The sequence below is a fragment of the Nitrospira sp. CR1.1 genome, from assembly GCA_014055465.1.
Lineage (GTDB): Bacteria > Nitrospirota > Nitrospiria > Nitrospirales > Nitrospiraceae > Nitrospira_A.
In genome coordinates, this window is the sequence record WIAF01000005.1 from 115,343 (window position 1) to 171,975 (window position 56,633).

58 protein-coding genes and 1 tRNA gene (2 of these 59 running past the window's edge) are annotated in these 56,633 nt (G+C 58.9%); 23 read left to right on the forward strand and 36 right to left on the reverse strand.

Annotation, left to right across the window (positions count from 1 at the left end; all coding sequences use genetic code 11):
• Positions 1-497: the beginning of a YifB family Mg chelatase-like AAA ATPase gene (locus GDA65_10920; GenBank protein ID MBA5863205.1), read on the reverse strand. 1,033 nt of this gene lie to the left of the window's left edge; the window shows 497 of its 1,530 coding nt (coding positions 1-497); its start codon is at positions 495-497; its stop codon lies off the left edge, out of view.
• Between the two features lie 348 nt (positions 498-845).
• On the opposite strand from GDA65_10920, the gene GDA65_10925 reads away from it, so the two are divergent.
• Positions 846-1,364, forward strand: coding sequence for a hypothetical protein (locus GDA65_10925; protein MBA5863206.1), 519 nt, complete (start codon positions 846-848; stop codon positions 1,362-1,364).
• Positions 1,365-1,434: 70 nt separating this feature from the next.
• On the forward strand, positions 1,435-1,671 hold the full coding sequence (locus GDA65_10930; protein MBA5863207.1) for an Lrp/AsnC family transcriptional regulator: 237 nt from the start codon (positions 1,435-1,437) through the stop codon (positions 1,669-1,671).
• A 1-nt stretch (position 1,672) separates the two neighbouring features.
• On the opposite strand, the gene GDA65_10935 is transcribed toward GDA65_10930, so the two are convergent.
• A complete protein-coding gene (locus GDA65_10935; GenBank protein MBA5863208.1) occupies positions 1,673-2,662 on the reverse strand; it encodes a hypothetical protein in 990 nt (329 codons plus the stop codon).
• Positions 2,663-2,813: 151 nt separating this feature from the next.
• Between GDA65_10935 and GDA65_10940 the strand changes: the two genes are divergently transcribed.
• Both GDA65_10940 and GDA65_10945 read left to right on the forward strand, forming a co-directional pair.
• Entirely contained in the window at positions 2,814-3,605 is a 792-nt protein-coding gene (locus GDA65_10940) for a hypothetical protein (GenBank protein MBA5863209.1), read from the forward strand.
• Between the two features lie 106 nt (positions 3,606-3,711).
• Positions 3,712-4,680: a hypothetical protein gene (locus GDA65_10945; GenBank protein MBA5863210.1), complete on the forward strand. Its 969-nt coding sequence runs from the start codon at positions 3,712-3,714 to the stop codon at positions 4,678-4,680.
• On the opposite strand, the gene GDA65_10950 is transcribed toward GDA65_10945, so the two are convergent.
• Positions 4,674-5,069, reverse strand: a complete 396-nt coding sequence (locus GDA65_10950) for a DUF423 domain-containing protein (protein MBA5863211.1) — start codon at positions 5,067-5,069, stop codon at positions 4,674-4,676. The genes GDA65_10945 and GDA65_10950 overlap by 7 nt on opposite strands.
• Positions 5,070-5,140: 71 nt before the next feature.
• Here GDA65_10950 and GDA65_10955 point away from each other — a divergent pair, with 71 nt between their 5' ends.
• The gene (locus GDA65_10955; GenBank protein ID MBA5863212.1) at positions 5,141-5,707 is read left to right on the forward strand and encodes a hypothetical protein; all 567 of its coding nucleotides are present in this window, start codon (positions 5,141-5,143) and stop codon (positions 5,705-5,707) included.
• 101 nt (positions 5,708-5,808) lie between these two features.
• On the opposite strand, the gene GDA65_10960 is transcribed toward GDA65_10955, so the two are convergent.
• Positions 5,809-6,306 carry a hypothetical protein gene (locus GDA65_10960; protein ID MBA5863213.1) on the reverse strand — a complete coding sequence of 166 codons (498 nt, stop codon included), beginning with the start codon at positions 6,304-6,306 and terminating at the stop codon, positions 5,809-5,811.
• A gap of 290 nt (positions 6,307-6,596) precedes the next feature.
• Between GDA65_10960 and GDA65_10965 the strand changes: the two genes are divergently transcribed.
• The gene (locus tag GDA65_10965; protein MBA5863214.1) at positions 6,597-6,941 is read left to right on the forward strand and encodes a hypothetical protein; all 345 of its coding nucleotides are present in this window, start codon (positions 6,597-6,599) and stop codon (positions 6,939-6,941) included.
• Positions 6,942-7,205: 264 nt separating this feature from the next.
• On the opposite strand, the gene GDA65_10970 is transcribed toward GDA65_10965, so the two are convergent.
• Together GDA65_10970 and GDA65_10975 are read right to left on the reverse strand one after the other, a co-directional pair.
• Positions 7,206-7,294, reverse strand: a tRNA-Leu gene (locus GDA65_10970).
• A 152-nt stretch (positions 7,295-7,446) separates the two neighbouring features.
• Entirely contained in the window at positions 7,447-7,698 is a 252-nt protein-coding gene (locus tag GDA65_10975; protein ID MBA5863215.1) for a hypothetical protein, read from the reverse strand.
• 331 nt (positions 7,699-8,029) lie between these two features.
• On the opposite strand from GDA65_10975, the gene GDA65_10980 reads away from it, so the two are divergent.
• Entirely contained in the window at positions 8,030-8,863 is an 834-nt protein-coding gene (locus GDA65_10980; protein ID MBA5863216.1) for a prolipoprotein diacylglyceryl transferase, read from the forward strand.
• A 22-nt stretch (positions 8,864-8,885) separates the two neighbouring features.
• Here GDA65_10980 and GDA65_10985 read toward each other — a convergent pair whose 3' ends face one another.
• From GDA65_10985 to GDA65_11000, 4 genes are all read right to left on the reverse strand, one after another.
• Complete coding sequence (locus tag GDA65_10985; protein ID MBA5863217.1) at positions 8,886-9,290, reverse strand: tetratricopeptide repeat protein; 405 nt, start codon at positions 9,288-9,290, stop codon at positions 8,886-8,888.
• 16 nt (positions 9,291-9,306) lie between these two features.
• Positions 9,307-12,867, reverse strand: a complete 3,561-nt coding sequence (locus GDA65_10990) for an AAA family ATPase (GenBank protein MBA5863218.1) — start codon at positions 12,865-12,867, stop codon at positions 9,307-9,309.
• Positions 12,695-15,919, reverse strand: coding sequence for a hypothetical protein (locus tag GDA65_10995; GenBank protein ID MBA5863219.1), 3,225 nt, complete (start codon positions 15,917-15,919; stop codon positions 12,695-12,697). The genes GDA65_10990 and GDA65_10995 overlap by 173 nt, the downstream gene beginning before the upstream one ends.
• A 277-nt stretch (positions 15,920-16,196) precedes the next feature.
• Positions 16,197-16,463, reverse strand: a complete 267-nt coding sequence (locus GDA65_11000; protein MBA5863220.1) for a thioredoxin family protein — start codon at positions 16,461-16,463, stop codon at positions 16,197-16,199.
• A gap of 155 nt (positions 16,464-16,618) precedes the next feature.
• Here GDA65_11000 and GDA65_11005 point away from each other — a divergent pair, with 155 nt between their 5' ends.
• The 3 genes from GDA65_11005 to yacG all read left to right on the forward strand — a co-directional run bounded on the left by GDA65_11005 (position 16,619) and on the right by yacG (position 19,320).
• Entirely contained in the window at positions 16,619-18,271 is a 1,653-nt protein-coding gene (locus tag GDA65_11005) for an alpha-D-glucose phosphate-specific phosphoglucomutase (protein MBA5863221.1), read from the forward strand.
• 142 nt (positions 18,272-18,413) lie between these two features.
• The gene (locus GDA65_11010) at positions 18,414-19,088 is read left to right on the forward strand and encodes a hypothetical protein (GenBank protein MBA5863222.1); all 675 of its coding nucleotides are present in this window, start codon (positions 18,414-18,416) and stop codon (positions 19,086-19,088) included.
• Positions 19,089-19,110: 22 nt separating this feature from the next.
• Positions 19,111-19,320: a DNA gyrase inhibitor YacG gene (gene yacG, locus GDA65_11015; GenBank protein MBA5863223.1), complete on the forward strand. Its 210-nt coding sequence runs from the start codon at positions 19,111-19,113 to the stop codon at positions 19,318-19,320.
• A gap of 16 nt (positions 19,321-19,336) precedes the next feature.
• Here the strand turns inward: yacG and GDA65_11020 are convergent, their stop codons facing one another.
• The 5 genes from GDA65_11020 to GDA65_11040 form a co-directional block, all read right to left on the reverse strand.
• Positions 19,337-19,690, reverse strand: coding sequence for a hypothetical protein (locus GDA65_11020; protein MBA5863224.1), 354 nt, complete (start codon positions 19,688-19,690; stop codon positions 19,337-19,339).
• A 357-nt stretch (positions 19,691-20,047) separates the two neighbouring features.
• The gene (locus GDA65_11025; GenBank protein MBA5863225.1) at positions 20,048-21,322 is read right to left on the reverse strand and encodes a hypothetical protein; all 1,275 of its coding nucleotides are present in this window, start codon (positions 21,320-21,322) and stop codon (positions 20,048-20,050) included.
• The gene (locus GDA65_11030; GenBank protein MBA5863226.1) at positions 21,181-22,419 is read right to left on the reverse strand and encodes a glycosyltransferase; all 1,239 of its coding nucleotides are present in this window, start codon (positions 22,417-22,419) and stop codon (positions 21,181-21,183) included. The genes GDA65_11025 and GDA65_11030 overlap by 142 nt, the downstream gene beginning before the upstream one ends.
• 236 nt (positions 22,420-22,655) lie before the next feature.
• Entirely contained in the window at positions 22,656-23,867 is a 1,212-nt protein-coding gene (locus tag GDA65_11035) for a DUF1501 domain-containing protein (protein MBA5863227.1), read from the reverse strand.
• Positions 23,868-23,873: 6 nt separating this feature from the next.
• The gene (locus tag GDA65_11040; protein ID MBA5863228.1) at positions 23,874-25,196 is read right to left on the reverse strand and encodes a DUF1800 family protein; all 1,323 of its coding nucleotides are present in this window, start codon (positions 25,194-25,196) and stop codon (positions 23,874-23,876) included.
• A 139-nt stretch (positions 25,197-25,335) separates the two neighbouring features.
• On the opposite strand from GDA65_11040, the gene GDA65_11045 reads away from it, so the two are divergent.
• Positions 25,336-25,767 carry a hypothetical protein gene (locus tag GDA65_11045; GenBank protein MBA5863229.1) on the forward strand — a complete coding sequence of 144 codons (432 nt, stop codon included), beginning with the start codon at positions 25,336-25,338 and terminating at the stop codon, positions 25,765-25,767.
• A gap of 61 nt (positions 25,768-25,828) precedes the next feature.
• On the opposite strand, the gene GDA65_11050 is transcribed toward GDA65_11045, so the two are convergent.
• The 6 genes from GDA65_11050 to GDA65_11075 form a co-directional block, all read right to left on the reverse strand.
• Entirely contained in the window at positions 25,829-26,257 is a 429-nt protein-coding gene (locus GDA65_11050; protein ID MBA5863230.1) for a hypothetical protein, read from the reverse strand.
• Between the two features lie 19 nt (positions 26,258-26,276).
• The gene (locus GDA65_11055; GenBank protein ID MBA5863231.1) at positions 26,277-27,383 is read right to left on the reverse strand and encodes a DNA topoisomerase IV subunit A; all 1,107 of its coding nucleotides are present in this window, start codon (positions 27,381-27,383) and stop codon (positions 26,277-26,279) included.
• 8 nt (positions 27,384-27,391) lie between these two features.
• Positions 27,392-29,362 carry a DNA topoisomerase VI subunit B gene (locus tag GDA65_11060; protein MBA5863232.1) on the reverse strand — a complete coding sequence of 657 codons (1,971 nt, stop codon included), beginning with the start codon at positions 29,360-29,362 and terminating at the stop codon, positions 27,392-27,394.
• A gap of 554 nt (positions 29,363-29,916) precedes the next feature.
• Positions 29,917-30,390: a hypothetical protein gene (locus tag GDA65_11065; GenBank protein MBA5863233.1), complete on the reverse strand. Its 474-nt coding sequence runs from the start codon at positions 30,388-30,390 to the stop codon at positions 29,917-29,919.
• Positions 30,387-32,138: a PAS domain S-box protein gene (locus GDA65_11070; protein ID MBA5863234.1), complete on the reverse strand. Its 1,752-nt coding sequence runs from the start codon at positions 32,136-32,138 to the stop codon at positions 30,387-30,389. Before GDA65_11070 ends, GDA65_11065 begins: the two co-directional genes overlap by 4 nt.
• A 189-nt stretch (positions 32,139-32,327) precedes the next feature.
• On the reverse strand, positions 32,328-32,531 hold the full coding sequence (locus GDA65_11075; protein ID MBA5863235.1) for a dodecin domain-containing protein: 204 nt from the start codon (positions 32,529-32,531) through the stop codon (positions 32,328-32,330).
• Between the two features lie 253 nt (positions 32,532-32,784).
• On the opposite strand from GDA65_11075, the gene GDA65_11080 reads away from it, so the two are divergent.
• Positions 32,785-33,495, forward strand: coding sequence for a hypothetical protein (locus GDA65_11080; GenBank protein MBA5863236.1), 711 nt, complete (start codon positions 32,785-32,787; stop codon positions 33,493-33,495).
• A gap of 27 nt (positions 33,496-33,522) precedes the next feature.
• Here GDA65_11080 and GDA65_11085 read toward each other — a convergent pair whose 3' ends face one another.
• The 4 genes from GDA65_11085 to bamE all read right to left on the reverse strand — a co-directional run bounded on the left by GDA65_11085 (position 33,523) and on the right by bamE (position 35,572).
• On the reverse strand, positions 33,523-34,125 hold the full coding sequence (locus GDA65_11085; protein ID MBA5863237.1) for a hypothetical protein: 603 nt from the start codon (positions 34,123-34,125) through the stop codon (positions 33,523-33,525).
• 3 nt (positions 34,126-34,128) lie between these two features.
• Complete coding sequence (locus GDA65_11090; GenBank protein ID MBA5863238.1) at positions 34,129-34,566, reverse strand: hypothetical protein; 438 nt, start codon at positions 34,564-34,566, stop codon at positions 34,129-34,131.
• 12 nt (positions 34,567-34,578) lie between these two features.
• Positions 34,579-35,109, reverse strand: a complete 531-nt coding sequence (locus GDA65_11095; protein ID MBA5863239.1) for a hypothetical protein — start codon at positions 35,107-35,109, stop codon at positions 34,579-34,581.
• Between the two features lie 61 nt (positions 35,110-35,170).
• The gene (bamE, locus tag GDA65_11100) at positions 35,171-35,572 is read right to left on the reverse strand and encodes an outer membrane protein assembly factor BamE (protein ID MBA5863240.1); all 402 of its coding nucleotides are present in this window, start codon (positions 35,570-35,572) and stop codon (positions 35,171-35,173) included.
• A gap of 183 nt (positions 35,573-35,755) precedes the next feature.
• On the opposite strand from bamE, the gene GDA65_11105 reads away from it, so the two are divergent.
• The 3 genes from GDA65_11105 to GDA65_11115 all read left to right on the forward strand — a co-directional run bounded on the left by GDA65_11105 (position 35,756) and on the right by GDA65_11115 (position 37,223).
• The gene (locus tag GDA65_11105) at positions 35,756-36,268 is read left to right on the forward strand and encodes a hypothetical protein (GenBank protein ID MBA5863241.1); all 513 of its coding nucleotides are present in this window, start codon (positions 35,756-35,758) and stop codon (positions 36,266-36,268) included.
• A 176-nt stretch (positions 36,269-36,444) separates the two neighbouring features.
• Complete coding sequence (locus GDA65_11110) at positions 36,445-36,885, forward strand: hypothetical protein (GenBank protein MBA5863242.1); 441 nt, start codon at positions 36,445-36,447, stop codon at positions 36,883-36,885.
• On the forward strand, positions 36,882-37,223 hold the full coding sequence (locus GDA65_11115; GenBank protein ID MBA5863243.1) for a hypothetical protein: 342 nt from the start codon (positions 36,882-36,884) through the stop codon (positions 37,221-37,223). The genes GDA65_11110 and GDA65_11115 overlap by 4 nt, the downstream gene beginning before the upstream one ends.
• Before the next feature lie 183 nt (positions 37,224-37,406).
• Here the strand turns inward: GDA65_11115 and GDA65_11120 are convergent, their stop codons facing one another.
• Positions 37,407-38,354, reverse strand: a complete 948-nt coding sequence (locus GDA65_11120) for a hypothetical protein (protein MBA5863244.1) — start codon at positions 38,352-38,354, stop codon at positions 37,407-37,409.
• 504 nt (positions 38,355-38,858) lie between these two features.
• On the opposite strand from GDA65_11120, the gene GDA65_11125 reads away from it, so the two are divergent.
• The 8 genes from GDA65_11125 (at position 38,859) to GDA65_11160 (ending at position 47,594) form a co-directional block, all read left to right on the forward strand.
• Positions 38,859-39,230: a hypothetical protein gene (locus tag GDA65_11125; GenBank protein MBA5863245.1), complete on the forward strand. Its 372-nt coding sequence runs from the start codon at positions 38,859-38,861 to the stop codon at positions 39,228-39,230.
• A 96-nt stretch (positions 39,231-39,326) separates the two neighbouring features.
• The gene (gene lnt / locus GDA65_11130; protein MBA5863246.1) at positions 39,327-40,961 is read left to right on the forward strand and encodes an apolipoprotein N-acyltransferase; all 1,635 of its coding nucleotides are present in this window, start codon (positions 39,327-39,329) and stop codon (positions 40,959-40,961) included.
• A gap of 18 nt (positions 40,962-40,979) precedes the next feature.
• Positions 40,980-42,123 (forward strand): peptide chain release factor 2 gene (locus tag GDA65_11135; GenBank protein MBA5863247.1). Its coding sequence is split into 2 segments (ribosomal slippage): positions 40,980-41,048 and positions 41,050-42,123, totalling 1,143 coding nucleotides; the frame shifts between segments, so codons are not numbered across the junction.
• A gap of 67 nt (positions 42,124-42,190) precedes the next feature.
• A complete protein-coding gene (lysS, locus tag GDA65_11140) occupies positions 42,191-43,672 on the forward strand; it encodes a lysine--tRNA ligase (GenBank protein MBA5863248.1) in 1,482 nt (493 codons plus the stop codon).
• A gap of 2 nt (positions 43,673-43,674) precedes the next feature.
• On the forward strand, positions 43,675-44,952 hold the full coding sequence (locus GDA65_11145) for an FtsX-like permease family protein (GenBank protein MBA5863249.1): 1,278 nt from the start codon (positions 43,675-43,677) through the stop codon (positions 44,950-44,952).
• A 66-nt stretch (positions 44,953-45,018) separates the two neighbouring features.
• Positions 45,019-45,687 carry an ATP-binding cassette domain-containing protein gene (locus GDA65_11150; protein MBA5863250.1) on the forward strand — a complete coding sequence of 223 codons (669 nt, stop codon included), beginning with the start codon at positions 45,019-45,021 and terminating at the stop codon, positions 45,685-45,687.
• Positions 45,688-45,795: 108 nt separating this feature from the next.
• Positions 45,796-46,941, forward strand: coding sequence for a hypothetical protein (locus GDA65_11155; protein ID MBA5863251.1), 1,146 nt, complete (start codon positions 45,796-45,798; stop codon positions 46,939-46,941).
• Positions 46,942-46,988: 47 nt separating this feature from the next.
• Positions 46,989-47,594, forward strand: a complete 606-nt coding sequence (locus GDA65_11160) for a hypothetical protein (protein ID MBA5863252.1) — start codon at positions 46,989-46,991, stop codon at positions 47,592-47,594.
• A 15-nt stretch (positions 47,595-47,609) separates the two neighbouring features.
• Here GDA65_11160 and GDA65_11165 read toward each other — a convergent pair whose 3' ends face one another.
• The 10 genes from GDA65_11165 to GDA65_11210 form a co-directional block, all read right to left on the reverse strand.
• On the reverse strand, positions 47,610-48,725 hold the full coding sequence (locus GDA65_11165) for a GAF domain-containing protein (GenBank protein ID MBA5863253.1): 1,116 nt from the start codon (positions 48,723-48,725) through the stop codon (positions 47,610-47,612).
• A 144-nt stretch (positions 48,726-48,869) separates the two neighbouring features.
• Positions 48,870-49,670 (reverse strand): tryptophan synthase subunit alpha, encoded by an 801-nt coding sequence (locus GDA65_11170; protein MBA5863254.1) that lies wholly within the window; start codon positions 49,668-49,670, stop codon positions 48,870-48,872.
• A 165-nt stretch (positions 49,671-49,835) separates the two neighbouring features.
• Positions 49,836-51,026, reverse strand: a complete 1,191-nt coding sequence (gene trpB, locus GDA65_11175; GenBank protein MBA5863255.1) for a tryptophan synthase subunit beta — start codon at positions 51,024-51,026, stop codon at positions 49,836-49,838.
• 87 nt (positions 51,027-51,113) lie between these two features.
• A complete protein-coding gene (locus GDA65_11180) occupies positions 51,114-51,746 on the reverse strand; it encodes a phosphoribosylanthranilate isomerase (protein MBA5863256.1) in 633 nt (210 codons plus the stop codon).
• Between the two features lie 3 nt (positions 51,747-51,749).
• Positions 51,750-52,064 carry a hypothetical protein gene (locus GDA65_11185; protein MBA5863257.1) on the reverse strand — a complete coding sequence of 105 codons (315 nt, stop codon included), beginning with the start codon at positions 52,062-52,064 and terminating at the stop codon, positions 51,750-51,752.
• A complete protein-coding gene (gene trpC / locus GDA65_11190; GenBank protein MBA5863258.1) occupies positions 52,061-52,885 on the reverse strand; it encodes an indole-3-glycerol phosphate synthase TrpC in 825 nt (274 codons plus the stop codon). The genes GDA65_11185 and trpC overlap by 4 nt, the downstream gene beginning before the upstream one ends.
• Before the next feature lie 4 nt (positions 52,886-52,889).
• Entirely contained in the window at positions 52,890-53,906 is a 1,017-nt protein-coding gene (gene trpD / locus GDA65_11195) for an anthranilate phosphoribosyltransferase (protein ID MBA5863259.1), read from the reverse strand.
• A 43-nt stretch (positions 53,907-53,949) separates the two neighbouring features.
• Entirely contained in the window at positions 53,950-54,513 is a 564-nt protein-coding gene (pabA, locus tag GDA65_11200; GenBank protein ID MBA5863260.1) for an aminodeoxychorismate/anthranilate synthase component II, read from the reverse strand.
• Between the two features lie 61 nt (positions 54,514-54,574).
• Complete coding sequence (trpE, locus tag GDA65_11205; GenBank protein ID MBA5863261.1) at positions 54,575-56,071, reverse strand: anthranilate synthase component I; 1,497 nt, start codon at positions 56,069-56,071, stop codon at positions 54,575-54,577.
• A 20-nt stretch (positions 56,072-56,091) separates the two neighbouring features.
• On the reverse strand, positions 56,092-56,633 hold the 3' portion of the coding sequence (locus tag GDA65_11210) for a LysM peptidoglycan-binding domain-containing protein (GenBank protein MBA5863262.1). Its footprint extends 226 nt past the window's final position; only the last 542 of its 768 coding nucleotides appear in the window; its start codon lies beyond the right edge, outside the window — the gene reads right to left on this strand; it ends in the stop codon at positions 56,092-56,094.

A 56,633-nucleotide genomic window follows, 5' to 3' on the forward strand; every position in this document is an offset into this window, starting at 1 on the left:
CGTAAAAACTCTACGGCTTGCGGAAGCGTGTGGATGGGAAATACTTCCGCGCCGTCGGCTAACGCCGCCTCCTCGGCATTCTCAGCGGGAGCCAGAATGCGATGACGACGGCGGCAGACCACGCCGATCGACAGGGCCCCCGGGATCGGCTTGAGGCGACCATCGAGCGACAGCTCTCCCACGAACACCGAATTCTTGACGGCCTCCGCAGGAATGACGTCTTCCGCCGCGAGAATGCCCAGGGCGATGGCCAGATCAAGCCCGGCGCCTTCCTTCTTAATATTGGCGGGAGCCAGGTTGACCGTGATTTTTTTGATGGGAAATTGGAAGCCGCTATTTTTAAGGGCGGCACGAACCCGGTCGCGACTTTCGCGGACTGTCGCATCGGGAAGCCCCACGATGGAGAACTGAGGCAGCCCGGCGGAGATATCGACTTCCACATCCACCAGATGCGCGTCGATGCCCACGATCGCGGCACTCAAGACATTGGCCAGCACAAATTCCCCCAGAAAACCGTTATGCGGTCGAGAATCAGAGGAAGGTCAAACGGTCGCAAAGCGGCGTTGGTGGCCGGATTATAGGCAGTTGCCCCTGCGGAATTCAATCACGCCGCCAGCGTAGAGCCGCTCCGGCCTTGCGCTGTAGCGTGGGTAGCGGCGCTTCTGTATAATGCCGCCATGTCACCCCTCGCAGATCGCCTCAGTCGACCGAATACCAGCTCTGTCATAGAGGCGAATTCGGCGGTCCGGCCAGGAGGGGCACCCACACCCTTCGTCAGGGCGTATCTCGTCATCATGATGCTAGTCCTGTCGCCGCTTGTTCCCGATAGAGGCTGGAGTCAACTGATGGTCGCCGAACCGGCACCGATGAAGGGAACGGTTGCCCAGCCCGCACGGACGGCCTCTGTCTATATCGGCTCGGTCATGGCCATGCTGGCGACCTTTGAAGACGCCGGGATTCTGCCACCCGAGGGCACGCCGCAGGCTAACAGGATCATCAAGGCCGTGATTCAATTTCAGTCCGCTTTTCTCAAAAGCAATCATCCGGCCGTCCGGCAGTTTTTTACGGAAGCCCATCGCACCACGCTGGGCCCTCGCGCTGATGAGGTGGAAGCGTCATTCCGCCAGAGCGGTTGGTCGGCAGATACCTTCGACGCAGTGATGACGGCCGGACAACTCGAGACGGCCTGGAACGCCGACGGTCTCAGTGACGGCTTCCGGGAATTCAATATCGGGAAACAGGATTTCGATATCCTGGCGGAACTGTACCAACAGAGCAGCCGCGCCTTTGCTACACAGGGCAACAGTTTCCAGGAAGTCTATGCCCGGCGTCGCGGGGAGATGCCCGGAGCCAAACCGGAGTAACCGTCCCTTATCAACCAAAGCGCAGCCAACACTATCACATTGTTTCACGACTGCAGTTTGAGGAGGCATCATGGCAACGAAAGCGTACATTCTCATCAAGGTCAAGGCCGGCAAAGGTAAATCCGTGCTCGCCGCACTCAAGAGCATTGCCGGCGTCGAGCAGATCCACGCCTGTTTTGGCCAACCGGACATTTTCGTCTTTATTAATGTGGCGGATGAGCGAGCGCTGTCCGACGTCGTGATTACACGCATTCACGCCATCGAAGGCGTCGAAGAAACCGATACGCACATTGTCGCGGAAACCTAGGTCACCGGTACTCGACCGTAACCGCCCGGCCGCCCTGGGCGGCTGAGATGTAACAGGCCTCGGCAATTTCAACGGCGCGCTTGCCGTCTTCGAGGGTGATTGGAGGCGGCAAGCCATCGCGCACGCTCCGCACGAAGGCGCGCAATGCGCTGAGCACGGTTGGGACTGCCGTGGTGGGCCAGTCTCCGGCGCCATGCCGGGCTGAGATCCTCGTTATCCGCTGCTCGCACCAGTTCGCCGACACCTGTCCTTCGCTGCCGATCAGTTCGACGCGCCCGATCCGACCCGACGTTACCCGGGACACATCCACCAGACAGGTCAATCCACATCGAGTAACGAGGCGGCCCAGCATCCGCCGCTCTGAACCGGCAGGCGGCACGCGGTCCATCTCGCAGGACACCGTGTGAATCTCGTCTTCCGTCAACACGCGAACCAGGTCCAGGAGATGGATCCCGATCTCGAGGACACAGCCGCGCCCGCCGAACCCACACTCCTCCTCACTCCTCCCGTGCGGCTCCATCCGGCTGGTCAGGTTGAGATACTGAAGCGCGCCGACCTGCGCCCGGCGTTCACGCAGCGCCGTCACCGCCGCATCGAACCGCAGGGTCTGCGCAGTCATCATGACCTGACGGCTCCCATGGGTCGCCTGTATGATGGCGCGCGCCTCGTCGGCCGTCGTTGCCAGCGGCTTTTCCACCAAGAGCGCTTTGTTCGCCTGTGCGACGGACGTACAGATATCCCGATTGAGCGCGGGCGGCGTCACCACGACCACTGCTTCCACCCGGGGATCGGCAATCAGCTCGTGATAATCGGAATAACAGGGGACGGTTGCCGCTTCTACCAGCCCCGCTCCCTTCCCGGCCCGACGCCGGCACACAGCTACCAGACGGGCCTCAGGAAGATCGTGCAAAAGATGGTTGGCGTAGCGGCTGCCGTGATGGCCAAGTCCGATTAACCCGACTCCGAGCGGCATGCGAGATTCGTGAGACATCACTGGCCGCACTCTACCGGCCGGATCGCAACGGGTCAAGACGACTCATGCGGCTGCCGCCATCGATTGACAATGTCCAAATCCGCTCCCTATAGTACCAGGCGATTGCCCGTTTGACGCCGATGCCCATCGAGAAAGGACCCGATCGCCCATGACTACGCAGACAGCACCGTTTTCCCTGGATCAGATTGGAACCGGCACGGCTCGCTTTCCAAGTGGAATGTCGATTCCGACCCCGACTGACGCAATGGTGGATCCGTATATCCGCACGCGGATCAGCAAAGACGTCCATGTGGAATGTATTCAATTCTGGCCGCAGGACAAAGTCACCTATCCCGGGATTGTGCTGTTGCATGACTGGTGGGGCATGAATTCTCAGATCACGGCGCTGGGCGCACGTTTGGCGTGCGAAGGGTACGGCGTCATCATTCCAAAGCTCTATGGCCGGCTCGGCGGCATGGTCACGGCCAATGCCGAAGTGGCGGAAGCACTGGCAGCCAAGTGCAACGAGCAATTCCTTCTCCAGGACATCAACACCTGCTGCGAATATCTCAATACGACCGAACGCACGAAACGGAATATCCATGGGGTCGTCGGGTTTGGCCTGGGCGCCTCACTGGCCATCCGCTTTGCCTGCCAACGCAAACGGTTACGGGCCGCCGTCGCCTATTATGGAAAAGTGACCGCGCCGGACCAACTCACCAATATGATGAGCCCCTTGCTCTACCATCAGGCAGAGCAGGATACCTGGGCGACGCAATCAGACGTCGATCTGCTCCGGGCCGCTGCGGCCCAGGGAAAACGGATTGAGATCAAGACCTATCCCGGCGCCACGCACGCCTTCTGCGACGAAACCAGGCAGGGCGCGCACAATCCCGACGCGACCGCGCAAGCTTGGAACGCCACTGTGGCATTTCTTAAAACCTGTTTCCAGGGAACCTGAACGGTATCGAGGGTCAACCAGGCGATGATGATGGCGGCGGCCGATGACCTTCGGTCACCGCATGTCCTCACTGTCCTTCTTGTCTAGAATGAAAGCAGCCACAGTCATGCCGAATCCTGTCGTTCGCATCGCCCTCCTCGCCTGCTGCCTCACCACCCTATTCACCGCGCCGATCACCGTACGCGCCGACGAGGCGACTTCTCCACCCCAGCCGACCCTGGCCAACCGCCTGCCTGCCTTTCAGGAGGTGGCACGGAGCAATGCGGCGCAGCTGTCGGCTCTTCCGGCGCAGGGTGATGCGCTGTCCCTGTTCAAGACGGTAATCGGCCCGCAGGTGGGGCTCGGCGACGCAGCGATGACGGTGGGAGCCAAAGGGCTGACTCCGGCGATGACTCAGGAATTGCTGATCAGTGATCTCACGAGAGCAGCCAATGAGCTCGTGCGCGGGCTGGCAGCATGGCAATTGGCGCACGCCGCCCGGGATCTCGGCACGTCCGGCACCGCAGAAGCGCGCGAGCGTGTTCACACACACCTCGAAGCCCAAACAGCCTGGTTGAGCGAAGGCACCACGCTGGGTCCTGCCCTGGGGCGTCTCCAGACGTTAACCGCGGGCGCCCCGACGGAGGACACCGCGCCCGTGATTGCAGGCGTCGTTGCCCAGATCGAAGCCTGGGCCATCGACACCGTGCACCGCGAATGGTTCAGAATTTACAATTGGAAAGACCAAGTGCGGCAACAGCGCGGCCTCGTGCGTTTGTGCGGAACGTGGCAATGGTCGATTCACAACCATCAAAACCATCGCGAAGAAAAAACGGCTGTGATCTTCGCTCCCCCGGGCTCCGTGTCGACCACCAGTCCAGCGGAAATCATTGTCCTGGGTGATAGCGTGTATCTGCGATGGGAAACCAGGGCCGGGGTGCAGGAAGATAGTCTGCTGTTTTCGGGAGAGGGACAGCGTTTGGAAGGCACCTTCGTGAATACAGCGGGCGGATGGGGCTCAATAACCGGCAAACGCACCGCTAGCTGCTTCAACGAGGGCGGCAAAGCGACGTCGCCGCGCCGTCATCATCATTGAGAGCGATCGGCGCACCAGGCGGTCCAGGCAATGCAAGCCCACCCGCTGATAAACGACACCCCGCCCAAGGGAGTCAGAGCGCCCATCCATTTGATCCCCGCCAGCGCCACAAGATACAAACTCCCGCTGAACAGCAGAATACCGGCGCACAACAACCAGCCGGCCTTGACCGCCCATGGGCTGTTGGTCTCGCGAAGTAACCAGGCTACGACAAAGAGACCGAGAGCATGGTACATTTGGTAGCGCGCTGCCGTTTCATACACGGTGAGCATGGCCGGATCCAGAATCGATTTCAGGGCGTGCGCACCGAAGGCGCCAGCCGCCACGGCGCTCGCCGCAAACAGCGCGCCGAGAAATGCGAATTGAAACGAGCGTATCGATTGATGCATACCGGCCTCTTGAAGAGCCACGTCCTCGAGCAGGGCGGGGCGCGCGATTCTAACACGAATGTCGATACGAAATGAGCAAACCGATCCCGCTTGAATGTCCCCGCTGTCTCCTGGCAAACCCCGATGCCGCCCAGTACTGCGAATGCGGGTACGACTTTACTCCGCACTTCGAAGGGTTTCCGCTGAAATCTTCCGCCGGAGCCGCGCCGCGGAAACGTCTGTTCTCGGAAGAAATGGGCCGTGGAAGTTTTGTGCTGGGCATTCTGCTGATCTGGCTGGCGCTTTCAGTCGGCGAACTTTACCGCATCCGCATCGAATTGCCTCGCCGTCCCAAAATGGAACTCGGGTTCAGCAGTCTGATGGTCGGCCTGACCGATCTTGCCGCCGCGCTTGTCGTCGGCGCTATCGGCTGGGCTTGTGTGTGGATTGTCTTGGCTGCGCAGAGCAAGCGCGACGGCAGCCTCTGTCCCAAACGGACCACCTTCGTCGTCACCCTGATCGCCGCGGGCCTGCTTTTTGTCACCCGTACCATCGACCCGAGCGTGTTGGTGCAACACGTCATGCAGGTGCTCTTCGTTTTGGCCATTGCGATTGCGTCGTATTACGCAGGATGCCGGAACTGGCTGGGGAAATGGTAATCGATGAGGCCGGCGTGCAGAGCCGGCATGCGACTATCCGGGGACGCTGTGGGAAGAACTGCTCGGTCGGCCGTAGAAGACCCGCCGGTGGAAAACCCGCGTTACTTTCTGCAGAAGTAAAGGTAAAAGTCGGCGAACTCAACGGCCGGAATGCCCAAATGCACCGGCTTTTTTGTATTGCCGCACAGGAGGCTCCATTCCGCCGCAAGCTTTGCCAACTGTTCCTCATTCACCCCATGAGTGCCCCACAAATTCACCGATGCGGAGCTCAACACCACCGTGACCGTATGCGTGGAAGGTCCGTAACTAAACTTGAATTCGTGCCCTCCTCGAAATAGCGGAATGACACCTTCTCGCGATCGCAGCCCCCGATGCTCGCATGTCGTGCAGGTCAGTGATTCCAACCCACTGCGAGTATCGTACTCTCCGGCACAGACCTTCATGCGGCCGGCGCAGTTATGGACCGGACAACGGAGCCCATCCGGGTCTTTTGGGGCCTGTTCGGGTGTCGGACCTGGTTTGGATGGGTGAGTCGGATCGCCTGCCGCCCCTGAAAATTCGTGTTCCTGCACAATGACCTCAGCGGTGCGTCGTACCATCTGTGGAACTCCCGTCAGAGTGCGGCCATAGCACGTTGCCATGATTAACTATGGCAAGTATATCAGACGCAACCACAGATCCCGGATGTCCCGACTTTCGGCTGTGCCGTCATGAGAAGAGCTACCGTGGCCGACATGGACAAGGGAAAGCCCCTGGTTTTCAGGCAGCTTTTCTCCTAATATCCACTCTCTGCCAGACGGCACTGTGCCACAAGAGGCTTGAAACCACAATCGCTGTTCCCCTGCCGCCGGCGAGCCGACGGAGGCGGAATCCGAAAGGACCATCGACCGTGACAGACGACTACGTGCGCAGGAAGGTACAGGTCATCAAGGAGTTTCTCGAATCGCAATTTCCAACCCCTTATGTAGTGGAAACCGTCTTGCCGAGACGGGATCCGCTCGCCGACACGAAATATAAAGTGATCCTCAACAATGTGGTCGAACGCACCCTCCTGGTCTGCCCCGCGGTGGTGATGGACAGCTTTCCCACGCCAGACCTCCTGAAGGAAGTGCTCGTGTCACGCAGGATCATCGACAAGGTCACCGCATCGACCGATTCCCGCATCTGCCATGATGACCTGGGTACCGATGACCAGAACTATCAAAAGCCCATCCGTTCCGTGCGCGGACTCTAGCACCAGGGATTAACTGTAACTCTGTCGTAATTCACATGACCGATCGCACCCGGTTATGAACCATGGCTACACTCGGGCACATTAAAGCGTTGGACACGGTGCATCAGCCTGCCTTCGGCGTTGGGCGCCGATGGGTACGTTTCAACAATCATTCCACGTACGGTGCCTGGATCATGGGGATGAATATTGCTCAAGAAATCTGCGCACTACACACGAGCAGACATCGGCTGGAGTGAAGATAGATGGAGGAACACGTGGCGAGTTTGGTGCGGGAGGCGGGACTTGAACCCGCACGCCATTGGTATGACACAGGATTTTAAGTCCTGGGTGTCTGCCGATTCCACCACTCCCGCGGCGCAAAACCGTCGCGGCGAAATCTAACACCCGGGTATCGGAGGGTCAAGCTGCAGGCGGAAGATCTTCACAGCTATGTCACGGCCTGTCTCCTATGAGACAGGCCGTTGCAAGACATGCTATCAGGCTAACTGCTTTTCCCAACAGCCGGCTAGGCCGCTTCTTTGTGATCGTCTCGCTTCACCAGAGCCTTGCTCCGTTCCACCATGGTGGAAACCCCGCTTTTCACGGAGCGACTGAACCGGGTCGCCTGAAGCTGGGCTTTCTTGGCGTATCGGGCGACGTCACGACGCGTCTCTGCCCCGGACTTCGGCGCCAACAGTAACCCCAACGCCGCACCTACAACCGCCCCGCCTCCGATGATCGCTGCGATCTTGGCTGCTTCACGCCCCTTGGTAGACATCGTGACTCCCTCCCTCTCGTACAACAAGGTTGATGGTTCACTGACTCGGTGAGTCGCTATCTCTACTGCCTCTACAGCATCAACTGTGCCAGCCCATGGTGACGCAGTCTTGGGCCGGAATTGCAGCGTTCGATGTGACTAGGTTAAAAGCGCCTCATAATGGGTGCTGTTTTGTGAACAATGGAAGGAGACAACCGTTTCAGAAAAGCGACAGGTGTGCGTGGCACAAACCTACCCGCCTCCGTCAGGCCTTGTCTGGAGCGGGTTCACGGCTTGCCTTGCAATGTGGATCACGCTCACATAAGATCGCGAAACTCTGTGGAGTCCTTCTATGCTACCTTGGTTACACGCGATTCCCTATCCGGATATTGACCCTGTATTTCTCCGATTGGGTCCATTGCAGTTCCGATGGTACGGACTGATGTATCTCATCGGCCTGACCCTCGCCTACTTCATTATCGAGGCCCGGGCCAGGGCCCAGAAACTCCCGCTGAACAAAGATCAGGTTTACGACATGATCGTCTATGCGGCCGTGGGCGTATTTGCCGGCGGGCGGTTGGGTTATGTGCTGTTCTACAATCTGTCCTATTACCTGGAAAACCCGCTGAAGATCTTCGCGGTATGGGAAGGCGGCATGTCCTTCCATGGCGGGTTGATCGGAACCATCGTGGCGTTGATCCTGTTTGCAAAACGGCAAGGCATGACAGTCCTTACCATTGCCGACCTCGCTGCCGGTGTGACCCCGGTAGGTCTCGGACTGGGGCGAATTGGCAATTTTATCAATGGTGAACTTTACGGACGCCCAACCGATGTGGAGTGGTGCATGGTGTTCCCGGCCGGCGGCATGGCCTGCCGCCACCCGTCGCAACTCTACGAAGCGTTTCTGGAAGGACTGCTGCTCTTTACGGTGCTGTGGTTGATTACCCGCCGTCTGCCGCCGTCCGGAACCGTCTTTGGGTCCTTTTTGGTAGGTTACGGGCTTTGCCGGATTATCGTCGAGTTTTTTCGGGAGCCGGACGCTCAGATCGGCTTTCTTGTCGGGACGATTTCAATGGGCCAGATGCTTAGCATCCCCATGATCGTCGCAGGAGTAGTGATCCTCGCGATGGCCTCTCAGCGAAAGCGCCCCCTCGGATCAGACTCCGGCTCCGCCGCCCCGCTGTGAGGCTCACGCGTGCGTCAACTCATTATTTGGGGTTGGCGTCCATCCAGGACTTCTTCTCCAGAGTGAGTTCACTGTCGTACTTCCTGAGCGGCGGCGCGTCCCAGATGACTTTGTTGCCGGGGGCCAGATTGGCCGCGGCGACATAATGTTTTTTAGCTTCGGCCTTCTCGCCAAGTTTTTCCAAAGCCAACGCCAGATTATAGTGCGCTTCCGCGAGCGCGTGATCGGCCTGGATCGTCATCTGGTATACGTCACGTGCTCCGGCCCAATCTTCTTTCAGGAGCAACTGATTGCCCTGCTCCAACTGTTGACTCACCGCCGCACTGGTTCCGGTCGGCGCATGGAGCGGCCGTATCTCGGCTTTACGAGGCCCCGCACAACTGACGACCGTCAGCATCATCATGACCATCCATCCGAAACGTGTCATGCCTTCTCCCTTTTGTTCAGGTCCGAACCGTCACGCCCAACCGGAGAAAAATAAATTCGAATCCTTCGACCGGTTCTCCCAATGACAACGTGACTGCCTCCCGGTACAACCGCGCTTGCTCACGATACATGTCTACCCTGGCGTCGGCCTGGTCGAGCGGGATCATATCCGTCTTGTAATCGGCAATCCAGAGTCGGCCGTCGAAACGGTACAGCAGATCAATCGCGCCTTCTAAAATCTGCCGGCCGTTGTTCCTGGGTATCAAGAAAGGCATCTCCCGCCCAATCACCGTTACTCGTCGCAGGCGCTCGTACGCAGGTGACTGCGCAAAGGTTCGCAGGAGCGCATGAACGTCCTCAGCCATTGCCTGCCGCGCGGCTTCCTCCGGCTCATCGATCGCCAGAGACGCCCCGGTGATCGCTGCCACTTGCGACTCCACGTCAGCACCGAAGTCCCAATGTTGCAGAACCCGGTGTACGATCGTTCCAATCGCTTTTCCCGAAATTGAGTCTCGCCCCTGTCGGGATGATTGGGCAGTTGAAGAGGCCGACGCAGCTGGCTTTCGAATGAAATTCGAAGGCGAGACGATCAGAGATTCCGCACGATGCTCCTCCCAAACCCGATCACGTTGCGCCCAGCGATCGGAGAACGCCTGATCGAAGGGGCTCTCTTCTAACACCGTCGGCTGCTGCCGTACCCTCGAAGGCGGACGATCTTCTCCCATGAGGATGGTTTGTCGCAGGCCAACCCCGCCCACGGATAGATCGCCCTCCCCATTCCCGTCCAGTTCAGTTCCGGCCGCCTGTTCCAGCAAATCCAGCAGGGCTCCACGCACCCGGCGCTTCGGCAAGGCTCCCGACAACACCAGGGACTCGCGTGCCCGAGTCATTCCGACATAAAACAGCCGGCGGCGTTCTGCCTGTTCCCGTATACGCGCTTTTTCCGCAACCAGGACCGCACCCGCCGTGCACAGCCTGCCGAAGTCGAGCCCCTGCATGCCGGTGGACCAATCATGCCAAATCTGGGGTCGGGCGGGGCCTCGACCGGCCCCGTCCCCGTGGTGCAAGCCGGCCAGAATCACCAGAGGAAACTCCAACCCCTTAGCCTTATGAATGGTCAACACCCGTACCGCATCGAGCGTATCCTCCGACAGCGCGCTCTCCGCTTCGTCCGGTTGCTGGGTCAGTCGCTCCAGCATCAGCTCGACGAACCCGTTCAGCGTAAGAGCCGGCCGACCAGCCAGATCCGCCGCCATCTGCCGCACCTTCAGCAGATTCGCCACGGCCTGTTCCCCGTGGATCGAAGCCGCAGCCAATTCGAGCAGCGGAAGTTGCTGAAACACCAGATCTACAACCTCGGGTAACGGACAGCGGGGAGCCTGCTCTTGCAATCTCGCGAGCGCCGCGTACAACCGCCGGAGCGGCTGAGCGTGGGGACTGTTCCAGTTCGCCAGCCGGACGGCTTCGCGATAGTCCAGCGCCTGCGCTTCCTGCAGGCTCACCAATGCGGAATCCGGCAGGCCGCCTATCGGCGACCGCAAGACGCCGACCAACGCAATACGGTCGTGGGGATTCTCGATGCACCGGAGGATGTTCACGAGATCAATGACTTCCTGCCGGCGATAAAAATGCTTCTCGCCATCGATGATGTACTGGATGTCATGCCGCCGGAGCGCCTCCAGATATTCTTCGGCCTGCGTCAATTTACGAAAGAGCAGTGCGATATGGCCGGGGCGCAACCTGCTGTCAGTGCCCGTCGCCGCGCCCTGCGGTTCCGATGGGCTCAGTAACCGGGAAAGCATGGCTGCGATATGCTCGGCTTCCACCCTGGTGGCCGCGGCTGAATCCAGGTCGTCCTCCTCTTCCGACCTCACCAGCCGGAGTTCGACGCCGGGATTGCGAAACTGACTCGACCGATTGGGTTGCACCGTCAAGGGCACGTTCGGCGGCTGCACCGACGGCTGCGCGATCAGGAGGCGGCTAAACACTCCATTGACCAAGTCGAGCACCTGGGCATGGCTGCGGAAATTCGTCGTGAGTTCACAGCGCAAGGCGCCGCCCCGTTCCAGCCGCTCGACGACATGATCGAAAGCTTCGATATCAGCCCGCCGAAAGGCGTAAATCGACTGCTTCGGATCGCCGACGATGAACAATTTGCCCGATTCTAGCCCCGTATCACGCCAGGAAGAGGACTGCTCACCCAGCCGCTCCGCCAGATACAACACGATCTCGTATTGCACCGGATCGGTATCCTGAAACTCATCCACCAACAGCGCGCGATAGCCTCGCTTCAACTGCTCACGAATCATCGGATGGTCGCGGAGCAAGCTGCGGGCCTTCCCCACCAACCCGTCAAACGTCAGCCAGCCTGTATCCAGAAACGATGTCCGTACCGTCAGGACAAACGGCGTCAGCACCTCGAGCAGCTGCCCCAGCACTCCATGATCGACCTTGAGCAACCGGCTGGCGATCCGCTGGAGTGATTCGGCCTCCTCAAAGTCTTCATCCGCCCAGCCGGTCGGCGCCTTGCCGAGATCTTTGACCAGCCACTCTTGAGATTCAGCCGGAAGCGCATCGATTCCGTTCAGGCCGTGCGTCAGCAGGAGGCCGAACAGATCGGTGACGGCGGCCAGAATCGACTCAACCTTGCGGCGTTTCAGGCTGTCATACCGGGCCAGGAGCCCTTCTGCTTGTGCTTTGCGATCGGCGAACCAGTCGCGCAGCGTCTGGTTAAGACGGCCCTCCGATATCTGTTCCTTTAGTCCATGGAGATCGATCAAATCGCTGTGCAGGCTGTAGGCCAATTGCCGCAAGTCTTCCAGGCCGAATGCCGTCAGGAGCGCCCGCCAACGCGCATGATCAGCTCCGGTCGGCCCCAACTGATCATCCAACCAGAGTTCCCACTCCGCGGTAAAATGTTCTTCAAAGCGCGATCCATCTTCATCCGTTTGAAAGGTCGGGCTGACTCCGGCCTCGATCGGATACAGGCGCAGCAGGTGAGCGGCAAAACTATGCAACGTCCCGATCTGAGCCTTTTCGACATCGCGTAACGCGGCCTCGGCACGGGCCACAATTTCCTCGGTGGTCCACCCGAACCGCATGCGCAGATCGGCAATCGACACCGTGCCGCTTCCGGTGGCCGGATGGTCCCGCGCTTCGAGGCTTACCAATGATCGTAGGCGCTCGCGTAAACGGAGTGTCATTTCCGTCGCCGCCTTGTTGGTGAAGGTCAAGGCCACGATGCGCGACAGGTCCAGCGGGTCGGACCGGCGCATGAGGAGGTACAAGAGCCTGTTGACCAGCAAGGTCGTTTTGCCGGTTCCCGCTCCGGCGATCACCACGACATTGCGGTCAAACGTGGTGGCCGCCGCTTCCCGCGCCGCTTGATCTGGAATCTGCCCCTGGTCAGTCACGCGCCGCCTTCTGTGATCGCACAGTTCGCAGGACGCTGGCCTGTGATGAACGGTATGCGCGCCACCAGCTGGGCTGGTGAGCTTTCCGACAGGCTGCCGAAAATTCGCAATGGGCGCAGTGAGCCGTATCCGGCACGATGAAATGCCGTCCGCTCCGGATGCCATCGACCAGCAGGTGTACGGTTCGGCTCAGCAGCGGACCGGAGGGACCTTGCCAGGAAGAGGCCGCAAACGACGCGCGCTCAATCATCGGCATTCCCTGTGGCAGGAGATAGAAAAAGTCCACCTGCTCAGGGTAAAGGCCGGACACTGGTTCGTTTAAGCTGTCGACAGCCATCAGGGCGTAGAGCGCGGGCTGTAAGTGATACGCGCGCACCGCCGCTTGCAGGAGCTGACGATCCTTCGCCTCTACCCGGTCACTCGTGCGATATTTGTAATCGATCACCTGTATCGCACCGGAAACCGGATGCCGGTCAAGACGGTCCCATCGGCCGCGCAGTGGAATACCGCCTCCTCCCGTCTCATCGGGCAGAGTCCCCTTCGCATCGATTTCGCATTCCACCGGGACGAACCCTGAGACAGCGACCGCCTCGCGATCGAACAGGACCGTGGCTTCGACCAGGCGTTGAACCGTTTCCTGAGCCAATCTCCAGGTGAGGGCATATCCGGTCCCATGGGTCCTTGCATAGGTGGCGAAGGCCTGCGTGACGGCCCGAGTGACTTCTGCCGTGACAGCGGCCGTGGACGAAGTGGCGGTCGCCCACCCCTGCTGAATCAGCGCCTGATAACAGAGCCGCAATGCGTCATGGCACAGCTGTCCCATGGCCGGCGGTGAGAGTTCCATGGATACCGTTTGACGCACCGCTTCAAGGTCGAGCACCTGAGCAGAAAAATATTGGAAAGGGCAACGGGCGTAGGTCTCCAGGGCGGTCGGCGAGACCCCGCGCTCAGAGAGACGGGTCCAATGAGCGGTCGCATCCGCGAGCATGCCGTCGTAGGCGCTCAATGCCGGCACGCCGCTTTCGATCAGGCCTTGCGCCACGAGGCCATGAGCAAACACGTCCCCGTCGCGTCCCCCCGCCCGCAAGAGGGCGGACACATCGCGTCCCTGCAATACGCTGCTGACAGCGAGTTCTTCTCTCGTCAAGAGCGCCGGACTGAACAGGGACAGTGCGGTGCGATCCTTCCACCGGCGCGGTACGGCGAGCAGAGACTGTGTGTTTGCGACATGCGGCACCGCTCCGATGGCATCCAGATACCCCGACGGCGCCAACGGCCGCCCGGCCGCGTCAGCCCGCTGATACGACAGGTACAGACGCTCGTGCGCCGAGGCCCGCAGAAGTTCGAACAGCAACGCTTCTTCACCATAGCCCTGCAGTTTTTGATCGATCTTGTAGCCCAGCGTTTCACTCAAGACGAGACGGTGGCTGTCGCGTAGAAATCCGTCTTCGTGAATGAAACGGGGAAACACTTTTTCATTCATGCCGACGATAAAAACCGCGCGGAAGCCCAGCCCCCTCGCCGCCATCGCATCGAGTATCTGAACGCCCTGATGGGATGGAAGTGTCAGGGCGCAGGTCGTTCGCTCCAGGATTTCCTCGAACGTGTCCGTCCATTGCTGCCAGGTGATCTGGACATCGAGCCGATCCAACCCGCGCAGTTGCGCAAGGACCCCGCCGAGTGCCTCGGTGACAGTGCCAGCCCCCTCCTCCTGCGCCTCGACAACATCGGACGCACCCAGGGGGATGGAAAGATGTTCCTCCGCCAGCGCACAGAAGGCCTCCGTCAACGAGCCATAGCCGCCGGTCACCGGCAAACCCGTGACTCTGGCGATCAGTGGTGAGAGGCAGTCCCAGAGCAAGCGGAGTTGTGGCCCGTCAATCGAGAGCGCCTTGAGCGCATCGGCGGAAGACTCATCATCTGTAGCTATCCAGGACTCGAGATGTCCTAGTTGAGCCAGCCGCCGCCACTCCTCCTCGCCTCTGGTGATGCCCAATGCGTGCACGGCCAATCGCCAGAGGTCAGGTCGTGGCGGCACCCCTCCCTGCGAACTCATGAGCCGCCGATTCCAGGGCGAGGTAATGACTTCGAGCACGGCCTGACGATGCAAACTACTTCCCTTGAGCCGGGCCAGATGGAGCAGTGTTTTGACGGCCGGTTCTTGTAACAACGGGACAGTCGCGGTGGACGTAAATGGAATGCGATGCTGATCGAAAATGCGTCTGATCGCCGATTGATAGGGCACGAGGGTGCGTCCCACGACCCCGATGTCATCAAAGCGATACCCATGCGTTTCGACCAACGTGAGGATCTGTTTGCAGACCAGCGTCAACTCATCGTCGATTCCCGCCGCATTTCGTACTTCAACCGATACATTGACTGTTCCAGGATCAGACTCGACTCTCCGCGTTGAGGAAGGAGGCGGCGCCGCGCTGCTTCCGGCCAGTGGATACAGGTACCGTTCAAGAAACTGCTGCGCGAACCCGTAGGCAGGCTGAGCATCGACCGGAAAATACACCGTAACCGGAAGAGTTGCGGCCAGAGATTCCAGCAGCGTCAGCTGAGTCTGCGTAAGATCATAAGAACCGTAGTACCAGAGTGCGTCAAGGCCTCGCAGGAACGGCGAGGCAGGCACAGACTCAGTGACGAGCGAAGCCAGGTCGTCCGGGGATCCGATGCCCAACGCCGCACTACCTTCTCGAACCGCCGCGTATAAGGTAAATAATCCTTTGAGCTTTCGGCCGTCCTCCGGCGGGAACTGCCCTTCCTCCACTGCGCGTATCGCCAAAGCCGAATCCACAGTCGCATCCTTCAGGTCACGCAGACTCGCCCAAAGAGCCGTCCAGGCCCCGTGGGGGAGTTGGGACAGACGGAGGGGCTCGGTCTGCGGCACCTGACGTCGTCCGATATGCCGCAGCAGATGCTCGAAGAATATATCGGATACCAGATCCATCTGCCGCACCGGGCCCGCTCCTTCAGCCATGCGGCGTTCACGGTCCACATGGAGGGACAGCTGATGAAATGAAAGGATGTGGACATTGAGCAATGAAAGCTTGTGCTGCAGGATCAGGAGGCGCTTGAGCGAACGACGGAGTTGATCGGAGGGTACGATGATCGCGAGCAAAGCTAGCGGGTTCTGTGCTTTCAGAGCGCGGAGATCGTGAACGAGGTGCGTCTCGAGTGCGGGATGGAATGGGCCGGTGACGAGGCGGAGCATCTAACGGAAATGAGCCATAGTCAATGGTACATGTTCAACAGCCTGCATAAGGCCGATCGTGATTCACGACTCAACATTGACCGGTTGAGCGGTACGGCCGTTAGCCGGTTTCCGGGCCGAGCAATTCACCGTTGCAATCGACACAGGCCCAATCGCCATCGATAAATTTCATCGGATCGCCGCAGGTGCCGCATTCCGGCGGCGGCCCCTTGTCGATCACGGGAAGAATCGGCAATTCAAAATCATCGTCATCGGGAACGGTCATAGCTCTCCGATCTCACGCGCCCTGCGGTTTCATCTTCAGCTGCAGCGCCTTTTCAGCGCTTTGGCGAGGCGGCACCCCGACGAACGTCAGCCGACCGTCGATAATGGTCGCGGGCACCGCCCGGACCGAATGCCGATTCGCCAATTCCTGGCCGTCCGGGGTCGTAATATCGACCTCGCGATAGCTAAAGCTATACTTTACCCTAAGTTCCTTCCAGAGGCGCTTCGCCGAAGGACAGGCTCCGCAGGTCGGTGAATGCAATAAGGTGATATTCGGCATGGTCAACCCCTCTCCTTCTCGTGAGCGGATCTTAACACCCGCGCGGAGGAACGCGCAACCGCACGCACCTGACATTCCAGGCCCAAGTGTATATACTGAACGGGTCCTGACCTGGCACTCGTCATCCACCCATCATCAATTGTATTGAGGCGACCATGGCTCACCATCCGCGCGCCGGTCAACCGGCCCAACCAGAACAGCTCGTTGATCTCACCCGACTCGAACAAGCCTATTACCAGGACACGCCAGACCCGGCTGATCTTCAACAGCGCGTGAGTTTCGGCACCAGCGGTCATCGCGGCTCATCCCTGAAGCGGACGTTCAACGAGGCGCACATTCTGGCTATCACCCAGGCAATCTGTGAGTACCGTACCAAGGCCGGCGCCACCGGCCCCCTCTTCATCGGCAAGGATACCCACGCCCTCTCCGCCCCTGCCCAGCGCACCGCGCTGGAGGTGTTGGCCGCGAACGGCATTCACGTCCGCATGGATACACATGATGGCTACACCCCTACCCCGGTGATGTCCCATGCGATCATCGACACGAATCGCGATCGAACCTCCGGCTTGGCTGACGGCATCATTATTACACCGTCGCACAATCCGCCGGAAGACGGCGGCTTCAAGTACAATCCGCCCCACGGAGGCCCCGCCGATACCGATGTGACAAAAGCCATCGAAAATCGCGCCAATGAACTCCTGGCGGCCAACCTTCAGGGCGTGAAACGCATGCCCTACGAACAGGCGCTTCGAGCAGCCAACACGGCGCGATACGATTTCGCCGGAACCTACATCGCAGACCTCGCCAATGTCGTCGATCTCGATCGCATCAAGGCCGCCAAGCTCCGCCTTGGCGTGGATCCGCTGGGCGGCGCTGCCGTGGCCTATTGGCGTCCGCTGGCTGAGCGGTACGGATTGAATCTGCAGATCGTCAACGAATCGGTCGATGCCACCTTTCGCTTCATGACGCTGGATTGGGACGGAAAGATCCGTATGGACTGCTCCTCTCCCTACGCGATGGCGTCGCTCATCACCCTGAAAAACCGATTCGATCTGGCCTTTGGCAACGATACGGATACGGATCGCCACGGCATCGTGACACCCAGCGCCGGGTTGATGAACCCCAACCACTATCTCGCCGCGGCGATCGCCTATCTGTTCACCCATCGCCCCGGTTGGAAAAGCAGCGCGGGAATCGGCAAGACCATCGTCAGCAGCAGCATCATTGACCGCCTCGTCCGCTCGTTGAAACGCCGGTTGGTTGAAGTGCCGGTGGGATTCAAATGGTTCGTTCCCGGCCTCAGCGACGGCTCGTTGGGATTCGGCGGGGAAGAAAGTGCGGGCGCGGCGTTTCTTCGCCGTGACGGCGCCACCTGGGTGACCGATAAAGACGGCATCATCATGAACTTACTCGCAGCGGAGATGCTGGCGGTGACAGGGAAGGACCCGGCGCAATTGTACGGTGAATTAACGGCGCAACTCGGCGAGCCGGTGTACGAGCGAATCGATGCGCCTGCAACGAGGGCCCAAAAAGCCGCACTGCAAAAACTTTCCCCGCAACAAGTGCGGAGCAAGGAACTCGCCGGAGAACCCATTACCGCCATGCTGACAGAAGCGCCGGGAAACAAGGCCTCGATCGGCGGGCTCAAAGTGACCACCGCCAACGGCTGGTTTGCCGCCCGCCCGAGCGGAACGGAGGATGTGTATAAACTCTACGCGGAAAGTTTCAAGGGACAGGCTCATCTCCTTCGGATTCAGGAGGATGCGCAGGCATTGATCAAGCAGGTGTTCTCCAGCGCGGGCGCCTGAGAGGAGGCTGCACAATCAGCACGCTCCAAGATACCGACCTCTTCATCTGCGGCACCTGTGCTGGACAGGCGTTTGAGCGTCCGGCACTTGCGTGCTATGAGCTCGACTTACAGGCTCTGAAGTCCAGCTATACTTAGACAGTATGCCGATACATTCACGAACACTGTTCGGCCTGGCCCTCGCCGCCGCGCTCACCGCCTGCGCCGCCCCGTCGTCACAGGGAGTGCGGCAGCCCGTGACTCCCATCCATGATTGTTGCCGTGCCAGTCAGACCGACAGTCGTCAGCAGGCGATCGTCCGCACGGCGGTGAATCTGGTCGGCGCCACCACGATCGAAAGTCAGGGCCGTCGCATCAGTTATGACTGCGCTGGAGTGACGCGAGCCATTTATCTCGCACACGGCATCGACCTCTACGCCGGAGACACCACCGCCGGAAGAACCAATGGCGTCGGCCTCATTTACAACCATATCCGGAAACACGGCCGGCTCCACCGCGGACCGATCGTGCAGGCCGGCGACCTGGTGTTCTTCGACAATACCTGGGACTTCAACGGGGATGGGCTGGTCAACGATCCCTTGACCCATGTCGGCATCGTGGAGCAGGTGGAACAGGACGGCACGATTGTCTTCATCAGCCGGGTCGCCGGCGCCATCGAACGATACCGGATGAATGTGGCTCACCCGCATATCCATCGGACCGCCGACGGTCGCCTGCTCAATGACTATATGCGACGAAAGCACTGGCGGGACGGAGCACACACAGCCTATCTGACCGGCGAGTTATTTGCCGCCTTCGGCACCAGGATGGTAGAGTGAGTCGACCATCAGCAGCCGAAAGGTGCAGGCCGTGTCTCCTTCTTCCCTCTCCCAAAGCCGCTGTCCTGAATGCCACCAACCGACCGCCTGGCAAGACAACCCCTGGCGTCCGTTTTGCTCAGAGCGCTGTCAACTAATTGATTTGGGAGCCTGGGCGGGAGAACAGTACCGTGTGCCAGGACCGGGCCTGACGGTGAGCGGGTCGGAATCTTCTGCACCGGACAATGAGTGACCGGGTCGGTCCTATCCTATTCGCAGCGGCAGTTGGCCTTGTAATCCATGCACATCGGACCGAAGCTCCGTTCGCAATCGCAGCTGCACTTCGGCGTCTTGTCCGCGGGGCAGGTAATCTGGCACGTTTGCTTGATGCCCATGCCGCAGGACACGATCTCACAGGAATTGGATCCCTCGGCCACCAGCAGCGGCAACGACGGCTCCACCGGAGCGGGAGTCTGCTGCAAGGTTGCGGTACGGCTAGCTGGAGACTGAGTGATCGACAAGCCGCCGTCTTCTGCCTGAAGCGGCGAGGTCCATGCAGCCAACAACGTGACTGACAACAACAGCGCAGCCGCAACGCCGATTCGTAATAGGTCTCTCACCATGACGTCACCTTCCTTTCAGTGGGCTGCAGGATAGGAAGAAATCCGCATGAAATCAAGTCCCGGATCCTCTTGCCAGACAGTCCGGCGGCGGATATCGTTCCTCACCGAAAAACAGGGCTGAACATGGTGATCCCGCCCAGAACATACAGAACCGTCCCAAAACCGTAGAACGAAAACCTGACCAGGCTGCGGCAGCTGATCGCGAATACCTTCCTGGATCTCAAACGGTGGCCCGGCAGGGCCCCGCCTATGCCACACACGCAATGAACTTCCCCACCACCGTCCGAATCCGGCGCATCGTTCTCCAGCTCCGGTATCTCGTGACCATACTTTCAGCCCACCGCACCCGACTCCCGTTTACTCTGCCCGAGAGCGCAACCCTAAAGATCGGCAGACGATGGTCGCGAAAGGGTATAGGAACTGCGCCGCATACCTGCGTATGACCGCTAACCCCGTCGCCCTGCGTTCAAGCGGGAAATCCGGATCTGCAATGCCAGTGGCCGGATAGCCGCCATCCCCGCGATACAGGGTGCCAAACAGACGATCCCAGAAGCTGAAAATGACCCCGAAGTTTCTATCGCGATGTTCCGGCTCGATCGAGTGATGGATGCGATGAAACTGGGGCGACACCAGCACATATTGCAGGAGACCGAGATCGGCTTTGATGTTGGCATGATACAGCTTCGGGTACCACTTCAAGAGCAGGGCGAAGGAGACGGCCATGGGCGCATCCACGGCAAACATGAATATCGGGATACACACTAGACAGTTAGCAATAATCGCGTCCATGAGATGGACGCGATCGTCCGTAAACAGATTCATTTCCGGTTGAGAGTGATGCACGGTATGAAAGCACCAGAAGACCCACACCTTGTGACGAATGACATGGTGAAACCAGTCCAAGAAGTCGTTCACCAAAAGCACCAGGACGATTTTTGCGCCGAGCGACCAAGACTGGATCGCCTTGATGGACATCATACTCAGGTGGTCTTGGTACAGCTCACGAAGCCCTTGCATCACGAGGGAGATGACGACCAAAGTCAGAAATCCATGCATAATAAACCAGAACAGATCCTGAACCAGGCCAACCGAAAAGATCTTCTGTTGCGGCCGTGCGGGAAAAAGACGTTCCAGTGTCAGCAGGAACGCAAGGACAACATAGAGAGAGGGATCGAGTAGAGGCTTGACGATGAGAGCGGGCCAGACGTTGATAGCGGTCCAAATCAGGTGTTGTAAGGACTGCGGAGTCCAGGCCAGGAACTGACGTCGTCCCTCCGTCACCAGCCCGTTGAGATCACATCCACGACACAGGACGAAAACGACGGTGACTGCTGCAAGCGACAGCAGGATGAGGCCGCCTACGCGGGCACGGGCCGACAGCACGGATGCCCTATCTGTCCTGTCGAGTGTTTCCAATCGCCGCAAGTTATCACCACCCATTGTTAGCAGAATCCTCTGATGGCAATTGCCCTGATCCTCTACACTCAGACCTATGTGGCCTGCATCCGCTGAAGGAATCGCCTGCTCGCATACCTCACCGCCCCTGCCACACGACGATGGAGATGTGGAAGATCCTGCGACAGACAATGCCCGCCCACATAGGCCGCCAGTCGTGGAGAGTTCGATTCCCATAGCGCCGCAGCCGCTTCAGCGAAGAGGTCGCCCATCAGCTGCCTGTGGGGACGCCGAATACGTGATGAAGTCTGCGTTTCGTCTGACTCGTTTGTCAGTTCCTCGCCGAAGGCACGGATCGCGTCAATGGGAGTGGAGGACAGAGTTGCCAATTCCCTGGCCACACGATAGAGATGGACTCGAATTGAGGCAGTGTCTAACAGTTCAGGAGCCTCACGTACGACGTCCTTCACATGGTCTCTCACCGCTGACACGCCGCCGAAATGCCAGAGTTGCTCGGCGAGCATAGCAGAACCCGCGGCACGAGCCTCATGTTGAAGCCGGTCATACTGCGCCCTCGGAAGCAGATTCAGCGCACGATCGATCACGCGACGCAACGCGCCAATGGCCACCCCATTCCGTATGTTCGTCACCCACATGCCGCCGGTGAGGAGGCGTCCATAAGACACGGGACCGGGAACGAACTTCCAGGAGACGTGAAACGCCAAACGGAGCGCCATGTCGTTATGCTCGAGCGTCGGCAGGCACTCATCGAATAGCCCTGCCGCCTCGAAGGCTGTCCGCCGCACCAACCACGTATCCACGTTATGGATGTCTTCGGCCAGGGTGAGAAATGTTTCAAATACGCGACCGGACGGACATACGGCGGGCCAGATCGCTGCCTGACCGGTCTCGGTGACCGCGATCCCCTGACCATAGATCACCCCGATCTCCGGCTGTGTTTCGAGAATCGGCACCTGGACCCGCAACCGATGGGGCAACCACATGTCATCGTCGTCGAGAAACGCGAGATACTGCCCGGTACTGGCGGTAATGCCCACATTTCGTGCAACCGACACATTCTGTTTGTGGTCAAGCCGAAGGTATTTCAGGCCAGGGTATTGTCGCGCCACCTCTGGAGTGGAATCCGATGAAGCGTCATCGATCAGAATCGTTTCCAGGTCGAACAGCGTTCCCGCCCCTTCTTGCGCCAGCACCGATGCAATCGCACCACGAAGCAAGCCTGCCCGGTTATGTGTCGGAAGAATCACACTCACCAGCGGTCGGTCCGCGTGATGGGAGAGAGACCGTGGAGGGTTCGCGAAGATGGGCATCATGCGTTCGGCGGTCGGTGCGAATCCAGGGAAGGGGGAAGATTTTTCCGAAGGCCATCGCGAAGCGTCATCCGCAAAATCCTACTATCCGATGTCTCACGTCACAACAAAATATGCCTTTTTCGATGCACTCCCTGCCGGGAAGGATGCCGAAACGATAAGACGGCGGGGACCTGCTTCTTGGTTTTCGGAACCGGAATTCACGGCATGGGTGAAAGAGAAGACTTATACGGGACACATCAGCGAAGGCACTCGATCGGAGGCTGTTGCTGGCCACCGAATAGCAGTGGTGACATCCCCCACCACTGCTCGACCACCGTCGCATACAGGCTCCGAAAATCCACAGTATGCGTTAGGTCGCTGTCCTGTAACTCCGTGAGGGAGGGAGGCGTCCCGTAGAGGCCCCCTTTCACCCTGCCTCCCATGAGGAGATGCGGTGCAGCGGTGCCGTGATCGGTTCCATGGCTGGCATTTTCAGCAACTCGACGCCCAAACTCCGAATAGGTCATGACCAGCACATCCCGCCAAAGGCCCTGTTGCTCCATCGCCGCACGAAAGGCCACCAGCCCCTGAGCTAGTTCCTCCAGTAGCCGATGGTGAATTGCCGACTGGCCGGCATGGGTATCAAAACTCCCATGGGTGATCTTGATCACCGCAACCGGAACTTTCGCGGTGATTAACCTGGCCGCCAGTTCCACCTGTTTTCCGAACCGATGGACAGGAAACTCCTGTTCGACGAGCGGAACCTGTTGAATACGACCCTGCAGGTCATTGGCGGCTTGCGAGATGTCCCGGCGCACCTCCAGAATGTGCGCGAGGGAGCGATTCCTCGCCGGGAGCGAGACCGGTTTGACCGATCCGGCCTGGCGCAGAAACTGAATGGGATCGTGAAGCGCAATAGTTCGACCCTTTCCGCCACTTAACGGACCGGCATCCCCCTTGCCCAGCACAATTCCTTCCGCCATAAACCGCGCGGGCAATGGCGAGCGTTCGAACAGCCCTGACAGCCATCCTTGATCCAAGACCTGTTCACTATCCGAGGCTGTGTCCCAAATCTCGATCGAACGGAAATGCGATCGGTTCGGCCGGGGATACCCCACACCCTGCACCCAGGCCAACTCCTCTCCACCCCACAACGGCATCAGCGGAGCCAAGGCGGGGTGCAAACCAACCTTGGGTGTGAGCTGGCGGACCTGGTCACGACGAATGGCCAGTTGCGGACGCGCGCGATAGTAGGCCGCATCCTCATAAGGAACGAGGGTGTTCAGCCCGTCGTTTCCACCATGCAGCTCTACCAGCAGCAAGATCCGGTCGCGAGCAGAAGCCACACCGGGAGCATCCCTCGATTCACCCGCCCCTGCTCGTGCCACCGAGGCAAGCCGCCAGAGCAACAGCGGGAGTATCAGTCCGGCTTTCAGGAGGGCGCGGCGGTTCAGTCCATTCGTCGCCATGAGGCCTCACTTTAATTGATAGACCGGATCCAACACCAGTTGATGGATGACCTGACCACGATCCACATCCTGCGTGACCGGCTGCACTGGTTCAAACGGAAGCAGAGTGGCCTGCACCAGATCGAGAGATTCGGTGTGAAGCCAGTTCATGCCTTGCGCCTGCTTCATCTCGTCCATGCCCTGGGGGTGGCCCCGTTCATGGCCGCGAATCATCCGGTGCAGGACCTGGTTCCGGTCCAGTAACGTCGACGTGGTAATCCAGCGCGTCCCACCCGGCCAGCCTTTGACGTTGGGCGGATCAAACAGATCCTGGCCGATCCGGCGAGCGACACCGATCAGATGCATCGAGTCCTCTATCGGAAGATTGAAGAGCCTGGTGGTACCCACCAGCAGTTCCACCGGTGACTTGATCAGGACACCGCGATTCTCCGGCGCCCAGAACTGTGGCGTCAGGAACAGGTCGCGCAACAGTGTGCCTATCTCGTAGTTGCTTCGCCTGAACGCCTCGGCGAGGCGCGCCAATTCATCCTGCTCCGGTTCATCAGACACAAACTCTCTCCAGAGTTTCCCCGCGAGGTAGCGGGCGACTTGCGGCTGTTCCAGCGTCAGCGACAACACGTCGTCGCCCTCAAAACGACCGGTCTTGCCGAAGAGAATTTTCTGCCCATCGTCAAAATGTCGCAAATCGATACGAAATGCCCCGGTGCGCAGATCGAGATGCCATCCGGCAAAAGCGCGCGCCGCTTCCTTAATGTCCTGTTCGTGATACTGCCCTTCACCGAGCGTGAACAACTCAAAGAGTTCTCGGGCAAAGTTTTCGTTCGGATGTTCCTTGCGGTTCGTCTGTGTATCCAGATAGAGCAGCATGGCGGGATTCTTCGCCATGGCATGGAGCAACATCCGAAAAGACCCCATCGCATAAAGCCGCAAGAGCACGTTTTGCTGATGCAGGAAGGCGGGCCATCTAACCTTGTGCAAACTCGAGGTGAAGTGGTTATGCCAGAAAAGGGTCATCCGCTCCAACAGCGGACTGGGTGTCGTGATGAGCTCGCGATACCACCAGGCCTTCAACTCCTGGCCTTGAGCTTTCAATTGCTCTTGGAACAGGGTTCGCTCCCGCTCGTTCCACCGCGAACGGGCGCGGTGCAAGGGAGGCAACTGATGGATCCACGCAGGCGGCGGAGTGCGAGGCCGGTTCGCAGGAATCGCCAGCACCTGGGCAACCGCAGCCCGGCGATCCAACATCATGAACCGGCGGATTTCGTCGGGATTTCCGCCGAAACCAGTGCGGGACAGGAAATGCCGGGCTTCGTCGAAGGTCAGCGTCATGGGCTGTGTTCACGCAATGCCGTGATGGTTATTCAGGACAACGAGCGGTTGGTCGAGCGGTTGACAGGTACTTCTACTCTTCCCGCACCTAGTAACAATCCTAGTAGCGCGGGCCCGCGCGGTTTCTGTAGGATCGCGCATGCGTTACGCGCTCTCATTGCTGCTTGTTCTGCTCACGCTCGGCTTCAGCACCGCCTGCAGTACGCCCTCCACTAACCGAATTACCGGGGCTGTGCGTTATTTCAATATCCGCTCGGAAATCGCGCCGCGTCACTTGATCGCGCAGATCGGCGATGAAATCCGATGGCAGAATCTGAACCCCCACCCGGTCACATTACGGATGCTTGAAAACAGCGACCCGGCGTTGCTCGCGTGCGACAAGGGATTCACGCAATTTGGAGTCATGCAAGACACCGTAACGATCGCGCCATTACAATCCGTCAGCCTCTGTTTTTTGAAACCCGGCACCATCCGGTTCAATGTCTGGCTCGATGCCGACAACCCCCAGGGCGCCATGACCCCGACCGGCACCATCCGCATCGAACCGTCGTCATCCCGACGTAATTCCTGAGGCCGTTTTCACGCCGCCAGCACGTCGGAACCGTTCCTTCTCTCCGATTCGTTCGGTACTCTCAGCAGGGAATATTGATGGCGGGATCGCAGAAAAGCGGCGGGATCACCGTCGGCCGCATGTAGCGCGCAGCCGGATCTTGAGACCCTGTGGGGCCATTCAGCGCCGGTCCGCCGGTCATGCCGGGCAGGCCTTGACCGATCGTGCCAAACGACTTGCCCCGGCTTGAGGGAATGGTATTGCTTTGCGGGGCGCTGGCGCCAGAGGCCGTCGATGAAATCGCGGACTGCTGCGCGAGAGGATTGGGAATTGGAATGGTTCCCGGGGCCTGCAGATTTTGTCCCGGCTGATTCTGTTGGGGTGACTGATTGGAGGGAGGCGATATCATCTGCGCCGTGACGAAAGCTGGCGCGAGCAACAACAACGCGTAAAGCCCGGCACTCGTCGCACCGGCCTGCATCGACCACGTTCCCCGTTTGTGCTGCGTCACGTCGCTCTCCCAGGACCCGTTAGTCGAGCCAATCCTTTTCCTTCAGCTTACGCGGAAGATACTTCTTGGTTAAATACTGGAAATCTTTATTGGCTAGCGCGTCCAATTCGTACTTGAGCCCGCTCGAAAGCATGCGTTTGATTTCCTGCTGCCAGGCCGGCTTTTGGAACCACTGATAGTTCAAAAGTTCCTTGGCCCGGGTGATGTCCTTGTCGTTCAGCTTGATGCCCACATTGCGCGGCAACTCGTATCGTTCTGGATCGGCGCTGGACAACCCGATGAATTTCGCTTTGGGGATGGCCATGCGCTGGCTCTCGAACGCGAGATTGATCGAACCCTGTTTGACAACAGAGTAGATATAGTATCCCCATGGATCGTTATCGACTAGTACGTATACCGGCAATTTGTGTTCTTCGTGAAGGCGGCGCGCGAGCCGCCGCACCCCGCGCGGCGGCTGCCCGTTTCCCGTCAGCAATACACAATTGTATCGCCGCCAGAACTTGTCTTCCGACAGGCGGTTCCACTGCGTGCCTTTTTCGACCAGCAGGAGAAAATCCGCCGTACAGCGGCGGATCTCCAGATACTCCGGCTCGACGATCGAGGGCACGGAATATCCGCCCTTGCCCAATTTGGCGCAATCCACCCGGTCGCCGTCATCGCCGAAGACCACCGGCCCGACGATGCTGCCGCTGTTTTCCGCCCGCACATGGAGTTCTTCCCGCAAGGCAATGAGCGACACTTCAAGATCCTCGATGATCGGATCGGACTCATCCTGCGTATCGAACGTGTTCTCATGCGAATCTTGAATCGTATGTTTCGTACGATAGTAGATTTCCCTCAACGAGGTGGTCAGATCGGCTTGCTGCAGCTCAGCCAGCGCGTCGGCCACCAGCATCGTCTGCATGAACTTCTTCGCCATGCCGACGTTGAAAAACGTGCGGGCTTGTTTCTTCTCCCCCATTTCGATCAATCCCTTACGAGGATTGAACGACACGTTCGATAAGGCCCGAATGGGGATCTCAAACGTCGGATCTTTCGACCGTTGCGCCGCCGAGATGACGACATCGGCCATGCCGACGAGTTTTTTTGCCACCACACCGTTCTTCTTCGGTTTTGCCTGTGCCATGCGCTGTCCTATTTCCTTTTGCGAGTGGCTGTCGCCGCTTTGGGTGGTGTTTTACGAGTCGGCGCCTTGGTCCCGGCAGCCGGCTTGGCGAACAATTCCTGCTGCCCGGCTGTGCGTTTCTCCTTCGAGGGAGGCAGACGTTTTTTCCGTGCAGCCACGGTGGCCGCTGCCTTCTGCCTTTTTGCGGGAGCCTTCGTTGAAGGAGCCGTTTCAGGAGAAGCTGACTGCACAGGACCCGCGCCCGGCACGGGAACATTCTCAGCGACCTCAGTCTCTCCCTCAACGCCTTCCGCTGTGACGATGATGGAATGGGGCAGACCTTCAGGCCCGGCGCCGGTTTTCCCGAGCGCTTCATCCGTCTTGAGACCGCCCGTCCGTGAACTGGCGATCTTGTGCAACTGTTCCTTCAATTTTTCAGTGGAAAGGTTTCCGCCCTTCAACCGATTGCACGCGGCCACCACCTCTTCAATATACAGTTCGAAAATGTTCCGCCGCCGGAATTCGCTGGCGGCCCGTTCCCGCCTGCGGAGAAAAATTCCCAGCCGCCGCCCGGCTTCGCGCAGGGCCAGGGTGATTTCCTTCTGGATTTCATCGTAATCCGCAATAGCTTCCTTCGACTCGCTGGTAAACGGCACCCACACGGACGCCATGTGCACAAATATCACCATCGGTCCGGCAGGCAAGGCGCCACGCGACTGGCTGACACCGTAATTGCGCCAGGTGGTACTGAGGACGGCTTTGAAGGTTGCGCAGGCTGATTGTTGATAGAGCAAGGGCACCCGATTGGCGTACCGGATCACTCGCGCCTGTTCGCTATCATTGCCCTGGTCTTCTCCTTCCGCCAGAGGCACCGCCGCTTGCTGCGGCTTCGAGACTTCTTCCGGCCCCTTCCCGAATGCCAGTCCCGCTTCGATGACAAAGGGATACCCACGATAGACGGCTGGTGGGCGGCTGACTGCCGTATAAAATTCGCCCTTGATCTGTTTGTAGAGGCCCGAAAGAATCGCCTTTTCGCCGATCGGGGAAATGCAATTGGTCGGCGGCGCCATGATCTTGGTTGTCTGGATGGTTTTGTAGAGCGTTTCGGCCGCATGAGGCTTGACATCGCGAGGTCTGGTAGCGGGCGACAGTTTCGCCGCCTTACAAATCTCATCGGCCAGGGCGGGAGACACACGGCAAAAGTCGCTGGCGAGAAACGAGGCGACCGTGTGACTTTTCGTATCCTGCAGCATCTTGAGCAAGGCCCCGAACTCGATGCCGTACGGATGCGGCTTGATCTCCTTTGGCGACGGCGGCAACTCGTGATAGGAGCGCGGGTAATTTTTCTGCTCGCCTTCCGGCGTATGATACGTCAGTCGCACGTGCGGATTGGCAATCGATGTCTGCTCCAGCCATTCATCCACCGACGCGCGGCCTTTCTGGTAACGTCCTTCGACTTCCAGCACCACCTCAGTGCCTTGGGACTGCGCCCAATCGATCTGTTTGTTCTCGTGCACCAGCGGCTCGTTCTTTTTCGTGTCGATTTGCACTTCGAAATAGTGCGCCGCCGCCCGTGGTCCCGTCCTGGAAATCACCTTCACCGGCTTGCCGGTCGTGAGTTGGCCGTACATACCGGCCGCAGAAATGCCGATGCCCTGTTGCCCCCGGCTCATCCGCATGCGATGAAACTTGGAACCGTACAATAACTTCGCAAATACCCGCGGAATTTGCTGGCGCACAATGCCCGGTCCGTTGTCGGTGACGGTGATGCGAAAACGCGTCGCCTGACTCGGCGCAACCGGTGACGCTCCAGTCATCACCACTTCGAGTCTGACGGTCACGTCGGGAAGGATGCCCGCTTCTTCGCACGCATCCAGCGAGTTGTCGACCGCTTCCTTCACGCAGGTCAGCAACGCCTTCCGTGGATTATCGAACCCCAACAGATGCCGATTCTTCGTGAAGAACTCAGAGACGGAAATTTCGCGCTGCCGCGCGCCCATTTCCACCGCCGTGACCGCAGGCGAGGATTTTTGCGCGGCAGCAGTTTTTTTTCGTGAGGCAGCCGTTTCAGATGCGGCGGATTCGGATGGAGGCTCGGGCGTGGAAGCGTCGGCACGTGGCGCTGATGTCTTGGTGGCCATTCAACCTCTCAAGCAAGTGATTCACAGGAACGGCGCGGCACAGTCACTGGGCGTGATACGTATCCTCCTCGTCGTTTACAGGGAACGCTGCGGAGAGTCAAGCCTTGAGGGGATTCCGGCCGTCCGCGCCTGATTGCAATATGTCGCGGACCTGGCACATTGAAGCGATATCGGGAGATTGCGAGGAGCCGTGAGGAGGAATGTTTGGGTGGGAGGAGGACGCACCTACCGAGGAGAGGTAGATACGGCGGAGATCTCGGGAGGACTTCAGGCTTCCCGGTACAAGCCGGGCATGCACACCATCCTCAACGCTCAATCCCCTTTTTGTACATATTCCCCCGGGGCGTTAACTCCCCCCACCCAGATACGATAGGCCTCTCCGCACCGGTCAGTCAAGAGCAGGCGTTGGCCATCTATTGGCCGCTCACCTGCGTCTGTCGGCGGGTCACTGTCAGGCGGTGGAGCCAGCTCAGATCGATGCGCACTTCCGTGCCAATGGGGCAAAAGACCGGCGCAGAGGTATTGTTACTTTCGACCCGCGCCTTCAGCGCGCCATGTTCGACCTCAATCTCCAACACACCCACATGCTCGTGCAGATCGACCACACACGTGGCGCTGCCTGCCGCGCGATCGGCGGGAATGGTCCGGGCCACAACCGGCTCTTGCAAAGTGATGAGATCATGCGGCCGGAACAGCGGCCGATCGTTCATCTCGACAATCGCCATGATGACGGCTCCGGCGACGATCGCCGCCGCTCCAGCAAGGATGGCGTTGGCGCGCTCGGGATAGTGAATTCTGATCCACCGAATCGCCGTCAGGACGCCGATTGCCAGCAGCAGTGCGACGAAAGCCAGCACCAGAACAATGAACGCAAAGCGAAGATTCATCCCGGGCCGCCCAGGGGAGTGATAGACAGGACCACCTGCGCTCCATTCGCCGTCATCAGCATCGTCGCGCTGATTGAGAGAGGAACCTCTGCGCCGTTCTTATGCAGACCGACACATTCACGGCTTGGTAATACCGATCCCCCGTCCGTCGAAACACAGCGGCCGGATCCCAGATCGAATTTCCCACGACTGAACAACTCAGGAATCAGCCGTTCGAGTGATTGCCCCGGTAGATCGCCAGTCGCGTAACCAAACAGCTTGGCGATCTGTGCATTCGCGGCGAGAATGTTTCCGTCGCCGTCCACCATGACGATACCATTGCCGGCCGCCTCCATCACGATCCGCACGAGGTCCTGATTTTCGTGAAGGATTGCCTCATGCCGCTTTTGGTCCGTGATGTCCTGGGCAAAAACCAACACGCCAAGCACATTCCCCCGCGGATCGAGGTACGGCACTTTATCTGTTTGTATCCATCGTTTCTCACCTCCCCCTCGCTGATAAGGCTCGATGATACCGAGCTTTGGCCGACCCGACACGATGACTTCCAAATCGTCCTGATGATACCGTTCGGCTTCCTCTGGATAGAACTCATCGGTCGATCGCCCTTCGATGTCCGCCACGGTTTTCCCGATGGACTCGGCTGCTCGCCGGTTCGCCCGGAGAATGCGATTGTGGGAGTCCTTGTACCACACCATAGCGGGAATCAGATCCAACAACGCCTGTTGCTCAATTTGCTGTTGGCGGAGACGCGCCTCCGCCTCTTTCCGCTCCGTGATGTCCCGCACGATACCGCAGTGCACACGGGTGCCGCTGGAGATCCAACTGCTGAGCGACATCTCAATGGGAAATTCCCGGCCATCTTTATGCAGCCCGTGCATAGTCACGACGGTCCCTTTCAGGCGCACATCGCCCGTGGTACGCACCCGATCCAATGCCCGTTGGTGCTTGTCGCGGTACCGTTCGGGCATGATCTTGGTCAGAGATTGTTCCAGGACCTCCGCCGCCGGATAACCGAATAGGCGCTCCGCCGCACTATTCCATGACAAAATGCGCCCCGCGCCGTCCGCGAGGACAATGGCGTCCGGAGCGATCTGCACCACTTCGCGAAACCGCTCCTCGCTGGCCGTGAGCGCCTGCTTCGCCGACGCCGCTTCCAGAGATAAATGCTTGACCCCGACGGCCCGTTTGATCAGCGCTTTCAGTTCCTCGCCGTCATAGGGTTTGGTGAGATACCCGAATGCGCCCTCCGTCAGTGACGCGTGTTTCTTGACAACCTCCACAAACGCCGTCAGCATGATCACCGGCAGCGCCGGGTCGAGCCCTTTCAATAGGGTGAGGACCGAGAGGCCATCCATATCGGGCAACATCAAGTCCAGCAGCACTGCCGAGACAGATTCTGCCTTGACCTTGCTCAGCGCTTCCGCGCCTGTCATGGCAACCTGAACCTGGTACCCGGAATGCTCCAGGAGATCCTTCAAGACAAGCGCAATGTCGGGATCATCGTCCACGATGAGAATCGTGGGAGGAGGCGCCTTCACGGCATTGGGCTGGGTTGTCAACATGGCGGTCAAGGAATCCAGGAAGTCCTCGTACGACCGTTCCGCCGCACCGGTTGGCATTGTCCTCTTTTTGACGACAAGAATCCAGCGAGCTGCTTGCCGCTTTGGCTGCCTCAGGCTATCTCCGGTCGCACGCTTGTTTTCCGCACCTCGCAGATGATGGTCGCGACAGACGAAGCCACCCGGCATCGCCCTATTTTTTCCGATACACGTTCAGACCGATTTTTTCCTCGCGCCCGGGAATGGTGACATTGCCCTCGGTGGAGGCGATGATGGTGGTCTTTCCCGAAGCCGACGGGCCGAACTCCTTCGACAGATCCACCTTGATAGTTAACCAGGCCCCCTCGACGGTCAGTTCGACATTTTTCATGATGCTCCTTATTCTTTCAGCACGAACGTCACTTTTAACGCCACGCGATACTGCGTGATCTTCCCGTCCTCGATATCGACCTTTTGATCCTCGATCCACGCGCTCTTCACATGTTGCAGCGTCTTGTTGGCGCGGGCAATGCCCAGATGAATGGCATCGTCAAAACTCTTGGGGGACGCGGCAATGATTTCCGTCACACGGGCGACAGACATGATGGCCTCCCTGGTTATAGAGTCGATCGATCGTGGCCACACCAGGCTAGGCCGACGGGAAACCGCTGTCAAGCAGGCGCTCTCCTGGCCACTGGCCCGGGCAGCACCTCGAATCGCCCGAAGATTTTCTCCTTTGATTGTCCTGAAAATCCTGCCGCCGCACCTCCTGCGTAAACATATCGGTTGACAGGCGTCGTATCCGGGGGATACGGTGCAGCCGTTCGCGCTCGTGGTTCAGTATGGGATACCATCCATGCCGACCGAGATCGAGATCCAAATTACGCCCCTCTTCTCCACACCTCTGCTGGTCTTCACGCCCGCTGACCATACACGGATCAACGCCAGGCTCTCTCCCCTGATTCTTGAACGGGAGGCGTCCGTTCCGACCCATCAAGATACCGAAGTGGTCGGCTGGTCTTCCCCTCACGATCTCTCCATGCTCGAGTGGGCCGGCGAACCGTTACGCGAGTTGTTCGCGCCGGTTCTGGAAGTGGCGAAACAAGTCACTACCTTTTCCCAGCGCTGCGGACAGGGCCATGGTCGACCGGACTGGGATGTGGTGGAAGTCTGGGCCAATGTGCAGAGGAACGGCGGCGCCAATGCGGCCCATTCCCACCCCGGCAGTTTTTGGGCCGGTGTGTACTACGTGGATGCAGGCGAGGTTTCTGCCGCCAAAGAAAAGGGGGGAGAGTTACAGATTTACGATCCTCGCGGCTGTTTGCCCCGCATGCTGGCGCCGTATCTTCAGTACAGCATGAGCGAATTGCATGATGCGGGAACCAGCATCTCTTATGCGCCGGCATCGGGACAATGCCTGCTTTTTCCCGGATGGCTGTTTCATGCCGTGAACACGTACCATGGAACGGCGCCTCGAATCAGCGTGGCATTCAATCTTGATCCGGTCCTCCCGTCCGCCATGATGAACGGCGCCCATAAACATCCGGTGACTGAATCCCGCCGCTGATAATTTCTTGCCGGTCTCACCATCCTGCTAAGGCAACGCAGTCGCCTGAATGAACAGAGCTTGTTCCAATGTGCGAAAAAATTGCTGGTAGGGATCGGGAGACTCGATAGCCTTCAAATAATATTGCGCACTGGCCCGCACGACCAATTGCCGGTCTCCTCGCGGCCGAACGGTGACCGTGAGGCGAACCAGATTGCTCCGGTGGTAAAAAGGTCCCCAGCTGCGGAAATGCCGAGTCTGAATCAACAACCCGTCGTCCCGATAGAGATGGTACGAAGCATCACTCAATCGAGACGGTTCGTAATCATCAAACTTTTTTCCCGAGACGATTCCCAACGTTTCGTCCAGCACTTCAACGGCAAACCCCAGATCCTGACAGGTTGAGACCACGGCCTGGATGGTTTTATGTCGATCCGCCTGATCGAAGACCCGGCTTTGCGCCGCCCGCACTTTGACCTGGCTCGCCTCCGATAGCCAAATCTGGTCGCGCGATTCCCATTGGTTTTCATGCCGCCACTCATAGGGCGAACATCCGCCCGCAAGGGCCGCCAGAAGCACGAGAGAACTGGCGATCGCTCGGCCGCTCGACCCTCCGGATGGGGACAGGACTATACGACGGAAAGCGGCCACCGGCTAGTCCTTCACCAAAAATAACGACCGCTCCACGGCCGCAAAAAAGTTCTGATACACCTTCGGATCCTCGATGGGCTTACTGTTATAGATGGCATTGGCCCGGATCATCGTCCTACCGGCTTCTTGCGGTCGAACCGTGACTGTCACGCCAAGCACATCATAATAGTTGGGTTCGGCAAAACGCGCCGCCGTGACCAGCCCGAGCGGCGCATTGGCGCGTTCGATGATAAATCCCAAATCCTGCAAGGCCGCGATCACGCCGCGCATTGCCACAGTGGCATCGTTGACCTCGAAGGTGCGGCTCTGCGCACTTCGGATCTTCATTTGCGCATCGGTCGGCGCGAACAATTCTTGCCGCGGCTCCGGAGCAACGCAGCCCTGCACCATAACCGTTCCCGCCATGATCGCCGCCGCCCCGATGACATATGTCCGATTCATGTGCCCTCGCAGTTAAATCGAATGCGGCTCCAAGAACACGGCCTTGGAAAGCCTCGCGAAAAATTGCTGGTAAATCTCGGGATCCCGAATCATTTCCATTTTCTGTTCGCCGGGGGGAATATAATTACGGTCGGCCTGCCCATCCCCCTTCCATACCACCCGATAGAACATGATCCGGACTTCCTGTCGCGCCTGATCCTGGCTGGCGGGACGCGTCACAATCGTCGCCGCAATTTTTTGATGCAAATCGACGGGCATCACCAGATGCCCGAGCGACAGGAGCCAGATAAAAAAGCGGTTGCGATACTGGCCATATTCACGGGCGCTGCGCTCTTTTGCCGCCCGCAGCAGTCCCACCTCCCGCACGCTTTCTTCTATCTGGAATCCCAGATCTTGCAGCGCGGCGGCCGAAGCCGACAACAATTCGTTATCCGCCCCGGTCTCGAACAGACGGGTTTGCATCGCCCTGTTGGCGCTGCTCTCCGGGGAGAGTTCAAAAAACTGCGCCGGCTGCATCCGCTTTGCGCAGCCGCCAAAGAGCATCGGCCAGGCCAGTGCAAAGATGACAAGGGCCCACCTACGTCCCGCCACCGGGCCGGGCCACTCAAAATTGGGTGGAGTTATAGGCAAAGTCCCTGACCTTTTTCTCTTCGTCATACTTGATGATGATGGTCAGCGTGCGCTGGCGCTGGGAGCTGGAGCGGTCGCTGGAGTTCGTGCCCAAAATAATGAGCCCGGCATAGGATGAGCTGGACGTGTCGACTCGATCCGTCGACACCTTGTCATAGATCCACACCTCCCGCCGCTTGTCGTCGGTGGTGACAATGTTCGGGGAGCCCAGGAGCTCCGCCACCTGCGCGGCCGACATTCCAACTTTCACTTCGCCCTGTACCCGCCCGACGGTCAAGCGGTCTTCTTTGATTTCGGCCTGCTTCCCGCCGCAACCGGTCATGCCGATCACGGCACACATTCCTACCAGCGCCAACATCCAATGCTTGTGTCTCATGGTCTGCGTCTCCCTTTCTCGCGTCACCGTAGTCGCACTTGCCTGCGCCCCATCTTATCCTGCGCCTATCCCCGACGCAAAGCATGATCCGGCACAATTCTCGTGGGAGCGGCCTGTCCGCATTGTCAGATGACTGGACAATGGACCAGAGGCAGCTACAATGACCGTACTGGAGGGTGATCTATGCCGATCCCGGATGCCATGCCGACCCAAGAGGTACAGAACGCCTGCGATACACTCATCGCGCAGGTACGTACGGCCATACTCTTGACCCTCAAACAGGGCCATCCGTTCGGGTCACATGTCCCTTATCTCATCGGAGGCGATTGGTCCCGCGTCTATCTCCATCTAAGCCGCCTGGCATTGCACACCCAGCACATGCTCCAGGATCCCCGCGTCAGTCTGTTTATCGGCGAACCTGATGGAGCGGGGAAGAACCCATCCGCCTTACAACGCCTCAACCTGCAAGGCGCAGGAGCGATTCTCGCTCCGTCCCACGAATCGTATGACCGGGTAAGGCAGCGCTACCTGACACAATTCCCGCAATCACGGATGCTGTTCGGATTCGGCGACTTCGCTATTTGGGAACTCCGTATGAATGAGGCCCACCTGGTGCTCGGATTCGGCCATGCCTATCACGCTCACTTGGCCAGTCCGTCAGAGTGGCAACACCAGAAGCCCGACAAGAAATCCTGAGCCGTCACATCCGGCCCCTCTCTTCCCTCGCCTCCCCTCGTTGCTAGGCTGACCCTCCGGCGTGCATTCGCCCCTCGAAAGCACTATCCACTCGGCCGAAGGACCGATGGTGCGCTCCACTTCCTGCACAGTACTCTGCGCAGGGTCACGTGGACTCACCGGAGAGTTTCCCTCACATGGTTTTGGCGGCCTTCGTCATCGCGTGCTACATGCTGTTATTGAGTGGCCTTGCGGTGGCCGCACCGGGCATCGGATTGGGTGGTTCTCTTATTGAGCTCGTGCCGGGGAACTGGCGCGACGGAGCTCATGTGCCTGCCTATGGATTGTTAGCCTGGTTAGTGATGTGGGGATTACTTCGCCGGGGCTGGCCGGTCATCCATGCGGCCTGCATCGGAATCCTGGCGACCGGCGTCTTCGGCCTCTGGACAGAAGTGGCTCAGGGCGCGGCCCCCGGACGAGAAGCATCCCTCCACGATGTGGGGAACGACCTACTGGGGGGCATGATAGCCGCTGCGCTGATGTTGTGGCAGGAAAGAGCACTCACGAGATCGAAACGCTGTATGATGCTACCGGAAACAAACCGTGATCACCTGATGAAAGGAACAGGGTCGAGATGAACGCTTCGTATCGCGAACGTGGAACCAGACGTCTCCCCGTGCAATATCCGATTTATTACTCGAATGGCGCTTTTCAAACGATTGGCGTGACCGAGGACTTCAACATCGAAGGGGGCCGCGTTCGCGGCAGAGAAGCCGTGACAGTCGGTATGGAGTTGGTGGTCATTGTGATTCAGGCGATCCCCGAAACCCCCATGCTGATCCGGCGGGCGACCGTACGCTGGTCAAAAGGTCGTGACTTCGGCATCGCCCTGTCCGGCGTTCCCCCGCAATCGGAAGCTGAACTCAAAGCCATGGCGAAGGTGATGTTGCCGGGCCTCTGGTCCTGCCTGAACTGAACACTATTTCCGCTGTGACTGATCCAACGGATGCCGCGGACCGGCAAAAAATATCTCCATCAACCCGAAGAACATCATGAGGAGCGCGCCGAGTCCGATGGCGACAGCCCAATTCTCCCACGACATACTCGTTCTCCTCTCTGACACCCTGGGAATCGCCCCTCGATTCCCAGGGTGCTCCGGTTATCTTCCTGACCGATGCAATTGCAGCAGCGTCTCCAGCTTCCAAAGCGGGATACTCTCCGTGTCGCCCTTCCGGCTGCTGAATGCCAATCCGCCCACAAACAAGGCTATGAGGCCCACACACGCCAGGATCAAGGACCCGCGAGAGACGTCCGCGCTCGCAGCCCGATGATGGGCGATAACCGTCCGCTCAGCCGACATGTCTTCTAACAGCGCCAGCCGGTCCATCAACGCATCCGTGCGCATCGCCGCAATCGTCGCACTCGCCAGCTGGATCTGCCGGTCGGCTTTCGCCTCTGCATACCGTTCCTGAGCCTGGGTGACCTGCACGACAGCCCGTCCGACTCGTTCCTGGGCCGTGGCGGTCATCTGATCTTCCTCCTGAATGGCCTCAACGATCGATCGGCCAATCGCCGCTTGTCTCGTCGCCTCGAATTGGTCATGCATGCGCTGCCCGGTTAACTCGGCGGTCCTGATCAGGTTGGTATTGAAGTCGCTGGCGTACTGATCGGCAGAAAACATTCCAGTCGCGATTCCACGCCGCGTCTGATTGACGACGGCCCTGCCCATGACGTACTGCATTCGCGCCTGGTGATCGGCTTCCTGCCCGAAGGCACGCAATTCCGCCAACACGAGCGGACTTAAGAGTGTGGTGGACATTCGCTCCGATTCCCCGACCGCCCGATTCAGTTCCATGGCAGAAGCCGACAAGGCTGCGCCGGCATCCCGATCCAGCAGCAGGTCTTGCACGATGGCTTGACCTAATACCGGTTGAAGATACTGCATGCCCATGGATGGGTCATTGCCGGCGATGGCACTACTCATGGTCGGAGAGACCGGCGCCTGCCAGAAACCATCGGCAGCCGTCACCAGAAGGTACCCTCCGAAAAGTGTGGCCACCAAACCGATCGCTGCCATGACATCGACAAGGTCATATTTGCGTCCCATGGCGCCCTCCTTCCTGCCTCAGGTCGTCCGGCGCGTGGCAAACAGGCAGGATGCCGACGCGCCGTAAGTCGTACGGCACGGGAACCCATTCGTCTGCGCATAACTAGGCCTCCTTTGAAAAAGGTAACAGATGGCTTCCTGGATGTAGACCGTGAGCCCGGCGGAGTGAAAAGCCGCCGCCGAAGGTACCTGCTGAACGTATCGACGCGGGAGAGAACCGGATGGAGGACACGGGACAAGACTGGCTTGGTCATTGCCGCGGTCATGTGTGCCACGGTGGACCATGTACCCACCTATACAAAGGGTGGTACTGACTCCGATGAAATAGTCTACGCTTCGAGAAAAAATCGGTCAAGACCGGAAAAAGCGAATGCCGGCGCGGCCTGCTGGCGTTCGCGACATTGAACTAGCCACAAACTCGAAACGTGCTTCACGGCGTTCTTCCACCTTCTGGTAGGATGTCTGTATCAGATGCTGGCGCTCTTCTTGTTTCGGGAGGTTTGCATGCAAACCGTCGCTGTTGTGGTGCTCCTCGCCATGGGGCTGTTGATCGCGCCGCACCCTCACGCCGATGCGCAGGCCTCTCCCCTCTGGCAATCCGATAGAACCACCGGCATGGTCTCTCCGTTGAAGGATGGCAATAAGGATCCCTTGCACATCGGATCAGGACGCCCGGCTCAAAACTTCAGTGCCACCCATGGCATCACACCCGGTACGGTCACACCATTTGGAACACCGACACCGCCGAATCTCCTCACGCCCGCCCCTCTCCTGCCGCTTCTGCCCAAAGGCATGGCCATCCCACAGCCACAAGCGCCTGCCGTCCCTCACACCCCGGGACGATTCGGGCCATCGAGTGGCCCCCCGGGACGGTAGGAGCGCGACCCGAGACCGACAGATCCGGCCACTCCGGAGTAGACAGTTCAAACAGGACTGTTGAATCTACTCAAGGCTTTCGTTAAGTTACCGCCAATGACCATCTCCCGCGCACGCCTCATCCTGCTTGCCTGCGCGAGCGGTTTTCTCTATCCCCTGTCATTTCCGGCATTCGACCTCGGCTTCGTGGCCTGGTTCGCCCTGGTCCCGCTGCATATCGCCGTCGAATATGCTTCACCGCGCCGTGCTTTCCGGGTGGGATGGCTGGCCGGCACGCTTGCCTTTACCGGGGCCATGTTCTGGGTGATTACCGCCATGAATATCTATGGCAAGGTGCCGCTCCCGATCGCGACCCTTGTCATGTTATTGCTGACGGTCTATCTTGGCCTCTACCTCGCCCTGTATGCCGGTGCGCTGTCCTGGATCAGGACCGCCTTTCCGACGCTCGGGTTTCTGCCTGCGCCGTTTCTCTGGGTCACGCTGGAACTGATCCGCACATATTTTCTCTCCGGATTACCCTGGGCGCTGTTCGGCTATTCCCAGTATCAATGGCTTTCTATCATTCAGTTCGCCGACCATTTCGGGGTCTATGGGGTCTCCTTTCTGCTGGTGCTGGTCAATGCCGCGCTTGCGGAAACACTGATTTGGAGCTTCAAAGCGTACCGAGGCTTTCAAATCCGTTCCTTTCCCTGGCCCTCCTCGGTCGCGGCCGCGGCAGGGTTCGGAGTGGCCCTGTTTTATGGCACAAGCGTCCTGTCTGCGGCCCAGCACGCCGCGACACGCACGTTGTCCGTCGGCGTCGTTCAACCGAACGTCGAGCAGGCTCAAAAATGGGATGTGGCGTTCCGCCAGGAAACCATGTCCCGCTATGATCGCTTGACCGCCGGGTTGGGTGAGAACCTGGATCTCATCGTCTGGCCTGAAGCCGCCACCCCCTTTGTGTTCGAGATGGAGCCGCAATACCGGGCCATCGTCAGCGAAATGGCGCAACGCGCCGGTGCGCCCCTGTTATTCGGGAGTCCGGCGTTACGACGCCATCCCGACGGAAAGCCGTTCCTACTGAACAGCGCCTACCTGCTGGCGACCGATGGTCAGATCCTCGGCCGATACGATAAGCAGCATCTGGTACCGTTCGGGGAATACATTCCCTTTCACAACTCGCTCCTGTTTTTCCTGGACAAGCTGGTGGAAGGAATCGGCGACTTCGAGCCCGGTCCAGGCTCCACGCTCCTGATGTTCAAACCACACGAGAAGACTCCGCCGATGATTGCTGCGGCCACCAATCCGGACTTCCATCTGAAGTTCGGCGTGGTCATTTGTTATGAAGTGATTTTCCCTAATCTGGTGCGACAGTTTGCGGCGAACGGGGCGGATTTCATGGTCACCCTCACCAATGACGCCTGGTTCGGCCCCTCGTCAGCTCCCTATCAACATTTCGGCATGGTGGTCTTTCGCGCCGTGGAGAATCATGTTGCCTTCGCACGGGCGGCCAACACTGGAATCTCCGGGTTCATCGACCCGTACGGCCGTGTTCTGCAACAGTCGCCGATCTTCACGCAAGACGCGTTGCGAGGGACGATTCCTGTGAGTCATCAACCGACCTTTTACTCTCAATACGGTGATCTCTTTGCCTATGCCTGTGCTATACTCATCGCGCTTTTGTGCTTGACCGGCTACTTCTCGCCTAATTCGGAACCAGCCGGTGGCGAACCTGCCGGGCGACCAGCCTGAGAGAGAAAGGACCGTGCCATGTTGGATGATGTCCGGGTCCGTGTGCGAACCCTTGGCGAACAGTTAGCGCAGCTACGGGGGCATCTTTGACCTGGCTCGGATGACCGCTGAACTCAACGACATCGACGTCAAAACCTCGCAGCCGGATTTCTGGAAAGATACGCAGGCTGCCGCCAAAGTGAACCGGCGCAAGGCCGCCCTGGATCGCGAACTCTCGCGCTGGCGTGAAACCGAACGTCGTCAGAGCGACATCGAAGCGCTCCTGGATTTGGCCTTGGAGTCAGGAGATACCGGACTGGAGCAGGAACTCACGGCTGAACTCGACCCGTTCGAAAAATCCGTCGCTCAGTTCCGCATCGAGTTGCTGCTGTCAGGCGAGTTGGATGCGAACAACGCCATCTTCGCCATCCATCCCGGAGCCGGAGGCACCGAGTCGCAAGACTGGGCGCAAATGCTGCTTCGGATGTATGTCCGGTGGGCCGAGCAAAAGGGATTCAAGATCGAGACATTGGATTTGCAGGCTGGAGAAGAGGCCGGCATCAAGAGCGCCACGCTGTCCGTCAACGGCCCCTATGCCTATGGTTACCTCAAGGCCGAGGCCGGCGTGCATCGCCTGGTGAGAATTTCTCCGTTCGACGCGAACAAGCGCCGGCACACCTCCTTCGCGTCCGTCTTCGTGTATCCGGAACTCGACGATGATGTGCAGGTGGTCATTGAGGACAAAGATCTGCGGGTCGACACGTTCCGGGCTGGCGGCGCAGGCGGTCAGAATGTCAACAAGGTAGAGACGGCCATTCGCATCACCCACATTCCGACCGGTATCGTGGTGCAATGTCAGAATGAGCGGTCTCAGCTCCAAAATCGTAACGGCGCGATGAAAATTTTGAGAGCCCGCCTCTTTGAAGTGGAACAGCGCAAGAAGGAAGCCGAATTCAACGCGATCGTCGGTGAGAAAAAAGATATCGCCTGGGGCAGCCAGATCCGTTCCTATGTTTTCCAGCCTTATCAGATGGTGAAAGACCATCGAACCGGGCACGAAGTCGGTCAGGTGTCAGCCGTGATGGATGGCGATCTCGACGGCTTCATTGAAGCCTATCTCCAGAGAAAAATGACCGGCGGCAAGACTCCCCAGCCGGTGCCCATGACAGATGACGACGTATAACGTATGACGCCGATCTTGTGTTGCCTGCTTCGCGGGCCGCGGGATAGGAACGACGAGAGACCTATTCATGGACGAATTAAACGATCAACGGCAACAACGCATCAAGAAACTTGACCACCTCCGCCAGCTCGGTGTGGCGCCTTATGGCACGCGCTTCGAAATCAAGGACCGTGCCGGGCAGCTTGCGCGCCTCCATGGAGAAAAGACCAAAGAGGTGCTGGAGCAGGAACAGGTCGGGTGCACCCTCGCCGGCCGTATCGTCGGGTTGCGCCGCTTCGGCAAGGCGGCCTTTGCCGTGTTGCAAGACGGGTCCGATCGTCTCCAGGTCTATCTGAAGAAGGACACGCTGGGTGAGCAGGCCCACCAGATTTCGGAGGGGCTGGATCTGGGTGACTGGATCGGCGTGACCGGCATCCTCTTTCGCACCAAGACCAATGAGTTCACCGTCGAGGCCAAGACGCTCACCTTTCTGAGCAAAGCCCTCCGGCCGCTACCGGAAAAATGGCACGGGCTCACCGACGTAGAAACCAGATATCGGCAACGATACGTCGACTTGATCGCCAATCCACAGGTGCATCAGATTTTCGCCCTGCGCAGCCGCATCGTCTCCGGGATCCGCGCGTTTCTCATTGAACGGGGCTTCCTCGAGGTCGAAACGCCGATGATGCATCCGATTCCAGGCGGCGCGGCCGCCAAACCTTTTGTCACCCATCACAACGCCCTGGGCGCCGAACTCTATCTCCGCATCGCGCCGGAACTCTATCTCAAACGGCTGATCGTCGGCGGATTTCCCCGCGTCTTCGAAATCAACCGGAACTTCCGGAACGAAGGAATCTCGACGATTCACAACCCCGAATTCACCATGCTGGAGTTTTACGTTGCCTATGCCGATTATCACGACCTGATTGCGCTCACCGAAGAACTCTTTGGCCGATTGGCTCAGGACATTCTCGGCACCACGACCATCGACTATCAGGGTACGGAGATCAGCCTGAAGGCGCCTTGGCGACGGTGGTCCTACCACCAGTCTATCCTGGAAGTGAACAGCTTGCCGCCGTCGGTCCTCACGAATCGCGACGAAGCCCTCGCCGCCGCCAAACGGCTCGGCGTCGAAGTTGATCCAAAAGGGTCGCTCGTGAATATTCTGAACGAGATTTTTGAAGAAACCGTCGAACCGAAACTGCAGCAACCGACGTTTATCACCGACTACCCGATTGAGATCTCTCCCCTCGCGCGCCGCAAGGATTCCAATCCCTCGTTGACCGACCGGTTCGAGCTCTATATCGCCGGCCGCGAGATCGCCAACGCCTTTTCCGAGTTGAACGATCCGCTCGATCAGCGTGAGCGCTTCGAAGCTCAGGCCGCCCAGCACGCGGCGGGTGACGAGGAGGCCCATCGGGTGGACGAAGACTTCCTGCGCGCGCTCGAATACGGCATGCCGCCGACCGCCGGTGAAGGCATCGGTATCGATCGTCTCGTCATGCTCTTCACCAATCAGGCTTCCATCCGGGATGTCGTGCTCTTCCCGCAACTCAGGCCTGAAAAGTAGACATGGCGCTTCCCTACGAAATCTTCATCGGCCTGCGCTACCTGCGCGCGAAGCGACGCAACCGGACCATCTCCTTCAACACGATCGTGTCCATCGTCGGAATCACGCTCGGCGTGGCCGCGTTGATCGGCACAGTCGGCATCATGACCGGGTTCAAGGAGGACGTGCAGGCGAAGATCCTTGGCACCACCGCGCATATTCTGGTGAACGACCGCATGAAGGAGTCCATGGTCGATTACGAAGAACTGGTGAAGAAGGTGGCGGGTGTTCCGGACGTCGTCGCCGCGACCCCTTTCATCTTCCGGCAGGTGCTCCTCACCTCTCCCTCAGGGGTGCAGGGCATTATCCTTCGCGGGATCGACCCGGCGCGCGAAGGAACCGTGACCGAGCTGGCCCACAACTTGGTGAATGGCAACCTCGACGATCTTTCGCATTCCACAAAGGTCGTCATTCCTGAAAAGGAACGCGAACCAAATGGACCGGATACCGCCATGCGGCCGGGCATCATCCTCGGCAAAGAATTATCGATGCGACTCGGCGCCTTCCCCGGCGACCAGCTGAACGTCGTCTCACCGGTCGGTCCGGTTACCGGCGCCAGCATGACCCCGAAAATCCGGCAGTTCGTCGTCGTCGGCATCTTCCAATCAGGCATGTACGAATACGATTCTTCCCTCGCGTACATCGAGCTGGGAGAAGCGCAAAAGTTTTTCAACATGAGCGCGGCGGTAACGGGCATTGAGGTCAAAGTTGCCGATGTCTTCCGAGCGGCGGACGTCGCCCGCTCGATCGAGCAACAGCTTGGTTTTGCTTTCTGGGCGAGGGACTGGATGCAAATGAACCGAAACCTCTTCTCGGCCCTGAAGCTGGAAAAGACGATGATGTTTTTGCTGCTTGTCCTGATCACGATCGTCGCCTCCTTCAACATCGTCAGTACTCTCACGATGATCGTGACCGAGAAACAGCGCGAGATTGCGATCCTCAAAGCGATGGGCGCCACCCGCAAGGGCATCATGCGGATTTTTATGCTCAACGGCCTGATCATCGGCTGTTCCGGTGCGGCCATCGGTGTCCCGCTCGGGTATGCGTTCCTCTGGTTGATCCAAACGTTCTGGACCTTCGATCCAACCGTCTACTATATTTCCAAGATTCCGGTTCATGTCCTGGGATCGGATGTGTTGCTGGTCGCAGGATCGGCCATTCTGATCAGTTTCGCTGCCACGCTGTATCCGTCGCTCCAAGCGGCCAAACTTGATCCGGCCGCCGCCCTCCGATATGAGTGATACGGAGCGCCAACGAACTACGAACGCGACCATTGATCATTTAACATTTCACGTTGCAGTTGCCGCATGATTGACGTCGTCGACCTCTATAAAACATTTCCGATGGGCGGGCGCGAGCTGGTGGTGTTGAATAACATCAACCTGCGCATTCAGCGCGGCGAACTCATTGCCATCATGGGCGCGTCAGGAGCAGGCAAAAGCACCCTCCTTCAAATTCTCGGCACATTGGACCGGCCCACCAAAGGCACCGTGTCGTTCGATGGGCAGAATCTGTTTCAGCTTACGGAACAACAGCAGGCGGAGTTTCGAAATAAACGTGTCGGGTTCGTCTTTCAGTTTCATCACCTGCTGCCGGAATTTACGGCGCTCGAGAATGCCTGTTTGCCGGCCATGATTCAAAAGCGGGAGATGGCCGATGTCGTCGGCGAAGCCAGCAAGCTCCTCGGCGAGGTTGGTCTTGCTGATCGCCTGCATCACAAACCTGGCGAACTCTCCGGCGGTGAGCAGCAACGGGTGTCCGTGGCGCGCGCCTTGATGCAGCAACCAGATCTGGTGTTGGCCGATGAACCGACCGGTAACCTCGATACCCACACCGGCGAGGCGCTCTTCGCGCTCATGCGTCAATTGAATCGCTCGCGGGGCACCACGTTTGTGATCGTCACGCACAACGACAAGCTCTCCGCCCAAGCCGACCGCATCATCTCCATGCAGGATGGCGCAATCATCTCATCTTAGACTATGCCTCGCCGAAGGCGTCTAGGCGGGCAGTGACGTCTTGACGGCTTCAGCATGTTTTCGTAGACTGCGCCAACCATCGTCACGAGCCGGAGTTCCACTGACTTTATGAAGGCACACGTCACAGCATACGTTCGATACACGACCATATTGCTCGCCATCCTCCTGCCACTCCAGGCGGCAGCGGTCGAATTTGTGTTTGTCGGATCACGCCAGATGGGTATGGGCGGAGCAGGTGTCGCCACAACGACCGACTCGCTCGCTACCTATTGGAATCCTGCTGGGATGGCGATGAGCAAGAAATTCGACATGCGGATTCAAGGCGGCGGCCAGGTGGTGGATCGCGGCGACGTCTTCGATACGATCAAAGACATCAATAATGTGAACTTGAATGACACGTCGGCGGCCAATGTCGCCCGGCTGCAACAACACATCGATCGCATGAACAAACCTGGCACCAATCTGACGGCGGCCGCTTCCGGCGGATTTTACGTGAAGGGCAACTTCGGCGAACACGCGTTGGGATTTAACGTGTCGGATGTCGCCACAGCCGGCGGCTTTTTACGCGGCCCGGTCGGCTTTACGAACAACGGCACTAATCTGACCGTCAACGGGCAATTCGCCATGAACGGACTGGAAGTCCGGCAGGCCGCGATGTCGTATGCCTATGCGTTCATGGATCGGATCTTTTCCATCGGCGTCACCGGCAAGGTCATCCAAGGCGCGGCCTACACCGGCGCCACCAATATCCGTGGCGCAAGCGACGATATGAAGGTCTTCGAGGACATCGGGCGCGCCAAGATCTCAACCGCGCTCGGCATCGACATCGGCGCCATGTTCCGGCCCTCGTCCTGGTTGCGGATGGGTATCGTCGCTAAGGATATCAACGCGCCGACCTTCGATGCGCCGAACGGGGACAAATTCAAATTGTTACCACAAGTCCGAACCGGCATCGCCGTGAACCCATACAACTCTCTGACGCTCACGGCTGATGTGGATATTACGAAGAACAATACCCTCACTCCCGGTGTGTACAGCCAGGTCCTGAGCCTCGGCGCAGAACAGACAATTCTCTCCGAGCTATTGTCCTTTCGACTCGGCGCGTTCAAAAATATGCAGGATGCCAAAACACCATTTATCCAGACGGCAGGCTTCGGCATTCGTGTCCTAGCCTTGCGCATCGATATCGCCGGCGGGTATGATTTCAGGGACCAGGCTGCCCTGGCCTCTGGATCTATCGCCGTGACCTTCTAGGGTCGCGTCCGGCAGTGAATCGATTTGCTACACTTGTTATACGAACCATGACACGTCACACAGTTTCTACCATCAGTGTTGTTCTCTGCCTCGTGATAACTGCCCTGCTGGCAGGCTGCGGGGGCTTGCAGGAAATGTGGGAAGGACCGGCCGCGCGGGGCTTTTACCCGAAAACTATGGCGATTCTTCCGATTTCGGGGACCTATGACAGCGCTCGTGAAGACGTCGAGGAGGTGGTCGCGAAAGTCCTGATCAAGAGCCGCCGGGTCGAAAAGGTCGTACCGCCCGATCAGGTCACCGACACGTTCCAGACCACAAAAGATGCCTTCGATGCGCTGGTGATGTATTTTTCACGGATGGAAACAACCGGCCAATCAGACAAGAGTTCCGCGATCAAGATCGGGCATGCCCTGGGCGCCGATTCCCTGCTGGTGGTCAAGGTGAATGCGTGGGAATACACACGGGAAGAGGGCGACAACATCGCCCGTGTTGGATTGAGTATGCGGCTGGTGGACGCGATTAACGGCGCCATCGTCTGGAAGGCGCGCCATCAGGTGCAGGAAAGTTATCTCTTCATCCGCCCCGATATGAAGGATCTGGCCACCAAACTGGCAGCCGACATGATCAAATATATGCCGCCTGAAAAACGCTGACCTTGCGCAATCCGGTCAGGCCCTGCCACCGCCCGCTCCCCTTCTGAGATTATCGATCGCAAGCCCGAACTGATTTGAGAGACTCGCCAGTTCCAACACATCCCAATTGCTGAACGGCTTACCGCTGCGCCGATTCACCACTTCGAGCACCCCGACCGCCCGGGCGCCCATCCGGACCGGAACAGACACAAGCGATGCGACCGACAGAGCGGCCTGCCATCCATGACCTGCCACCAAGCGGGCGTCCTGCCGGCCCTGAGTGATGAGGACCGCCTGCCCCGTGCGATACACCCCCGCGGCAATGGTCGATTGCAACGCCGTGAGTCCCGACGCGCGTTCTCCGCCGATGGCGGACAGCGTCAACGTCCCGTCGGCAGCCACCAGAAACAGCGCGCCGGCCTCCGCTTCGACCAATCGAACTGCCGCATCCAATGCCCGCCGCAATTTTTCTCCCTCGGCCAGGGACGAATTCAAGATATCGCTCACCTGCTCCATATGCTGAATGCGAAGAATCTTGGCGGCATATTTGACGGTCAACCGGGCGTGGTCCAGCAGAATCGCCAACCAGGGTTCCACCGCCGTCAGGAGCGATAGGAGTTTGCGCGAGGGCAACCGCTGAGACTTTCCTGTCCGGAACATGGCGACCCCGTCCAATCGGTTGATCCGATGCAATCGGACCGCATGCAACTCGCCACTGACAACCTGAGAATTCTCCTCCGTTTTCTTCAACCCCTCCTGCCAGAGTTCCGTCACGGATGGATCGTTGCTGCCTGCTTCAGCCAGACAGGCCATCTCACGGGTTTGCTCGTCACGCACATACAGCGCCACAGCCTGGACCTTGGTCACCTGCAGGAACAATTGTACGAACACCGCAGCCACACCGATCGGCGAGCGCCCTTCACCCTCGGCACTCGACAGGGTGTTGAACAGCCCCTGCTGCAGCGTACGCAGGAGCCGATCTTCGCCTATTGGAGCCGGCTTGCGGACAGCGGTTTTTCTCCGCGCGGCGACTGACGAATTCGTGGATGTCGTCTTACGGGTGGTTCGAGTGACCTTACGGCGAGCTACGGCCATGGCATCTCCTCGTGTGAACTGTCCATCGTTGCGAGGCAGAGCGCGACCGCTCTGCATGATTGTTGCTGAATGTTGATAGGGGGCACGAGACCGAGATGGATGCGAGTCAGGCCTGATGTCGAAGAATCACGCGCGATCGGCCTGCAAACAGAATCGGAAACGAACGAAGATGATGACGAGTGGATGCCGAAGGTAACCCGGTTATCCGGGCTGCATGGCAGCCTTGAGGGAACGAACGAAGGACCCCACTTCGTGAACGAGACGGCCATCCTGCCCATGTTCTCCAACACGACGGACAATCGCACTCCCGACGATGACGCCATCCGCAGTCTCAGCGACCCGCGCGGCATCTTCCGGCGTGGCGACGCCGAATCCCACGGCAACGGGTGTCTTGGTGTGCTTCCTGATCTTGGCGACGTTGTCTCGCACGCCCGCCATGTCGTTCAGTTTAGCCCCAGTAATACCTGTGAGGGAAACATAATAGACAAATCCGCCGGACTCCTTCGCCACGTAGGCGCGGCGTGACGCCGTGCTGGTGGGCGCCAGGAGAAAAATCAGGTGCAGGCCAGCCGCAGCCGCCGGCTGGCGGAGCGGTTCCGCTTCGTCGGGCGGCATGTCCGGGACGATGAGGCCGTCGACGCCAGCCGCAGCGGCTTTGCTGCAAAAGTCTGCTTCTCCAAACGCATGAATGTTGTTGTAATAGGCCATCAGGACGATAGGGATTTGGGTCGTGGCGCGCAGACGTGTCACCGCCTCGAGAATCCTGCGGAGCGAGGTGCCGCTTTGCAACCCGCGCTCGGCTGCCTGTTGAATCACCGGCCCATCCGCGATGGGATCGGAAAAGGGCACACCCAATTCAATGATGTCGGCCCCCGCCCGCTCCAGTTCGAGCACCAACTGTTCCGTCTCCTGCAACGACGGATCACCGGCCATGATATAGGTGATGAGGGCTTTCTCTCCCTTCGCTTTCAACCGCCCGAACGTCTGATCTAAACGATTCATCTCGATATACCTCTGCCTCTCGATCGTCCTAAAAGCTAATCACAGGAGGTTCAAAACGATCATCCAGCGCGGCCGCAGCAAGCGCGGAGGTGAGGCGTACTCCTGCAGTACGTCGAACCTCTGCACGCCGCGAGAACAAAGCTGGAGGCCGTTTTCAACCTCCTGCTAGAGGGTCACGCCTTTGATTCGGGCCACCTGCTGCACATCTTTATCACCACGACCCGACAGGTTCACCACGATGATCTGATGCTTTTTCATGCGGGGCGCACACTTCACCACCTCCGCGATGGCATGGGCACTTTCCAGTGCCGGCATGATGCCCTCTTCCCGCGCAAGCAAGTCGAAGGCGGCCAGGGCTTCATCGTCGGTCGCCGAGGTGTATTCCGCCCGGTTGGTTTCTTTGTGATAACTATGCTCCGGGCCCACCGCCGCATAATCCAACCCGGCCGAGACGGAATGCGTGAGGTTGACCTGGCCGTTCTCGTCTTGCAGGAGATACGTCATCGTTCCCTGAAGCACGCCGGGGCGGCCACCCGCGAACCGGGCCGCATGTTTCCCGCTCTCCACGCCGAGGCCAGCGGCTTCCACTCCGACCATCCTCACCTTCTTGTCCGGGACAAAGGCATGGAACAGCCCCATGGCATTACTTCCGCCGCCGACACAGGCGATCAGGCAATCCGGGAGACGTCCTTCAGCGGCCAGAATCTGCTTGCGAGCCTCACGCCCGATCACGGCCTGAAAGTCCCGGATCATCATCGGATAGGGATGGGCGCCGAGGACCGACCCGAGCACATAGTGCGTGGTCCGCACATTGGTCGTCCAATCCCGCATGGCCTCGCTGATGGCATCTTTCAAGGTCCGGCTACCGGCGTCCACACCCGTCACCTTCGACCCGAGCAGCCGCATTCGGAAAACATTCAATGCCTGCCGCTGCATGTCTTCCGTGCCCATGTAAATTTCGCATTCGAGCCCGAACATCGCCGCCACCGTTGCCGTCGCCACTCCATGCTGACCCGCGCCGGTCTCGGCGATGAGCCGCGGTTTCTTCATTCGGCGCGCGAGCAACGCCTGTCCGATCGCATTGTTGATCTTATGGGCGCCGGTATGGCACAGATCTTCCCGCTTCAGATAAATCTTTGCGCCGCCCAGCCGCTTCGTCAGGCGTTGAGCAAAATACAGGGGCGTCGGCCGTCCGACATATTCTTTGAGATAGTGTTTCAGTTCAGTTTGAAAACTCTTATCCTTGCGCGTGCGCTGGTACGCCTCTTCCAACTCCAGCAGCGCCGGCATCAGAGTTTCTGGTACATATCGCCCACCGTAGGGTCCGAACCGCCCATGTCGATCTGGTATCGCCATGTGTCTTCCTTCAGCTAATCTAGAAAGTGAAAGTATAACAGGATGCTGAAAACGTCCGCCAGCCTCGGCTCCGTAGCGAAGTGAACTTTATCGCGGTAGACGCTTCACGGCTTCCACAAACGCCCGGACTTTTGCGTGGTCCTTTTTTCCAGGCTTCGCCTCAACGCCGCTGCTAACGTCGACGCCGTACGGACGGACCTGTTCGATGGCTTGAGTGACGTTGTCGGAAGTCAGCCCGCCGGCGAGCAGAATGCGCGCGACCGATGCAGCTTCGGCAGCCAATGACCAATCAGCCACCTGCCCCGTCCCGCCATAGGCGTCGGGAGAAAAAGCATCCACCAAAAAACCGCGCACGCCCGCGCGGCCCTGCAACTCAGCCAACGCAAGAAACGATTGCCGGTCCTTGAGGCGTATGGCTTTGAGTACCGGGCGGCCCAACGACTCGCAGTAGGCGGCGGTCTCATCGCCGTGGAGCTGCGCTAGGGCAAGCCCACAGCTGTCCATAATGTCCCGCACGACCCTGGCTTCTTCATTTACAAACACGCCAATCGGCAGCACAAACGGGGGCAATTCCCTGATGATCGCCTTCACCACTGCCGTTTCCGCACAGCGAGGACTCTTCTTATGAAACACAAAGCCGAGCGCATCCGCGCCGGCCTCCACCGCCACCGCCGCATCCTCAACGTTCGTCAACCCGCAGATTTTGACCTTTACGGTCATGCGTCAACAGCTCGTCTTGCTTTTTTGCATGCCATAGAAGCCGCGATAGGACCATTGGCAGGCCTGTCCCTTGGGATTAAAGGTCAACCCGATCAAATCCTGTCGCCCGTCCTGCTGCGGAATCATCCATTCGCAGACTTCTCCTCCGTCTTTGAACGAATGGCAGCGGGTGGGAATGCCCATCTCCTTGATGCGATCGTCTTTGCTGCTGCCCATCCAGGAGTCCCACTTGGGGGAGTATTCATGAATCTCCTGGTTCACGCAGCCGGCCAGCGTCAGCACCCCCGCCATCAGACCAACAGAAAGCAGCGTCCTCATGAGTTCTCCTTTGCAGGTTCGTCACCCAGCAGTTCGCGAATCTTTGCGCCGGTATCCTGCGCTCTGATCAGAGATTCACCGATCAACATGGCATGCACGCCGGCTTCCACCAATCGCAGCACATCGTTTCGTGTATGAATGCCGCTCTCGCTGACAATCAGCTTATCGCCGGGAATCCGCTTCGCCAGGCGAAGGGTTACTCCAAGGTCCGTTGAGAAGGTCTTGAGGTCGCGATTGTTGATCCCGATGAGCCGTACGTCCGGCAGCCATTCGAGCACCAGGTCGAGTTCCCGCTCATGATGCGTCTCCACGAGCACATCCAGCGACAACTCTTTGGCAAGCGCAGAAAAGTCGATCAATTGACGTTTTTCCAGCCCAGCCACGATCAACAAGACTGCGTCGGCGCCATAGGCTCGGGCCTCATAAAACTGAATATCCGCAACCATGAATTCTTTATTCAGCGCAGGCAGGCCGACCTTGCGCTTGACATCGGCCAAGTATGCCAGGTCGCCCTGAAAAAAATCCTTGTCCGTCAGCACGGACACCGCCGAGGCTCCGTGCTCCCGATAGGCTTCGGCGATCTTGACCGGCTCGAACCGTTGCTCGAATTCTGGCCGCAAAAGCCCCAGGCTGGGAGACGCCTTTTTCACTTCGGCAATCAAGGCCGGTCTGGTCGGTGTACGGCGTGCGTCGAGAGTAACCGCAAATCCCAGCGTCGGACCGGCATCACGGATCCTGGTTTTCAGGTCGGCCAAATAGCCACGGCTGTTCTTATGGCGAAGTTCCGCTTTCTTATGTTCGAGAATTCGATCGAGAATCACAATGTCACGAGGCCTTCTTGGTAAATGCGATCAGTTGTTCCAACTTCTCCATGGCCGCACCGGCGTCGATCGTCCGCTCAGCCAGATCAAATCCCTCTTGCAGAGTCTTGGCCTTGCGTCCTGCCACGAGCGCGGATGCCGCGTTAAGGCAGACGATATCGCGCTTCGGTCCTTTGCGGCCCCTAAAGATGTCGCGCGTGATGGCGGCGTTGTCCTCGGCGCTCCCGCCAACCAAGTCTTTCGGCCGGACGCGCGTGAGCCCGAACTCTGAGGGATCGATGGTGTAACTGGAGACTACGCCCGCCTTGCCCTCGGATATTCTGGTGCGGTCCGTAATAGTCATTTCGTCCAAACCGTCCATCCCGTGCACGACAAAACAATGTTGCGCGCCAAGATGAACCAGCACCTTGGCTAACAGCTCTGTCAGGCCGGCATCGAATACCCCGACGACCTGTAGGCGAGCCCCCGCCGGATTCGTCAAGGGGCCGAGGATATTCAGCAGCGTGCGAATGCCCAGTTCTTGCCTCGGTTGAGCGCAATGTTTCATGGCGCTGTGGTATAGCGGCGCAAACAGAAATCCGATGCCCACCTCGTTGACGCAATCGGCGACGCGCTCTGGCGGAAGATGGATCTCTATGCCCAAGGCCCCCAGCACATCGGCGCTTCCGGACTTCGACGACACCGAGCGATTGCCATGTTTCGCAACAGTGAGTCCGGCTCCCGCCACGACAAAGGCCGCCGTCGTCGAAATGTTGAAGGTATGGGCCCGGTCTCCGCCGGTGCCACAGGTATCCACCACCAAAGAATCCTTGACCCGGATGTGCGTCGCCCTGGCGCGCATCGCTAAGACTGATCCTGCGATCTCCTCCACCGTCTCGCCCTTCATGCGCAGGCCCATAAGATAGGCGGCAATTTGGGCGCACGTGGCGGATCCGTCCATGATCTCGCCCATCACCGTCTCGGCCTCCTGCTCGGTCAGGTCAGCGCGGTCGGCGAGTTTGTTAATGGCATCTTTGATCATGGGTACACACCGATGGGAGGCGGCGGCGCACCGGCCCGCCCAGCTATAACTTGAGGAAGTTGTGCAGCAGCTCCTTGCCGGCCGTGGTGAGAATCGATTCGGGATGGAATTGCACCCCCTCGATGCCCAGCGTCTTGTGCCGCATGCCCATGATTTCGCCCTCGGCGGTTTCCGCGCTGATCTCAAAACAATCGGGCAGATTCGTCCGGTTCACGATGAGCGAATGGTAACGGGTGGCTTCGAAGGGATTCGGCAGATTGCGAAACAATGTCCGCCCGTCATGGCGGACCATCGAGGTCTTTCCATGCATGAGGCGCTCGGCGCGAATCACCTCCCCGCCGAAGGCGACGGCGAGGGATTGATGGCCGAGGCAGACGCCCAGCAATGGCAACTTGCCACCGAAATGCTTGATCGCCTCCACCGAGACGCCGGCTTCATTCGGCGTGCAAGGCCCCGGTGAAATAACGAGCCGGCGAGGCTTCAAGGCTTCCATCTCCGGAATGGAAATTTTATCGTTTCGATACACGACCACGTCTTCCCCCAACTCGCCGAAGTATTGGACGAGGTTGTAGGTAAAGGAATCGTAATTATCGATCATCAACAACATGGTGTCTGCTCGTGGTTCACGCGTTTCACGTGTTACGTCTTACCGTTCACGTTTCACGCGTTCATTCCAGCCCCTGCTCGGCCAGTTCGATGGCCTTCATCATCGCGCGGGCTTTATTGCAGGTCTCTTCGTACTCATGCTCAGGAACTGAATCGGCGACAATCCCGGCGCCGGCTTGAATATAGGCCTGGCGGCCCTTGATCACGACAGTCCGGATATTGATGCACATGTCCATATTGCCGGAGAAGCCGAAATATCCCACCGCCCCGGCGTAAGGGCCTCGCCGCGCCGGCTCCAATTCTTCGATGATCTGCATGGCGCGAATCTTGGGCGCGCCTGACACAGTGCCGGCCGGAAAGCAGGCGCGGGTCACGTCGTAGACGGATTTGCCCTTTTCCAATTGACCCGTTACCTGGGACACGATGTGCATGACATGAGAATACCGTTCGACCTGCATCAACGAATCCACCTTGACTGAGCCGCGAGCCGCGACCCGCCCCACATCGTTCCGACCCAAATCGACCAACATCACATGCTCAGCCCGTTCCTTTTCATCAGCCAGGAGAGCCCGTGCCAGGTCCTGATCTTCATCCGGGGTCTTCCCGCGACGTCGCGTGCCGGCGATCGGTCGCAACGAAATCTCTCCATCTTCGCACCGGACCAGCGTCTCGGGCGACGACCCTACCAGTTCAACACCGGCGACGCGCAGATAATACATATAGGGAGAAGGATTCACGACACGCAACGCGCGGTACAGCTGAAAGGGTGTCGTATGGATTTGTGTTTCCCAGCGTTGTGACAAGACGGCCTGGACGATATCCCCTGCGCGAATGTATTCCTTGGTCCGCATGACCATCTTTTCAAAATCGGCCCGGTTCATGTTGGGGGTAAACGTGATGGGCTTCCGCCGGCGCTTCACGCGAGGTTGCCGCATAGGGCGTTTCAAGCGGGCGATCATCTTTTCGATCCGCGCCGCGGCATGGCGATAGGCCTCGCGGACGGCGCGATCGGTGGTCGATTCGAGATAGGCGTTCGCGACGACTTTGATCTTCTGCGAGACGTTGTCGAAAATCAGCAGGGTGTCGGTCAGCAGAAAGGCCAGCTCCGGCATCCCGAGACTATCTCTACGAAGGGACGGCAGTTCTTCGAAGGTCCGTACCACGTCATAACTCAAATACCCGACCGCGCCGCCGACAAACCGGGGCAGGCCGGGCACCGTCACCGGCCGATATTCCTCCATCAACTCGCGCACACGTTCCAGCGGGTTGCCCCGGCTCTGAATTTTCAGACGCTTCTTCCCGCGAGTCAGGATCAAATCGCCCTTCTCTTCGTGGAGCACGGCTGAGGAGCCGCTTCCCAAGAAGGAATAGCGCGCCCAATTTTCCCCGCCCGCAACACTTTCCAGGAGATAGGCGGTCGGCCCCTGGTCGATCTTGGCGAACGCCGACACCGGCGTCTCGAAGTCCGCCAGAATTTCACGGTACAACGGAATCAGGTTGCCTTCCGTCGCGAGACCACGAAACTCGTCCAGGGTCAGTGAATAGTGCTGCTTGGTCATACCGATGTCCGGCTGATCGCTTACGGCTGGCTGACGATCAGCTTTTGCCCGACTCCGACCGTGTTATCTTTCAAATTGTTCCACTTGCGCAATTGATCCGGCGCAACATGGTATTTCTGTCCGATACGATACAAGGTGTCGCCGGGTCGTACGGTGTGGGTCGTACCGGTCGCCGAGGCGGCAGTCGCACCGGCGCTTTCCATCAGGTCACTGTGACCCAGCGCATCCTTGGCCGTGCCGGTTGCCGGCTCCAAGCTCAAATCCGACGGCATATCCGTCTTGAGCGCCTCATCCACGGCCGCGGCAAAGTCTTTCTTCGGCGCCGCTTTTTTGGCTTTCGGGATAGTCGTCAGGCGCTTCATGTCTTCATGCGCCCGCTTTTCCAACAGGCTGGCTTCCTTCATCGCCTGCGCCTCTTCCTGAATCTGAGCCGCCTGCTGACGAACCGCCTCTACCTGCGCGCCCAGTTCGCGGTTGCGGGCTTCGTACTCGCTGAGTTCGCGCTTGCCGCGCTTCACTTCAGCATCCAATTCCGCGCTGCGCTTTTCTTCCTGCGCCAGAA

Bases quoted from the DNA above. Each gene is read 5' to 3' on its own strand.
- GDA65_10925 (MBA5863206.1), top strand. From the start codon at position 846: ATGGTCGCCGAACCGGCACCGATGAAGGGAACGGTTGCCCAGCCCGCA.
- GDA65_10930 (MBA5863207.1), top strand. From the start codon at position 1,435: ATGGCAACGAAAGCGTACATTCTCATCAAGGTCAAGGCCGGCAAAGGT.
- GDA65_10935 (MBA5863208.1), bottom strand. From the start codon at position 2,662: ATGTCTCACGAATCTCGCATGCCGCTCGGAGTCGGGTTAATCGGACTT.
- GDA65_10940 (MBA5863209.1), top strand. From the start codon at position 2,814: ATGACTACGCAGACAGCACCGTTTTCCCTGGATCAGATTGGAACCGGC.
- GDA65_10945 (MBA5863210.1), top strand. From the start codon at position 3,712: ATGCCGAATCCTGTCGTTCGCATCGCCCTCCTCGCCTGCTGCCTCACC.
- GDA65_10950 (MBA5863211.1), bottom strand. From the start codon at position 5,069: ATGCATCAATCGATACGCTCGTTTCAATTCGCATTTCTCGGCGCGCTG.
- GDA65_10955 (MBA5863212.1), top strand. From the start codon at position 5,141: ATGAGCAAACCGATCCCGCTTGAATGTCCCCGCTGTCTCCTGGCAAAC.
- GDA65_10960 (MBA5863213.1), bottom strand. From the start codon at position 6,306: ATGGTACGACGCACCGCTGAGGTCATTGTGCAGGAACACGAATTTTCA.
- GDA65_10975 (MBA5863215.1), bottom strand. From the start codon at position 7,698: ATGTCTACCAAGGGGCGTGAAGCAGCCAAGATCGCAGCGATCATCGGA.
- GDA65_10980 (MBA5863216.1), top strand. From the start codon at position 8,030: ATGCTACCTTGGTTACACGCGATTCCCTATCCGGATATTGACCCTGTA.
- GDA65_10985 (MBA5863217.1), bottom strand. From the start codon at position 9,290: ATGACACGTTTCGGATGGATGGTCATGATGATGCTGACGGTCGTCAGT.
- GDA65_10990 (MBA5863218.1), bottom strand. From the start codon at position 12,867: ATGGCATCCGGAGCGGACGGCATTTCATCGTGCCGGATACGGCTCACT.
- GDA65_10995 (MBA5863219.1), bottom strand. From the start codon at position 15,919: ATGCTCCGCCTCGTCACCGGCCCATTCCATCCCGCACTCGAGACGCAC.
- GDA65_11000 (MBA5863220.1), bottom strand. From the start codon at position 16,463: ATGCCGAATATCACCTTATTGCATTCACCGACCTGCGGAGCCTGTCCT.
- GDA65_11005 (MBA5863221.1), top strand. From the start codon at position 16,619: ATGGCTCACCATCCGCGCGCCGGTCAACCGGCCCAACCAGAACAGCTC.
- GDA65_11010 (MBA5863222.1), top strand. From the start codon at position 18,414: ATGCCGATACATTCACGAACACTGTTCGGCCTGGCCCTCGCCGCCGCG.
- GDA65_11020 (MBA5863224.1), bottom strand. From the start codon at position 19,690: ATGGTGAGAGACCTATTACGAATCGGCGTTGCGGCTGCGCTGTTGTTG.
- GDA65_11025 (MBA5863225.1), bottom strand. From the start codon at position 21,322: ATGGGAATCGAACTCTCCACGACTGGCGGCCTATGTGGGCGGGCATTG.
- GDA65_11030 (MBA5863226.1), bottom strand. From the start codon at position 22,419: ATGATGCCCATCTTCGCGAACCCTCCACGGTCTCTCTCCCATCACGCG.
- GDA65_11035 (MBA5863227.1), bottom strand. From the start codon at position 23,867: ATGGCGACGAATGGACTGAACCGCCGCGCCCTCCTGAAAGCCGGACTG.
- GDA65_11040 (MBA5863228.1), bottom strand. From the start codon at position 25,196: ATGACGCTGACCTTCGACGAAGCCCGGCATTTCCTGTCCCGCACTGGT.
- GDA65_11045 (MBA5863229.1), top strand. From the start codon at position 25,336: ATGCGTTACGCGCTCTCATTGCTGCTTGTTCTGCTCACGCTCGGCTTC.
- GDA65_11055 (MBA5863231.1), bottom strand. From the start codon at position 27,383: ATGGCACAGGCAAAACCGAAGAAGAACGGTGTGGTGGCAAAAAAACTC.
- GDA65_11060 (MBA5863232.1), bottom strand. From the start codon at position 29,362: ATGGGCGCGCGGCAGCGCGAAATTTCCGTCTCTGAGTTCTTCACGAAG.
- GDA65_11065 (MBA5863233.1), bottom strand. From the start codon at position 30,390: ATGAATCTTCGCTTTGCGTTCATTGTTCTGGTGCTGGCTTTCGTCGCA.
- GDA65_11070 (MBA5863234.1), bottom strand. From the start codon at position 32,138: ATGCCGGGTGGCTTCGTCTGTCGCGACCATCATCTGCGAGGTGCGGAA.
- GDA65_11075 (MBA5863235.1), bottom strand. From the start codon at position 32,531: ATGTCTGTCGCCCGTGTGACGGAAATCATTGCCGCGTCCCCCAAGAGT.
- GDA65_11080 (MBA5863236.1), top strand. From the start codon at position 32,785: ATGCCGACCGAGATCGAGATCCAAATTACGCCCCTCTTCTCCACACCT.
- GDA65_11090 (MBA5863238.1), bottom strand. From the start codon at position 34,566: ATGAATCGGACATATGTCATCGGGGCGGCGGCGATCATGGCGGGAACG.
- GDA65_11095 (MBA5863239.1), bottom strand. From the start codon at position 35,109: ATGCTCTTTGGCGGCTGCGCAAAGCGGATGCAGCCGGCGCAGTTTTTT.
- bamE (MBA5863240.1), bottom strand. From the start codon at position 35,572: ATGAGACACAAGCATTGGATGTTGGCGCTGGTAGGAATGTGTGCCGTG.
- GDA65_11105 (MBA5863241.1), top strand. From the start codon at position 35,756: ATGCCGATCCCGGATGCCATGCCGACCCAAGAGGTACAGAACGCCTGC.
- GDA65_11110 (MBA5863242.1), top strand. From the start codon at position 36,445: ATGGTTTTGGCGGCCTTCGTCATCGCGTGCTACATGCTGTTATTGAGT.
- GDA65_11115 (MBA5863243.1), top strand. From the start codon at position 36,882: ATGAACGCTTCGTATCGCGAACGTGGAACCAGACGTCTCCCCGTGCAA.
- GDA65_11120 (MBA5863244.1), bottom strand. From the start codon at position 38,354: ATGGGACGCAAATATGACCTTGTCGATGTCATGGCAGCGATCGGTTTG.
- GDA65_11125 (MBA5863245.1), top strand. From the start codon at position 38,859: ATGCAAACCGTCGCTGTTGTGGTGCTCCTCGCCATGGGGCTGTTGATC.
- lnt (MBA5863246.1), top strand. From the start codon at position 39,327: ATGACCATCTCCCGCGCACGCCTCATCCTGCTTGCCTGCGCGAGCGGT.
- lysS (MBA5863248.1), top strand. From the start codon at position 42,191: ATGGACGAATTAAACGATCAACGGCAACAACGCATCAAGAAACTTGAC.
- GDA65_11145 (MBA5863249.1), top strand. From the start codon at position 43,675: ATGGCGCTTCCCTACGAAATCTTCATCGGCCTGCGCTACCTGCGCGCG.
- GDA65_11150 (MBA5863250.1), top strand. From the start codon at position 45,019: ATGATTGACGTCGTCGACCTCTATAAAACATTTCCGATGGGCGGGCGC.
- GDA65_11155 (MBA5863251.1), top strand. From the start codon at position 45,796: ATGAAGGCACACGTCACAGCATACGTTCGATACACGACCATATTGCTC.
- GDA65_11160 (MBA5863252.1), top strand. From the start codon at position 46,989: ATGACACGTCACACAGTTTCTACCATCAGTGTTGTTCTCTGCCTCGTG.
- GDA65_11165 (MBA5863253.1), bottom strand. From the start codon at position 48,725: ATGCAGAGCGGTCGCGCTCTGCCTCGCAACGATGGACAGTTCACACGA.
- GDA65_11170 (MBA5863254.1), bottom strand. From the start codon at position 49,670: ATGAATCGTTTAGATCAGACGTTCGGGCGGTTGAAAGCGAAGGGAGAG.
- trpB (MBA5863255.1), bottom strand. From the start codon at position 51,026: ATGGCGATACCAGATCGACATGGGCGGTTCGGACCCTACGGTGGGCGA.
- GDA65_11180 (MBA5863256.1), bottom strand. From the start codon at position 51,746: ATGACCGTAAAGGTCAAAATCTGCGGGTTGACGAACGTTGAGGATGCG.
- GDA65_11185 (MBA5863257.1), bottom strand. From the start codon at position 52,064: ATGAGGACGCTGCTTTCTGTTGGTCTGATGGCGGGGGTGCTGACGCTG.
- trpD (MBA5863259.1), bottom strand. From the start codon at position 53,906: ATGATCAAAGATGCCATTAACAAACTCGCCGACCGCGCTGACCTGACC.
- pabA (MBA5863260.1), bottom strand. From the start codon at position 54,513: ATGTTGTTGATGATCGATAATTACGATTCCTTTACCTACAACCTCGTC.
- trpE (MBA5863261.1), bottom strand. From the start codon at position 56,071: ATGACCAAGCAGCACTATTCACTGACCCTGGACGAGTTTCGTGGTCTC.